This is a genomic window from Paenibacillus pinistramenti (genome assembly GCF_005869875.1).
In the GTDB taxonomy this organism is placed as follows: domain Bacteria; phylum Bacillota; class Bacilli; order Paenibacillales; family Paenibacillaceae; genus Fontibacillus; species Fontibacillus pinistramenti.
In genome coordinates, this window is record NZ_VAWG01000021.1 from 1 (window position 1) to 50217 (window position 50217).

A 50217-nucleotide genomic window follows, 5' to 3' on the forward strand; every position below is an offset into this window, starting at 1 on the left:
CCCGCGGTCCGCGCCGCCCATCCGGGCGCGGCGCGGGCCGCGAAGAGCCGGCCAACCCGTAGGGGGCCGGCTGTACAGGCGCAGCGGGGCGGGGCGCGGCCGCCGCCCGCTGCGGTTAAACACAAAGGCTCAACTCCATGCTGCGGAGTTGAGCCTTTGTGCTGCCCGGCGGCTTAGATGTAATAAAGCCCGCCGGTGTAGGGAAACGGAATGGGGAAGCATTCCGTCAGCAGTGCGGCGGCCTCCTCAGGGAGCCGCAGGTCCGGCGCCTGGCCGAAGACCAGCCGGGCAAACTGCCCGGCTGACAGCTCGGCGGCCGGCTTACCGTCCAGCTGCAGCTGGACGGCGGACCCATCTGCCGCATACGCGGCAGACATCCGGCCGGCCTGCGGATTCCGGCCGGTCAGATAAGGCAGGAGCTGCCGCCACAGCCGGGCCGGGTCCATGATTTTGACCGTGCCTTCATTGGCTGCAGCTTCAGAAGGGAACCCGCTGCGGTCCAGCTCCCGGATGAGCTCCGTACGATGCAGGCTTACCGGCAGCTCCAGCTCCTGGAGCCCATTCTGCGACATCACTTCAAGACAGATGCTCTTGATCGCTGCAGGCTCGCCTGCGGCTTCAATCACTTTAGGCCTTGAAGAAGCCTGGCCGGTTTCTGGCACGCCTATGACAGCAAAGGCCGCAGCTTCGCCATCATTGCCATCCTCGCCATCATCGCCATTATCGCGCTGCGCTATCCACGTCTGGTGGGAAAGCTTATAGCAGCTGGCGAGCGGTTCCGCATGAACCAGCCTGGCCAGATCATAAAGGCTCAAGTCATAACGGGCTTCCTCCTGCCCGTAAAGCGAGGCCATCCTCGCGTAGTCCCTGGGTTCAGCCGGCCTGATCAGGCAGGAAGTGCCCGGGCTGGTACCGCTGCTGAGAATGTGCAGGGCGTCTGACGGCTGCTGCACAGTATATTTTTTCGCTTCGCCAAATGTCAGGCAGCCTGCCCGCAGATACAAGGAACGGTCGCCGGATACCAGCATCAGCGCCGCGCCGGCCTTGTTAATATGGGCAATGGCCTGGTTCAGCAGCAGGCTTGCATAGCCTTGTCCGCGGGCATCAGGATGCGTGCAGACCGAACCGATAGAATAAATGTGCAGCCTGGCAGGACCAATCGTTATAACTCCAGGCACTACCCCCATAAAGGCGGCCAGACGCCCCTCTTCAAATACTCCGATGGATTCCGGAGCCTCGGCAGCAAAGATATAGGGAAAAGCCTCGCCCATCGACTTCTGCTCCTGGTCGCGGAATACCAGATCCGCCAGCCGCGCGGCCTCTTGAAGCTCGTTAGCGTTTAACACCCGAATGTCTGTCATCCTTGCCCTCACTCCGTCTCCTTATAAAAGTAAAATTCGCAGAACTCCAAATCCTGCCTTCATGCTTTTGTTACATTTACTATGAAGAAACCGGTTTACTTTTTCAAGTATTTTAAACTATAATTTAGTTAGTGACTTAAAATTGTTAATTAAATATAAAAATTTTTAAATAAAAGGAGTCCACATCATGAGCACATTCGAAGAGCTGGTGAAATCCCGCCGTTCCGCCATGAAATTTCAAACTGATGTCGAAATCAGCCGCCAGGAGCTGTCTGAACTGTTCCGGCTGACGAGCTTTGCCCCATCCTGTTATAATTTGCAGCACACCCGCTACATCGCTGTAACCGATCCGGAGATGAAGCTTCAGCTGAAAGAGGCGGCGAACGGGCAGCACAAGGTGGCGATGTCGTCTGCGGCCATTATCGTGCTTGGCGATCTGGAGGCCCATAAGAAAGGCGAGGAGATCTACGGCGGCATGTTAAATCTCGGAATGCTCAGCCAGCTGGACTATGATCTGCAGCTCCAAATGGTGGAGGACCTCTATGGCTCCCGCGGCAGCGGATTTGCCCATGAAGAGGCTGTCCGCAATGCGTCTTTGTCCGCGATGCTGTTTATGCTGATCGCCAAAGACAAAGGCTGGGATACCTGCCCGATGAACGGGTTCGATCCGGTCAAGGTGAAGGAGCTGCTCAACATTCCGGATCATTTGCTGCCGGTGCTCATGATTACACTGGGCAAAGAGGACACGACAAAGCAGCGTCCGCGAGGCTACCGCAAGCCGGTCAATGAATTTGTGACCTTTGAGAAGTTCTGCTGAAGCCTAAACCATTTAGCATCAAAAAAAGAAGGACGGACCCGCCAAGGGCCTGTCCTTCTTCAGTATTTCTGGCCGGAATATCCGGCTGTCCATCTTCAAATGCCTTGCTGCTTACCGCCGCTGACCGCAGCTTTCGCCCTCCGCTGCTGCCTTTGATACTCACCGCTCTTCTGACGCTACTGCTGCAGCTGGCGCAGGACGATAATTTCGACCCGCCGGTTCTTCTGCCGGCCGGCTTCGGTTGAATTGTCCGCTGCCGGATGCGTATCCCCGTAGCCTGCGTATTGAAAAATATCCGCGTTCAAATGCATCGTATCGATAAAATACCGCAGCACCGACAGCGCCCTTGCACCTGAAAGCTCCCAGTTATCTTTGTAATCGGAGGAGTGGACGATCGGCTGGTTGTCGGTATGACCTTCGATACTGATTATGGTATCCAGCTTGCTGAACAGCGTCCCGAGCTGCTTCAGCGTCTCCTGCGAGCCCGGCTTCAACTCGGCTTTGCCGGCGTCGAAGAGAAACTGGTCGCTGAGCGTAATAGCGATGCCCTGGGGCTTGTCCGCCACAAAGATCTGCTGCTGCAGATGATTGGTGTCCACGTACTGCTGGATCACTTTAATCAGATTAGCCAGCTGCTCTTCCTGTTTGCGGAAGGCCAGCTCCCGGTCGGTCAGCGGCGCCTGGCTGGCATCAGTCTGGCCTTCGTCCGTGCTCGGCGAAGGAGTGCTGGAAGGAGGCTCACTGGCGGAAGGCCCGCTAGCCGCAGGCTGGTCGGCCGCATTCGGAATATCCGTGCCGGTCAAGCCCGGGTTGCCCTCCAGCACGGATTTGCCGCCGCTTGGGTTATTGAAGGTCAGCTGCAGGGACTGGGTGACCGTTTTATATTTATCGGTATCAATCCGGCTCATGGCATACATCACGACGAAGAAGATCAGCAGCAGCGTGATCAAGTCCGCATAGGTGATCATCCACCGGTCCTTGCCGTCCCCGCCGCCGGTCCGCCGCCGGTTCTTGCGCTGTCTCATGGCGTCTCCTCGGAAGACTGCCGCCGTGCTTCGTACTCGCGCGGTCCGGCCGCGAACGATTCCAGCTTCTTCCGGACAAGCACCGGATGGTCGCCGTTCTGGAGGGACAGCACGCCGAGCGTAATCATGTCCATCCGCTGGATCTCTTCCTCACTGCGGGATTTGATCTTGGAGGCAATCGGCAGAAAAATCAGGTTCGCACTGGCAACCCCATACAGCGTTGCGGTAAAAGCCAATGCGATCGACGGTCCGAGATCCGTCGGCTCCTGAAGACTGCCTAAGACGTGAATCAGGCCCATTACGGTCCCGATAATGCCCATGGTCGGCGCATAGCCGCCGGCCGCTTCAAACAGCTTGGCGAAGCCGTCCCAGCGGCTTTCGTGCGCATCGATCTCCAGCTCCATCATTTCCTTCACCGCCGTTTGGTCGGTTCCGTCCACAACCAGCTGGATGCCCTCGCGCAGAAAGGGGTCTTCGTGGCTCTCCCCCTGGCGTTCGAGCGCAAGCAGACCGCTGCGCCGGACCGTTGCAGCCATGGCTGCAATATCCTCAATTAAGACTTCCGTGTCACTGCGCCGGGAGAAGAATGCAAATTTGAGCGCTCTTGGAATATTCCGCAGCTTGGCCGGGGAGAAGCTGACCATGACCGCAGCAGCCGTGCCCCCAAACACAATCAGCGCAGCCGTGCCCTGCAGCAGGCCGCCCATGTGGCCGCCTTCCCAGAGAAAACCTCCAATTATAGCAGCAAGTCCAAACAGTATGCCGATAATGGTTATGAAATCCATTTGTACGTCTTCACTCCTTATTCTTGGCGGCGGCTGTTCGCACAGCAGCCCTGACTTTCCGTTTGCATCCTTTTCTTGAAACGGGTATAATACATGGGAACACGCATTCTTATAGAATGACATGTACGGATACGGGTATATAATGATGAATGCAGAAACGGAGTTGCCTTCTTACACTTTATCGGCGAAGGTTACCCGTTTTTGTTGCATACACGCACGCTGCGCACCAGACAGCTTGTTAAGCACTAGAAGAATCATAGCTTCCATTTTAGACGATAAGGGTGATGTTGGACAATGCAGGATATTGTCGTCAGTAACCAAAAGTTCGAGCTGGTCTCTGATTTTCAGCCCCAAGGCGACCAGCCAAAGGCGATTGAGGAACTGGTGGAAGGTGTAAGGCAGGGCAAGAAGCATCAGACGCTGCTCGGCGCAACAGGTACAGGCAAGACGTTCACGATTGCCCACACGATCGCCAAGCTGGGCCGTCCGACGCTGGTCATCGCCCACAACAAGACGCTCGCGGCCCAGCTGGCCAGCGAGTTTAAGGAATTTTTCCCAAGCAATTCGGTTGATTATTTCGTGAGTTATTACGATTATTATCAGCCTGAAGCCTATATTCCGTCCTCCGATACGTATATCGAGAAGGACTCCAGTATAAATGAAGAAATCGACAAGCTGCGCCACTCGGCGACCAGCTCGCTGTTTGAGCGCCGCGATGTCATCATCGTAGCGAGTGTGTCGTGTATCTACGGTCTCGGTTCACCGATGGAATACGGAAATTTGCTGCTTTCGCTCCGCGTAGGCATGGAGAAGCCGAGAAACCAGATTTTGGCCCGGCTTGTCGATATCCAGTACCAGCGGAATGACATTAACTTTGTGCGGGGCACGTTCCGGGTGCGGGGGGATGTTATTGAAATCTTCCCGGCGTCAAAGAGCGAACATGCCGTGCGGGTGGAGTTCTTCGGTGACGAAATTGAGCGGATTACCGAAATTGATGTGCTGACCGGCGAGATTGTCGGGGAACGCGAGCATGTGGCTATTTTCCCGGCTTCCCACTTCGTTACACAGGAAGAGACCATGAAAGTGGCGCTGAAAAATATCGAGCGCGAGCTGGAAGAGCGGCTGGAAGAGCTCCGCGGACAGGGCAAGCTGCTGGAGGCCCAGCGTCTGGAGCAGCGGACCCGGTATGACATTGAAATGATGAAGGAAGTCGGCTTCTGCTCCGGGATCGAGAACTACTCGGGACCGCTGACTTTCCGTGAGCGCGGGGCTACGCCATATACGCTGATGGATTATTTTCCGGACGATATGCTGGTTGTGATTGACGAATCCCACGTGACGCTGCCGCAGATCCGGGCGATGTACAACGGTGACCAGGCCCGCAAATCCGTCCTCGTCGAGCACGGCTTCCGCCTGCCTTCGGCCCTCGACAACCGTCCGCTCAAGTTTGAGGAATTTGAAGAGAAAGTGAAGCAGATCATATACGTCTCGGCGACGCCGGGGCCGTATGAGCTGGAGCATACACCGGAGGTGGCGGAGCAGATCATCCGTCCGACCGGACTGCTGGACCCTGTTATTGAGGTGCGTCCGACCAAAGGCCAGATTGACGACTTGATTGTCGAAATCCGCGATCGGATCGAGAAGGATGAACGGGTGCTCGTCACGACGCTCACAAAGAAGATGTCCGAGGATTTGACGGATTATTTGAAGGAAATCGGCATCAAGGTGCGCTATCTGCATTCCGATATCAAGACGCTGGAGCGGATGGCCCTGCTGCGGGATTTGAGGCTTGGCGTTTATCATGTGCTCATCGGCATCAACCTGCTGCGGGAAGGGCTGGATTTGCCTGAGGTTTCACTCGTAGCAATTCTGGACGCGGATAAGGAGGGCTTCCTCCGTTCCGAGCGCTCGATGATCCAGACGATCGGCCGGGCGGCGCGGAATGCGGAAGGACGGGTTATTATGTATGGGGACAAAGTCACGGACTCCATGGATAAAGCGATCAAGGAGACCGAACGGCGCCGCAGCATTCAGATGGCCTACAACGAGAAGCACGGCATTACGCCGCAGACGATCCGCAAGAGAATCCGGGATGTTATCGAGGCAACGAAGGCAGCGGAGAGCAAAGAGGATTATCTGCCGGACGGCGCAGGCAAGAAGCTGAGCAAGCGCGACCGTGAAGCGGTGATCAAACGCCTTGAAGCGGAAATGAAGGAAGCCGCGAAGAACCTGCAGTTCGAACGGGCTGCCCAGCTGCGTGACGCGATGCTGGAACTCAAGGCGGAATAAGGAGGATACAAGGGAAACATGGCATTTGACAATATTGTTGTGAAGGGCGCAAGAGCCCACAATTTGAAAAATATCGACATCACCATTCCGCGCGACAAGCTGGTTGTCATCACAGGCCTGAGCGGCTCCGGCAAATCCTCGCTCGCTTTCGATACGATCTATGCCGAGGGGCAGCGGCGGTATGTGGAATCTTTGTCCGCTTACGCCCGCCAGTTCCTCGGCCAGATGGAGAAGCCGGATGTCGATTCCATTGAAGGACTGTCTCCGGCGATCTCGATCGACCAGAAGACGACCAGCCGCAACCCGCGGTCCACGGTCGGTACAGTTACGGAAATTTATGATTATCTGCGGCTGCTGTTCGCCCGGATCGGCAAGCCCCACTGTCCGGATCACGGTGTTGAGATTACTTCCCAGACCGTTGAGCAGATGGTGGACCGCATCATGGAATACCCGGAGAAGACGCGGCTGCAGATTCTGGCGCCTGTTGTTTCGGGGCGTAAGGGCGAGCACAAAAGCCTGTTCACAGAGATCAGCAAGCAGGGCTTTGTCCGGGTGCGCGTGGACGGCGAGATCCGCGACCTGTCTGAGGATATCGAGCTGGAGAAGAACAAGAAACACACGATAGAAGTTGTCGTAGACCGGATTGTCATTAAAGAGGACGTAGCCTCCCGGCTGGCGGATTCGATCGAGACTGCTCTAAAAATGTCCGGCGGCCAGCTGCTGGTCGACATCATCGGCCAGGAGGAGCTGCGCTTCAGCTCTAACTACGCCTGCCCGATCTGCGGCTTCAGCATGGAAGAGCTGGCTCCGCGGATGTTCTCGTTCAACAGCCCGTTCGGGGCTTGCCCGGACTGCGACGGACTTGGCGTCAAGATGGTCATTGATCCGGATCTGCTTGTGCCTGACGACAGCAAGAGCATCGAGGAAGGGGCTTTTGAAGCCTGGGCCGGCGGCTATTCCAACTATTATCCGCAATTCCTGAAGTCGGTGGCCGAGCATTACGGCATTCCGATGGATGTGCCGGTCTCCGAGCTGTCGAAGGAGCAGATGAAGGTGCTGCTCTACGGAACAGGACAGACGAAGATCCGGTTCCGGTATTCGAACGATTTTGGGCAGATCAAGGATGCTTATGTTACCTTTGAAGGCATCATTAACAATCTGGAGCGCAGATACCGTGATACCGGTTCTGAAGGCATCCGGGAATACATCGAGGGCTTCATGGCGGCCAAGCCTTGTGATACATGCAAAGGACACCGCCTGAAGAGAGAGGTGCTGGCTGTAACGGTAGGTTCATCGAATATCGCTAATGTTACGGATTTATCCATCGGCGAAGCGATGAAATTCTTCAACAGCCTGGATTTGAATGAGAAGGACCGCGCGATTTCCAACCTGATTTTGAAGGAAATTAACGCCCGTCTCGGCTTCTTGGTCAACGTCGGCCTGGATTATCTGACGATGAGCCGGGCGGCGGGCACGCTGTCCGGCGGCGAAGCGCAGCGGATCCGGCTGGCGACCCAGATTGGTTCGCAGCTGATGGGCGTCCTCTATATCCTGGACGAGCCGAGCATCGGCCTCCACCAGCGGGATAACGACAAGCTGATTGCGACGCTGGGTCAAATGCGCGACCTCGGCAATACGCTGATTGTGGTTGAGCATGACGAGGATACGATGCTGGCCTCCGATTATATTATTGACATCGGACCGGGTGCCGGCATCCATGGCGGACAAGTTATTTCCCAAGGTACGCCTCAGCAGGTTATGGACGATCCGAAGTCGCTGACCGGGCAGTACCTGAGCGGGAAGAAATTTATTCCGGTTCCGCTGGAGCGGCGGAAGACCGACAACCGCTGGCTGGAGATCCGCGGCGCTAAGGAAAATAACCTGAAGAGCATTAATGTGAAATTTCCGGTGGGGGTATTCACCTCCGTTACCGGCGTATCCGGCTCCGGCAAGTCAACGCTCGTTAATGAAATCCTGTACAAGACGCTGGCACGCGATTTGAACAAAGCTAAGGTCCGTCCAGGACAGTACAAGGAAATCCGCGGTCTGGAGCATGTGGAGAAGGTGGTCGACATCGACCAGTCGCCGATCGGCCGGACGCCGCGGTCCAACCCGGCAACCTATACCGGCGTGTTTGACGACATCCGGGATCTGTTCTCCCAGACGAATGAAGCGAAGGTCCGCGGCTACAAGAAGGGCCGCTTCAGCTTTAACATTAAAGGTGGACGCTGTGAAGCCTGCAGCGGGGACGGCATCATCAAGATCGAGATGCACTTCCTGCCGGACGTTTACGTGCCATGCGAGGTCTGCAAGGGCAAACGGTACAACCGGGAAACGCTGGAGGTCAAATACAAAGGCCAGAGCATTGCCGACGTGCTGGAAATGACGGTCGAGGATGCGACCAACTTCTTCCAGAACATTCCGAAGATCCACCGCAAGCTGCAGACGCTGCTGGATGTGGGCCTCGGTTATGTGAAGATGGGCCAGCCGGCGACGACGCTGTCGGGCGGCGAAGCGCAGCGTGTGAAGCTGGCTTCGGAGCTGTACCGCCGCAGCACGGGCAAGACGATCTACATCCTGGACGAGCCAACGACAGGCCTGCATGTGGATGATATTGACCGCCTGCTGAACGTGCTGCAGCGGCTCGTTGACTCCGGCGAAACGGTAGTCGTTATCGAGCATAATCTCGATGTGATCAAGACCTCCGATTATATTATCGACCTGGGTCCGGAAGGCGGCAGCGGCGGCGGCACGATCATTGCAACCGGCACGCCGGAGCAGATCGTGAAGGTAGAGGAATCCTATACCGGCCGGTATTTGAAGCCGATTCTGGAGCGGGACACGAAACGCAGCACAGAGCTTCTGCAGCTGCAGAAGTAACTATTTGCGCTTATAAGAAGCAAGTTGCAGCTAGAAGCAGCAGACCGGGGAAGTCTGCTGCTTCTCTTTCTGCTGCGAACCCGCGTAATTGTACCAAGGCGGGGATTTGCTAGATTATTTGTTAGATTAATAGAGCGGTTTCTATACTTTGATGAGCTCCTTGTACTAATTTTTATATGTGAATTGCAATAATTGTTTCGGAATGGGAACTGTGATAAATTGAAATCTAATATAGAGATTGCTAGATAGATAACTTGCATGGCAGAAGGATTTTTAAGCCTGACAGACTTGAATTTCCTCGGTTATGCGACCTAAAGGAGAAGGATTAAACTGATGAATTTGAATAGGAAAATCCGTACAGCAGCACTGCTGCTGGCATCCGTTATGCTGGCCGGTGGGCAGCTGGACGTCATGGCGCAGTCTTCGTCCGCGGCGGCCAAGAGCAAGAGCGCGGCGGGCACAAGCAGTGCTTCAGCCCAAACCGCAGCAGCTTCCGGATTGGCTGCGAGCTCCGTCAAGACCTCCGCACTTACAACCGATCCCGTCCCAGGGATTATTCAAAAGGTATCGCCTTCCGTAGTAGGCATCATCGGGGAGGCGGCGGAAAGCGACAGTGATCAGGCAGCCAGCGAGTATTACGGCAGTGATACTAGTGATACTTCCATGGAATCAGCTGAGAATCTGGCTCACGGAACAGGAGTCATTATCAGAGCTGACGGCTGGATTGTCACAAACGCCCATGTGGTTAACGGGATTCTCGATCCTACGGTAGTCACTTCAACCGGCAAAACATACACCATCGATAAATCTTACATAGATACAGTCAGTGACCTGGCACTGATCCACATAAAGGCAGCCGGGCTGAAGCCGGCAGCACTGGCTCCGGCAGGCACGGTTACACAGGTTGGGGAGAAGGTTGTCGCGCTCGGCACGCCGGTCTCCTTCACGCTGCGCGGTTCGGCAACAGAAGGGATTATCAGCGGAGTTAACCGGGCGGTAAGCGCCGCCTATCGCCTCATCCAGACCGATGCCGCAATCAATCCGGGGAACAGCGGAGGCCCGCTGCTGAATATGAAAGGCGAGGTGATCGGCATCAATTCGCTTAAATATGAGGCGGTTGGCGTAGAGAATCTTGGCTTCTCGATCCCTTATGATACGGTCCGCTATGTTATTCAGCAGCTGTTCGCCTACGGCGAGGTTCACCGCCCGGCGCTGGGTGTTACCCTGGAAGAGGGCTGGTCTGCTGAAATCGGCCTTCCAAGCGACGATCCTCTGACCGTGGTGAGCGTCGATTCAGCCGCAGCACGCAAAGCCGGCATTCAGGCCGGGGACAAAATTTACCGGGTAAATACAACGGCGGTTACTTCCATCGTGGATCTGAACGAGCTCTTGAAGAAATACAAGCCGGGACAAACCGTTTCCTTATGGATGCAGTCGGGCGGGGACATCGTGAAGCGCAGTCTGGTGCTCTCTTTGGACGATAGCAGCGCTGCGGCCAGCGACTAAACTCAAACTTGACGATACAGAATCTGGTTCAAGAAATCCGAAATCCAAATAACGGGAAGAGGTCTAACTTGTATGTTAATGAAAAATAAATCGGCGCTCCTGCTGGCAGCCGCTCTGCTCGCCGGAATATCGTCTGCTGCTGCCCAGTCCGCATTTGCGGCCTCGGCTGAAGTCGGCAGCTCCGCAGCTGTGGCAGCCGCTGGCGAATCGGCCGCAGGTTCACAATCCCAGCTGGACGAGCTGCATCTGAAGATCGGCAGCAGACAGGCAGAGATTAATGGAACAACGGCGACCATCCTCCGTGCTCCTTTCTCTCAGCAGGGGACAACGATGGTGCCGCTTGGTGTGTTTGCCAGTGCATTTGGAGCTGAAAGCCGGTTAAGCGACGGCAATACGATCAAGGTGACGCTTGGAGCAAGCAAAGCAACGATGACGATCGGAAGCAAGGTGCTCTGGACAAGCAAGGGGAAAGTTACGATGAACGCTGCCCCGACCATGGTCGGCGGCGTCCTGATGGTTCCGCTGCGGCCGGTGGCACAGGCTCTTGGCGCGTCAGTATCCGGCTCGGATGGTGAAATCATCGTGCAGATGCCCAAATCACTGGAAGAATCTTCGGATGAAGGCTCCTACGGAGATGGATCAGGCCTTGCGATGGTTGGCAACAGCTATTACGGCTGGAGCATGATCAACCCGGGAACCAAGGTCAGTCAAAGCAGCGAGGACGAGAGTCTGGTATCGTTCAGCGACGCGGAGGGCAATTATTATCTGCAGGTGTATGTAGCCGTAAATCAGCCGGAGCAGGACAGCGAATCGCTCCTTGACAATCTGGCGGAAGAAGCCAAAGCCAGTGAGGAAGCGGTGCTTCATGAGGAAGTGGTCAATAGCGGCGGCGAATCTTACGCACGGCTCATTACCAGCGATGCATCCGGCATGCTCTCTGAATATCGGGCTTATTATGCCAATCATAAGATCTACGAGGTTTATCTGACCGTGGCCGATGCTTATATTTATCAGGACTTTGACAGCTACGCAGGGCTGCTCGATTCCTTCCAGACCTCCTATGACTCCGGCAATCCGGAGATTGAGGATCTGTCCACGTTGACCGATGAAGGGCAGACGCTGCACAGCGATATGTATGGGATTGCTTTGGACTTGCCTGCCGGCTGGTCGGCGGACAAGAACGGAACGGATTTTACAGGTCTGGAAGGAGAAAGCATCCACTTAAACGTCTCTTCCAATCCGGCAGGAGCAAGCCTCGATGATTGGACCGAGCAGATGAAGCAGCGCCTTGCCAAGCTGTATGTGCCTTCGGCACTCAAGGTTGTGAGTGTGAGCGAAACGGAGGTTTCCGGCGAGGAGGCGGCTGTGCTTAAAGCGGAGGTCAATTCCGGGGATGGCTGGAAGCCATTTTACGAGGTGCTTCTTATTAAAGATGGCCACCGCTATCTGATGGAATATCACGGTACGGCTGCAGCAGCCGATTCTTCCACTGCAGATGCTTCCACTACAGACAATTCCACTGCAGACACTTCGACAACAGCCGCGGATCAGGTATTTGACCAAATGCTGCAGTCCGCCTATATTCCTTTTGACGAGATTGAGGTTTATTTCGGCAGCCTGGAAGACCGGAGTCAGGAGAGCGATTTTACAAGAACCACCTCCAAGACTTCGACCGCCTACGGCTTCACGATTCAGATCCCGAGATATTGGGCGGCCCAAATCGATCAGTTTAACCAATCTTATGTGCAGTACAGCTTCCCTGGCGGCAGCTTTAAACTGGCTATGGGAGAGACCGATGATCCGGAGCTGTATTTGGGCGATCTGGCCAGCGCGTACTCGGCCGCAGCTTCTGCGGGCCAGAATGTAACGGTAACAACGGAAAAATCAACAATTGCCGGTGTGCCTGCGACTATGTTCACCATTCACGACCAGACAGACGGCATTCCGAGCACCAAACGGGTCGCTGCGTTCAGTCACAAGGGCGTATTCTACCAGCTGACGTTTACGCTGAATGACGCCAACGCGACGGCTGAACAGAAAGCGGCGATGAGCATTGTGGAGAAGTCGTTTCAATTTTTGGATTAAATTATTGGATGATGATAATCTTTCAGGTCTTTCTTATGACCCGGCTGTCAGGCCCTGCGCCGTCAGCCGGGCTTTCTTTTTCCCACGAAAATATTACAATATCTTTCACCTTTCTTCCCTCCGCCTTTGTGATACAATGTTCTAGTCTGTTTAGTGGCAAGTGATCAGCAAGTGATGCAGGAGGACCTTGAAGTGAAGAAACTATGTCCGTTTATTGCGGTTGAGGGAGCAATTGGCGCTGGCAAAACGACGCTGGCAACGATGCTCTCGGACCGATTTGATATTCCGCTTCTGAAAGAGATTGTGGAGGAGAACCCGTTTCTGGACAAGTTCTACCACAACATCGAGGAGTGGAGCTTCCAGCTGGAGATGTTTTTCTTATGCAACCGGTACAAGCAGCTTGAAGAGACGGGGCTGCAGTATGTCTCCCGGCACCAGCCGGTGATTTCCGATTATCATATTTATAAAAATCTCATCTTCGCCCAGCGCACGCTGAAAGGCGTCAAACTGGACAAATACCGCCAAATCTATCATCTGCTGACCGAGGATTTGCCGAAGCCCAATATTGTCATCTACATCCGGGCGAGCCTGGAGACGATTCTGAAGAGGATCGAGCTGCGCGGAAGGGACTTTGAAACGGTGATTGAACCGGCTTATCTGCAGCAGCTGATTGAAGATTACGAGACGGCTTTTGATGAACTGAGGAAGACGGAGCCTGAGACCACGATTATAACTGTGAACGGGGATGAGATGGATTTTGTCGAGCATCCCGGGCATTTTGAACATATCGTTTCCCAAGTAAAGGAGCTTTTATAAAATGAACCATTTATATAATATCCCGTCCGACGCGCTGATTACGGTGGCGGGCACGGTGGGCGTAGGCAAATCTACGCTGACGCAGGCGCTGGCGAATCGTTTGGGCTTCAAGACTTCGATGGAAAAAGTCGACCATAACCCTTATCTCGAAAAATTCTACCACGACTTCGAGCGGTGGAGCTTCCACCTGCAGATCTACTTCCTGGCAGAGCGCTTTAAGGAGCAGAAGGCGATTTTTGAAGCGGGCGGCGGGTTTGTGCAGGATCGCTCGATCTACGAGGATACCGGTATTTTTGCCAAAATGCATGCCGATCAAGGCACCATGTCCAAGACCGATTACGAAACTTATACCAGCCTGTTCGAGGCAATGGTGATGACGCCGTATTTCCCGCATCCGGATGTGCTGATCTATCTGGAAGGCGAGCTGCCTTCGATTCTGACGCGTATTAAGCTGCGCGGACGCGAGATGGAGATTCAGACCGACGTCTCTTACTGGGAGCACATGCACGAAAGATATGCGAACTGGATTAACGAGTTCACCGCTTGTCCGGTGCTGCGGCTGAACATTGACGAATATGATGCCAACGATCCGGCTTCGCTGGATGAAGTGATTGGCAAAATCAGTGAAATGATTCAGAATTCGAGGGCGGAGCGGATTAAAGCTTAATTCAGTATGAAGAATAGTGAATTTAGGGATGGTTGGATCGGCTGAAGGGTTTTATTTCCTTTGGTTGAGGTATATTTTTAAGTGTGCTAAGATAACAATAAATAAGGAGCCGTGCTGGAACACGACTCCCCCGTACACTTGCCGCTTTAAAGAGCGGTCGGCTGTAGGTTCAAGAGCGAGTGAAATAGACCGCTGCCTTTACCTGAGGGCGGTCTATTTCTTTGTGTTTTGATTAATAGCAACTACAATCGCTACTACCAGCGTAAGCAGCCTATGATAAGCGTGACAAAACTGATCATGATCGTAAGAGCGTCCTTAATCGCCACGGGCATCACCTCCCTTTAGGGAGACTAGCCGACCGTCCTTTAAGCCAGATTCGTGTACTTGTTAAGTCACAGCAAATATTTGGTAGATTGGCGAGTTCTTCATAAGTCTAAGTCTCTGAAGAGCCTGATTCATGTTGGAAGTGCTAGAGCGCAGCAGGAATGTCTGGTAAACTAGATGAGTCTGTAAAGATTAAATTTTATGGAATAACATTCAAGCCCAAGAAAACATTTCAGGTTATGAGTACACGCCGCAGGGCCGGAAGTTCAAAGGTTTACAAGTTTACACCGGCCAATGCCGGTTTGGGAGGATATCCAATCATATGAGCAAAATTACAAGGCAAGACGTGGAGCTGCTGGCGCCGGCGGGCGATTGGGACTGCATGCGTGCGGCGGTGGCGAACGGAGCTGACGCGGTCTTTTTCGGCGTAGAGAAGTTTAATGCCCGCGCCCGGGCGAACAATTTCCGCATGGAAGAGCTGCCGGAGATTATGGCGTTTCTGCACAGCTATGGAGTTAAGGGATTTTTGACGTTTAATATATTGGTGTTTGAGGACGAGCTGAAAGACGCGAAAGAGCTGATTGACGCTTGTATTGATGCGGGCGTGGACGCGGTGATAGTGCAGGATCTGGGTCTGGTAAAAATGATCCGTGAAATCTCGCCGGACTTCCCGATTCACGGTTCCACCCAAATGACGATTACCTCGCCGGAGGCGGTCGAGTTCACCAAGCCTTGGGGCATGGAGCGGGTCGTGCTTGGACGGGAAAACAACTTGAAGCAGATCAAACAAATTGGCGACCAGGCCAAGCTGCCGATGGAAGTGTTCGTGCACGGCGCTTTGTGCGTGTCTTACTCCGGCCAGTGCCTGACCTCGGAAATGTGGGGCGGACGCTCCGCGAACCGCGGCGAATGCGCGCAGGCGTGCCGCCTGCCGTATGACCTGATGGTCGACGGCGAGCAGAAGCCGATGGGCGATGTAGCCTATCTGCTGTCGCCAAAGGATTTGGCGGCAATTGATATTATGCCGGAGCTGATTGAAGCGGGCGTTACGTCTTTTAAAATTGAAGGCCGTCTGAAGAGCCCGGAATACGTGGCCAACGTGGTCAGCAAATACAGCAAAGCGATCGACAACTATTTCGAGGGCCATAACGAGCTGCCGACGAAGGAAGAAATCCGCGAGCTGCAGCAAAGCTTCTCGCGCGGCTTTACGCACGGCTTCCTGGAAGGCACCAACAACAAGAAGCTTGTCGACGGCACGTTCCCTAAGAGCCGCGGCGTGTATCTGGGACGCGTCGAGCAGGTGCTGCGGGACGGCGTCGTTTGTAAAATCGAGGCGCCGCTGAAGCGCGGCGACGGGATTGTGTTTGATGCGGGCGACCCGACGAAGAAGGAGGAGGGCGGCCGCGTCTACGATCTTCGCCGCAAAGGCGTGAAGATCGAGGGCGAAGCCGGCGAAGGCTGGTTTGTCGACATTGTGGCAGGCCGCAATGACGTGGATCTTCGCCGTGTGCATGTGGGCGACCGGATCTGGAAGACGAGCGATCCGGCGCTGGACAAGCGGCTGCGCCAAACGTTTGAGACCGAGAAGCCGTACCGGGTATTCCCGGTACATGTGCGCGCGGTCGGCAACCCGGGCCAGCCGCTGATCACCTTCTGGACGGATGTCCAGAAGGGCACCACGGTGCGGGTCGATTCGGAGCTGGAGCTTGACCTCGCGAAGAAGCGGCCCATGGACTACGAACTGCTCGAGGAGCAGTTCGGCCGCCTTGGCGGCACCCTCTTCCAGCTGGAGAAGCTGGAAGTGGACCTGCACGGCGACGTCATCGTGCCGATGCGCGAGCTCAACAGCATCCGCCGCCGCGCGGTGGAGCTGCTCGCGGGCGAGCGCCCGAAAGCTCCCGTGTACACGAAACGGGAGGCCGACATCTTCGGCGACGCGGCGACTGCCGCTGCGCCGGTGCCTTTGGGCGGTGCGAAGCTCACCGCCCTCTGCCGCAGCCTTGACCAGGTGCTTGCTGCCGTGAAGACCGGCGTCGATTTCATCTACGCGGACTTCGAGTTCATCAAGCAGTTCCCGGCTGCGGTGGAAGCCGTTCATGCCGCGGGCAAGCAGATCGCGCTGGCTACGCCGCGCATCCATATGCCGGGCGAGAACGGCTACCACAACAACATCCTGCGTCTCAAGCCCGACGCCGTTCTGGTGCGCAACACCGGCGCGCTCTACTTCTATCTCCGCCACCGGCTGGAGAATCCGCTCGCGCACCAGCCAAAGCTGATTGGCGATTTCTCTCTGAACATCGCCAACCACAAAGCTGTGGAGCTGTTCCTGGAAGCGGGCTGCGACGTCGTTACTCCGTCGTACGACCTCAACATCCAGCAGATGGTCGATCTGCTGGGCAAGAGCCGTACCGGCCAGATGGAAGTGGTCATCCACCAGCATCTGCCAATGTTCCATACCGAACACTGCGTGTACTGCACCTTCCTCAGCGAAGGTACGGATTACACGAACTGCGGCCGGCCGTGTGAAGAGCACCGCGCGTCCCTGCAGGACCGCATCGGCATGAGCCATCCGGTCCGCGTCGATGAAGGCTGCCGCAACACGGTGTACAACGCAATCGAGCAGTCCGGCGCGGAATACCTCACGAACTTCATGCAGCTCGGCGTATCCAGCTTCCGGGTAGAGTTCCTGGAGGAGACGCCGGAGCAGGTTCAGGAGGTAATCGACCTGTACACCCGCGCCCTGCGCGGTGAAATCAGCGGCACCCAGGTATGGAAGACGCTGAAAGCCACCAACCAGCTTGGCGTAACACGCGGCCAGCTGGTGAAATAATTCCTTCGCTGAAGGAATTATTTCCGGGGAAATTCGGCAATTCCTGATCGAATGCCCGAAATAGCATAATAAATCACAAAGAGTCTTCTGTTCCTTTTTGGGAACGGAAGACTCTTTTTCGTGGAATTTGCGATATCCCGCCTCTGAAGGCAGGGAGTAAGCTATCTTTTTCACCGATCGGCCCAAATTCTCCATTCCGCGCAAATAACGACAAAAGCCGGGCGTAAAGGCTGCCCTTTATACCCGGCTCTTTCATTTCTTTATAGGTTTAACTATGGTCATTACTAGGTTGGTTGCTATGGTCATTGCTATAATTATGGCTGAGATTAAGACGATGGTTACGGCGCAATCTGCACCAAACTATCAATCTGCGCTTCCTGCGAAGGCTGTGCTGCAAGCAGCTTGTCATGCACGGTCTGGTCGCTGCCGCCGCTCTTCTGCAGGGCTGCCAGATACCAGGTCGCCGTTTCAACGTTAGTAGCGTCCGAATAGTCGTCCGTTAAGCTTTGTTTCAGCGTAGCTGCAGCATCGGCGGCTTTGCCCGACAAGAGCTGCATTTTACCTGCGTTAAGTGCGATGGTCGCCGTGATGGAGAATGGACGCCCTTGCAGCTGCTCAGACGGCAGTGTAGCCAGGTGAGCTACTCCTTTAACGACGTGCTGGTAGGCCTCGATCCCGGTGTTAAAGTAAGATTTTTCTTTATCGGTCTCACCCTGCCCCAAGGCCTGATACCCAAGCTCAAAAGACTGCGCGATCAATTTCTCATACCAGTTAATGTCCCATGCAAACTTATAGGCATTATCGGCCAGCACCTTATAGGCTTCATCCGCCTGATTGTTGAGCTGGTAACCCGCCATCAGCTGGTTAAGCAGATCCTGATTGTAAGGCTCTTTCTTGAGAGCTTTGGTCAGGAGCACATAAGACTCATCGTAAAATTCCTGCTGGCTCGTCTGTTTGAATACGGCCTGATCCAATGAGGCAGTGTACAGCACCGCATCGGGCAGATCCGCACGCAGATCCATTGCTTTTGCCAGAGGAGCTTTGATCTCCTGATAATTTTGGCTCGTCTTCATCAAGGCTTGGCCTTCAGTGACATTGTCAGCCGCCGAAATATACCGGATGGTTATAAAGACCAGCACAAGTGAGACAACCCCAAGAGCCACAGAATAAATCGGCCGGATTACTTCCGGCTTCACTTGAAGCCTGCCAAGCGGCTTGTTATGCATAGCGGCAGCCATGCCCCCAAGACCTACAAAAACCAGCATCCCGATAAACACATAACTGATGTTAAAGTCCATCGCGCTGTGCAGCAGAATTGACAGCACAAGAATGAAGTATACGAAGTAAGAGTTCCGGTGCTCCTCATCACCCGCCATAAACCCGCGGATATATTTGTAGAAGATATAAATGATGAAAGCCATAAACACGACAAAGCCGAGAAGTCCGACCTCAACCAGATACTGCATGAAAAAGCTGTGCGCCTGACGGCTTGTATACGGATTGTTCTGGTACTCCTGATAAAGCGAAGCCCAGGCCCCGCCGCCTGCACCGACCACCGGGTAATCCTTGACGACCTTCACCGCATCCTTGTAGAAAGTCAGCCGTTCCAGCACACTGTGCTGCTGAAAGTTGATCGTCTCCAGACGTTCCCCGATATTCCCCGGCAAAATATTGCGTGCGCTCGTCCCGATCAGCAGAACAGCGATAACCGCGACGCCCACGACGGAGACGATCGGCAGCCACAAGCTGGCTGTTTTGCGTTTGGCCCAGCCCTGCAGCCCGTTCTCCAGCTTAGGCGCTGCAAAGCGCTGAAGCAGCCAAATAAGCAGCGTAACCGCGAGAGAAGCACCCAGCACGTAGAACCAGCCTCTGGAAGGCTGAACTTTATTGACGCCGTTGTAGAAATCCTGTCCCAAATCCGTCACGGGTTTGGCAATCAGCATCGTTGCAGCGCCTGCAATCAGCGAGTAGATAATCCACAGCAGCTGCTTCGCCGGCTTCAGGAACAGCAGCAGAATGACGAATACAACCGGCAGGAATACCAGTCCGCCCCGCGACAGTGTCAGCAGCACCGAAATGGCCATCGGCACCAGCATGAAAGCGTGAATCGCTTGAATGTAACCCTTTTTGGAGCGGGTAATGCCGAACAAGGCAACGAAGAAGAAGGCCATCAGAAACGCTGCATATGTATTCGGATACTGAAAAATCGACGCCAGACGCGGTCCGTTCGAATCAATCCATACCGCCTGCGTATATCTTCCATTTACAACTGTATTGGAGAACCATCCTACCAGCGCTGAGGTGAATTTGATCTGCCCCAGCCAGTTGAGCAGGCCAAACATAACGATGATATAGGCAATGGCGATCAGCGCCGTTTCCATAATCCGGTTAGCCCGCTTGTTTTGCAACAGATAAAGGCTCAAAATAAATAGAAAAGCGTACAAGCATTGAATCAATACATTATTTACCGCCAGATAAACCGACGCCGCAGAAATCAGTGACAAAATGTACGTCAGCGGCAGCAGCAGCACGAGAACCGCCAAGCTGCTCCTTTGGTCCTCCAACTTAAAAGATTTGAAGAAAGCCGCGACCCCGATCAGCATCAAAATGCACCCGATGAGGACCGCCCATAATATCGGTTTATCAAAAGATAACACCAGCCCGTTAAACAGTCCTGCCTGGAACGGCGCCCAGGTCAGAAAAGCAATCAAGCCAATAATCAGCACCCACGCCGTGCTGGAAAGAGTCTCCTTGTTCCTCGACGTATTGTTTATTTTCCCGTATACTGGTTTCGACAACGTTCTAATCTCCTTTTCCTGTAGGTACGACAATATTTTAGCATAAAATACGCACATAATAATATTAAGTTTAGAGGGCCGGCAATGATAACTAACTTACTAAGGATTAATAGATTGATATTTGAATTATCGAAGAGCGACTTTAAAAAGAGATATCTTGGCAATTACTTGGGTATTGTGTGGGCTTTTATTCAACCTTTAATATCTCTTCTGCTCTTCTGGTTTGTGTTTCAGGTTGGCTTTCGAAATATGCCGGTTGACGATGCTCCATTTATTCTATGGCTTGCCTGCGCTATGATTCCCTGGAACTTTTTTGCGGAGGCGGTGCAAGCTTCTACCGTTTCTGTTATAGAGAATAGCTTTCTGGTAAAGAAAGTAGTATTTAGACTAGAAATCTTACCCGTAATTAAAATTTACTCTGCTTTGTTTGTTCATTTGTTTTTTATAGTCTTCTTGTTTGTGATGTTCTTAGCCTATGGGTACGGCTTTACCTTATATGATCTTCAAATTCTTTATTACTTGCTGGCCAGTATTGTTCTAATCCTAGGTATTTCTTGGATTACAAGTTCGGTAATACTTTTCTTTAAAGATACTGGGCAAATTGTAGCTATGTTAGTTCAATTTGGTTTTTGGCTCACTCCTATTTTTTACTCAATAAATACTATTCCTGAGAGATTTCGATTCCTCCTTAAAATGAACCCTATGTATTATATTACTGACGGCTATAGAAGAATCTTTATATACCGGCAATGGTTTTGGCAGGATATGAAGCTTACTTTATATTTTTGGGCAGTTACAATCAGTTTACTCTGCATCGGTTTTTTTCTATATCGAAAGCTTAAACCGCATTTTGCTGATGTACTCTAAGGGAGCATGGAAATGGAAAATACGAATATTATAGAAGCTGAAAATCTCACAAAAATATATAAGTTGTATAACAAACAAATGGATAGACTCAAGGAAGCGTTGCACTTTTCAAAAAAGAAATATCATAAAGAATTTAAAGCGCTCAAGGAAGTTTCATTTAAAGTAAAAAGCGGAGAATGTCTGGGGATAATAGGGAAGAATGGATCAGGAAAGTCTACTTTGCTGAAAATATTGACTGGCGTTCTTACCCCAACATCGGGCAGTCTTCAGATCAAAGGGAAAATATCAGCATTGTTAGAATTAGGAGCGGGCTTTAATCCGGACTTTACCGGCTTAGAGAATATTTACTTGAACGGTACGATCATGGGTTATACCAGAGAAGATATGGATAGCAAATTAAAAGATATCTTGGATTTCGCAGATATAGGAGAATTTATTTATCAACCTGTGAAATCCTACTCAAGCGGTATGTTTGTCCGATTGGCATTCGCTGTGGCGATAAATGTCGAACCAGATATTTTAATAATTGATGAAGCATTAAGCGTAGGGGATATAAGATTTCAGCAAAAATGCTATCGGAAGATTGATGAATTAAAGCGCACCAAGACCATTTTAGTCGTAACTCATGATATGGCGGCAATTAACAAATATTGTGACAGGGTACTCTGGATTAACGAAGGTGAACTTGTGGATGAAGGAGACCCTAAGTCGATTTCAAAGAAGTACCAGGCATTTATGATAGGCTCTGAATTTAAAAAAATGAATTTTAATCAGCAAAGTGATCATGCTCAGGATGGATCGAATACATCTGTGAGTGACGAGGTAGAGCTTTTATCGGATGAACTAGAAGTGATGGGGGATAATAAAGCGCTCATTACAGGGATATCGTTGCTAGATGCGTATACGAATGAAAAGGTAAGTGTTGTAGAAGGAAACCAGCATTTGAAACTGTTGATTAGGATAAATATTATGGAGGATATTTACCGGCCTATCGTTGGATTTTCTATCAAAGATAGATTGGGCACCATTATTAGTCAGACAAACAGCTATGTGTTAGGATTTGAGATGGAATCCCTTATTCCTGGACGAAATTATGTATTCGGTTTTGATTTTAAATTCCCTAATCTGAATCACGGGCAGTATACTATTTCTCCTGCGATAGCTTCTGGTACGCAAGAGGATCACTGCCAGCACAGCTGGGTACATGATGCTTTGATTTTGCAAGTCTTACCTGCTGGGTATGAAGAATTAAGCGGGATCGTGCACATGAGTGATGTGGGGTTCTTAACTTTTTAATTAAAGGTGGGGATAAAGTTGGATTTTACCGGTGAACGGTTTATTCCAGGAAAGGCTGATATTGAACTAGAAGTAGAACATCTACATAGATATGAGATATTGAGAGAATTTGTTAAGGGAAAACGGGTATTAGATGCAGCCTGTGGTGAGGGCTATGGATCCTATCTCCTTTCAGAAACGGCTGAATCGGTCACGGGTATAGATATTAGTCCAGTGTCCGTAGCTGATGCGAACGAAAAATATATAAGAAACAATCTTCAGTTTATTGAGGCCAGCATTGCTGATCTGCCATTCAGCAGCGCTTCCTTTGATGTAGTTGTCTCTTTTGAGACTTTGGAGCATGTAGATGGAGCAATACAAGATCAATTTATGACAGAAGTTAAGAGAATTCTGGTAAGGGATGGAGCTTTCATAATATCTACACCTAACAAAAAATATTATTCTGATCTCCCTGAATTTAAGAACCCATACCATATAAAAGAATTATATAAAGATGAATTTCTAGATTTATTGAGTAATCATTTTAACAACGTAAGTATAGCCAATCAAAGGTATGAGGTTGCTTCGATTATTTCTGAATCGAATATAGAAAGCGCAGTGTTCTTGAATACAGACAACTCCTTTGAAGATTTGCCGCATGAAAAATACATGATCGCATTTTGTTCAGATACCAATACCGGCGACTTTCCTTTCAGCTCCTTTAGAATATATAAAGGAAAGTATGAGCAGCTAACAACGAGAGTGTTGAACCTGCAGGAAGAAGTAGAAGAACGAAATAATCATATCGAAGTATTAGATCGGGAAATTGATTATTTAAGAACAATATATACCCGATACAAAGAGTTAACCCGTGTATTGAAGATAGAAGAAGTGATGACGGCGGATGAAAACAAGGAGTTTGTTCTTAATCTTCAGAGTAAGCATGAAGCCCAAAATCAAAAAATAAGTAGAGAGCTTGAGGAGATTAAGTCCTGTTTAGAGAGTACCAGAATTGAATTGAATAATAAAAAGAGCCATATCAATCTTTTACTTGAGAAAGATCGAGAGCTTAATAACATCTACGATTCTGCGGGTTGGAAGCTTCTTATGAATTATTATAAATTTAGAGACTGGTTAATTCCGGCTAACAGTAAGCGAAGAGTAATTTCAAAATTAGCTGTCAAAACTTTAAAGCATCCTAAATTAATGTTGTCTAAGTTGAATCGGTCGAACATCAAAAAATTGAAGTATTATCTTGAAACAGAAGAAGGTAAGCGTGTTGAAGGCCGCATTGACTCTTATATGGACAGACATGTCAGCGAAGCTGCTGACTCTGCCCGCGTGCAGTTATTTAAGATTGACGAATATAGAAAGCTTGTTTTTAGAAAGTATGCAGACCCAGCAGTATCTATTATTATTCCGGTTTACAACCAATGGAATTATACTTACTCCTGCCTAGTATCCATATTGCAAAATACATTAGATATCCCTTACGAAGTAATCATTGCGGACGATATGTCAACGGATGAAACCGTGAATATCGCTCAGTATGTTGAGAATATTACTGTCGTGCGAGATGGGATAAACAGAGGTTTTCTGTTGAATTGTAACCATGCAGCGAAAGCTGCAAGGGGGAAATATCTGTTCTTCCTAAACAACGATACAAATGTGCAAGCAGACTGGCTGAGTTCTTTACTAGAAGTCATTGAATCCGATGCTTCAGTTGGAATGGTGGGGTCAAAGCTTGTTTACCCCGATGGCAGACTTCAAGAAGCCGGCGGTATTATCTGGAACGATGCAAGCGGCTGGAACTATGGCCGGTTAGATGATCCGGGGAAACCCGAATATAATTATTTAAAGGAAGTCGATTACATTTCCGGAGCTGCTATTTTGGTTAGGCATACGATTTGGCAGGAGCTTGGAGGGTTCGACGAAAGATATGTACCTGCGTATTTTGAAGATACGGACCTGGCATTTGAGGTTAGGCGGCTGGGCTATAAAGTGATATTACAGCCTAAGTCGGTTATCGTTCACTTTGAAGGCATATCACACGGAACCGATACGAACAGCGGTATCAAGAGCTATCAAGTTACAAATAAAGAGAAATTCATGGACAAGTGGAAAGAAGAATTATCGAGAGATCAATTTTCAAATGCTGAACATGTCTTTTGGGCGAGGGATCGCAGCAGAAACAAAAAAACGATTGTAGTCGTGGACCATTATGTTCCTCACTTTGATAAAGATGCAGGCAGCCGGGCGACTTACTTTTACTTAAAGCTATTTGCTTCAATGGATTTTCATGTGATCTTTATAGGAGATAACTTTTTTAAACATGAGCCGTATACATCAAAGCTGAAGCAGCTTGGAATAGAAGTTCTATATGGTGACTACTATGCCAGAAATATTAACAAATGGATCAAAACTAACGGCGCGTATATAGATTATGTTTATCTTAATCGTCCGCACATTTCAGTAAAGTATATGGAAATTTTCAAAAACAATACGTCAGCTAAAATGATTTATTTCGGTCATGATCTGCATTTCTTGAGAGAAATGAGAAACTATGAACTAACTAAGAATCCAAATCTCATTAAATCTTCAGAAGAGTGGAAGAAGATCGAATTTTCTCTGTTTAATGATGCAGATGTAATTCATGTTGTAGGTTCCTATGAACAATCTTTTCTTCAAAAGGAATTTGCTAATAAGCCAATCAGGAATATTCCATTGTTTCCGTATGAACAGCTATACGCCGAGGATCATGACATTGAGACGTTTGATTCCAGAAAGGATTTACTTTTCGTCGGGGGATTTAACCATACGCCTAACTATGATGGGATTTTGTGGTTTTTAAATGAGGTCTTTAATGAAATCAAGAAGCAGCTCCCAGATGTGAAACTTTATATTGTAGGCTCAAATCCTCCGGAGGATTTGAAGGCAAGGTCTACAGATGATGTTATCGTTACTGGCTTTGTTTCAGATGAAGAATTGGAGAGATATTATAATCGATCCAGACTGGTCATTGTGCCTCTGCGTTATGGGGCAGGCGTTAAGGGGAAATTAGTTGAAGCTTTATATTATCAGGTTCCCGTTATTACTACATCCATCGGTTCTGAAGGATTGGAGGAGCCTGAGAAAGTGATGACAATTGCTGATGATGCCCAGAAATTTGCTCATTCAGTCATTCAGCTGTATCAAGATGAATCAAAATGGAGGGCTAGCTCTGAAGCATCTGGCCAGTATATAGCAAAGTATTTCACGTGCGAAGCTGCCAGAAGTATTCTTGCCCTCGATTTCGAGTAATAGGAGAAGCGAATATGATAAATGTTGTATTGTGCGGAGGGAATGGTACCCGGTTATGGCCGCTATCTCGAACATTGTATCCTAAACAATTTAACAAGATGCTGGGGGATCACTCTTTATTTCAAATGACTGTGGAGAGAAATGCCGCCCTCTGTGATCAAACATTTATTGTGTCGAATGAAGAGCAGTATTTTTTGGCATTGGATCATCTTAATGAATTGGATATTAGAGCGGATAAATTTATTCTTGAGCCAGTCGGGCGGAATACCGCCCCGGCCATAGCTCTGGCTTGTTTTGCGGCAGGTGAAGAAGAACTGGTTCTGATCACGCCTTCTGATCACGTTGTACAAAATCAGGAGGAATACGCTAGCTGTATAGAAACAGCCAAAGGGCTGGCTCTTAAAGGATATTTAGTAACTTTCGGTATCAACCCCACTTATCCCGAAACAGGATATGGTTATATAGAAGCTGATGGTCAGAATGTAATTTCGTTCAAAGAAAAGCCGGATTCATTAACTGCCGATCAGTATGTAGAGGCCGGAAACTTTTATTGGAACAGCGGTATGTTTCTATTTAAAGCAGGAGTATTTCTCAGAGAGTTGAAGTTAGCAGCTAAAGACATTTATGAAACGACTCTATTAGCTTTTAAAAATGCAAAACTGCATTATGACTCTCTTCGTATCTCAAAGGATGAAATGGAAGCTATTCCTTCTAACAGTGTTGACTACGCGGTTTTGGAACACAGCACAAACGTAAAAGTCGTTCCTTCCGATATAGGCTGGTCTGATCTTGGAAGCTTTGAAGCTCTATATGAACAATTACCCAAGGATGAGGCTGGTAATTCGGTATCCAAAGATTATATTAACGTTAACTCAGCGGGAAATCTTGTTCTCTCAAATGGTAGAATGGTAGCAACCATTGATGTAAATGACCTCTTAATTGTTGATACGCCAGATGCTTTAATGATTTCAAGACAGGGTTCGTCTCAAAAGGTAAAGGAAGTAGTGGGTGAATTAAAGCGGAGAAAGTCCGAGCTCTGTGATAACCATGTTACGGCTTACAGGCCGTGGGGCAATCATACGGTTCTAGACACTGCTCAAAACTATAAAATAAAAAAAGTAGTTGTTAAGCCGGGCGGGAAATTACAAACTCAGAAACATTTCCATAGAAATGAACATTGGATTGTACTTGGTGGGACGGCATTAATTTCAGTAAATGGAATTGAGACACTCTTAAGAGCGAACGAATCAACGTTTATTCGAATGGGGGAAGAGCACACAATATGCAACCCCGGAAAGATAGATTTGTGCTTTATAGAAGTACAGGTTGGGGAATATGTCCAAGAGGATGACGTCGTGCGGTGACATTAAACTCTCTTGGCGCTTCCCGTCAGCTACCACATTTTAAAAGGAAGAATCGAGGTTAAAGATGCTTTTTAATAAAATAAGACTTCTTAATGTCCTTGCTATTTTACTTCTTGTCTTCGGTAATATTTATATTGCTTTTTTGCTAGGAATTATACCTTTTAATGGATTTCCTACACTGGGAATTAATTATGCGGTGATGGGAGCTGGGAATTATCTCGCTAACAATGGTATTTTTCATACTACTCTAAAGCAGTTTGGATATCCTTATGGAAGTCCAAGTGATGAGATGTTTTTTCCCTATATTGTTATTTCACTAACGAAGTTGTTCACAAATAATATCATCTTCAGCACTGTTTTTACTTATCTAATTTTTTATGTATGCTCGGTTTTTTGTCTAATCTATTTCTTTTATAAAATTACCAAAAATCTCTATGTAAGCTGGTTTTTTAGTATTTTATTTTACATAGATCCACTAATAGTTTCTCAAGTTGGAATCCCCGCTGTATTTTTTGGGATCATGCTTATTCCAATTTCACTGTGCCTTGATTACTATTTATCAAGAATAAAATCCAATCAATTTGTGTTTTTAAGTTGGAAGAATGCTGCTATTTTTGCATTGTGTTATTTAGTCCGCCTGCTTTACCCTTCAACATCCTGGTATATTGCAGTTATATTGGCTGCTGCCTCATGCTTGTATTTTTTACTCTCTCTTTGTTTTAGAAAGGAATTTTCAATAAGAGCTTGGGGGTTCTATCTTTTATTTATAATTGTTCCGTGGCTGCTTGCTGCTGTATCAATAAAAATATTATTACCAAGTGATATAACTAGCTTTTCTAGCCCATTGGACTTCTTTAGAGGCACCTCTCCAGATGTACTCAGTTTGTTGCTGCCTACTGATTCTCAATATATAAGTAAAATTTTCTCAATTAACACGTACTTATCAAATAAATCTCTTAGTTTTCCAGGCGATTCTACAATGTGGTTTAACTATTTAGGCATCGTTTTGATTGCAGTTTCTCTATTTTTTACTTTAAAGAATCGTCATAAACCAAATGTAAAAGCCTTTTCGCTCATATTTTTTGTTTTTCTTATTTTAGCATTAGGTCCGGCACTAAAATTTAATAATACAATTGTCAAAACGGGTTCAATAACCTACGAAAGTTATTTACTGAGTTCTAAACAAACGCTTTTAGAATTTCCATGGGATTTTATATATAAAATATTTCCATTTAATATGATGAGGGCCAACTATAGGTGGTTGATTGTACCAAAGATACTTCTATTAATTGGAAGTTGTTATGGATTGGCTTTATTGAAAGAAAAGAAAAAAAATGTTCTATACTATAGTTTAATTATATTGTTATTAATAGATTTTCTTCCAAAGACCTTCGCGCCGACTCAAGCCCAAGAAACTTTGAGCGAGATTCATCAGTTCAACAAAGATGTTATTGCGCCTATGAAAAAGTATAATTTCTCACTGAATGATCGTGTAGTTTTTATACCATCTGAAAATGATTATTTAGCGCCTTATATATCGAGTGAGGTTGGTTTTACAACTTATAATAGTGCCGGCGATAAAAGTTTAGCGATTAGTGCGCAGTATTTTCCGGATTCCATCCGTAATCTTCTAGCGGACTCTGATATTGCCAAGCTGAACCAAGATATTCTTGAGGTTAAGGAAAAAGGTTTGGCTGAATACGTCATCATGCCGTATTTTTCATTAAGATGGGAGTCGTATTATTGGCCGGTAAGCAAGAGTACTCTTGAAAACTATAAAAGTAAAGCTGATCAAATCGCTATGGAGTTAGCGAAGGATGGAATTCAAGTTTATAACGAAAAATATTTCACCATAATTAAACTGTCAGATAAGTAGAACTATAGTAGTGGTAAAAAATAAAATAGGCCGGTACAAAAAAATGAAAAAGACAGCCAAATTAATTATTTCCATATTCCTTACATTACTCTTCGTCCTATATATTGCCTTTAAGATCGACTGGATTAAATTTGTGAGTATTATCCAGGATCTCAACTATGTGATGTTGATTTTTGCAGCGACAGTCTACTTTTTATGTTATTACCTGAGAGCTTTACGTTTTAAACTTCTGCTAGCAGATCCTGTAGTCAAAACTAGCCAGTTGCTGGGGGTTAGTATATTGCATAATTTTTATAACAGAGTGATTCCAGCTAGATTGGGCGATTTTTCGTTAATATATTTATTAAAAAGGGTTCGAAGAACTTCATTGGCCTCAGGTATAAATGTTTTTATTTTTGTAAAGTTATACGATTTGCTAATTTCTGTATTCTTATTGTCGCTATCCTATACTGTCCTATATAAACTAAATTTAATTAGTATTGGTCTGTGGATAGTTACTGCGATTCTGCTATTCTGCGCTTTGAAGCCATCAACATTTTTGTATCTATTTCGCAGAGTTTTAAATAAAATTAGCATGCGAAAAATTTTCAAAACAATTGATGAAAAAGTAGGAGTATTAATCGGACATTCAAAAGAGGTAGAAACAAATCAATTGCGTATTTATCTGTTTTTTACTTCGCTAGGGATATGGAGTTTTATTTTCGTGTTCTTTTATTTATTGTTTTTTTCATTGAATCAGAAGTACGAGATGTGGGATACCTTATTTGCAACAACACTGGCAAATTTTTCATGGGTTCTGCCCATTAATGGGGTCGGCGGATTTGGTACAATGGAAGTAAGCATGGCATTTGCTTTTTCGATGAGAGGGTATTCTTTCCAGGATTTATTGGTTTGCGCTTTTTATATTAATGTTGTCGTATTTATATTAACGACCTTATTTGCCATAGTTCCCTATTTTAAGATATTGAGAAAGGAGAATACTAATGAAATTAATCATTCAAATTCCGTGCCTGAATGAAGAGGCATCCCTTCCGGTTACTATTAGAGATATACCTAGGAAAATTAAGGGGATCAGTAAGGTTGAAATTTTGATTATTGATGACGGCAGTACTGATAGAACAATTGAAGTAGCTAGATCATTAGGGGTAGACCATATTGTCCGTTTCCCTAAAAATAAAGGGCTGGCTGAGGCCTTCAAGGCCGGTATTGATGCGTCCCTTAAATTAGGAGCAGATATTATTGTAAATACCGACGCAGACAATCAATACAGAGGTGCTGATATTCCTAAATTGATTGCCCCTATCCTTAGCGGAGACTATGATATGATAGTCGGTGATAGAAAAACCGACAATATTGCTCATTTTTCCCCTATAAAGAAGTTCTTTCAGAAATTTGGAAGCAGTGTTGTGAGAAGACTGTCCCAGACAAAAGTTCCTGACGCTGCAAGTGGTTTTCGTGCCTATTCCCGTGATGCCGCACTTCGGTTAAATATTGTATCTGAATTTACATATACTTTAGAGACTATTATACAGGCTGGTCATAAGAAGTTAGCTATAGGACATGTAGAGATTGGTACGAACGGGAAACTTAGAGAGTCTCGTTTATTTAAAGGTATTACTAATTACATGAGACGCTCTGCTAAAACTATTGTCCGAATTTATACTATGTATAAGCCAATGAAGGTGTTTGTAATTGCAGGTTTGATTTCAACGTTTATTGGATTACTAATAGGACTTAGATTTTTAATCTTCTATTTAACAGGTTCAGGGAATGGACATGTTCAATCCTTGATTTTGGCTGCAGTGATGATGATTGTTGGTTTTCAACTTGGAACATTAGGAGTTATTGCAGATTTAATATCCAATAATCGTAAACTTATAGAAGAATTACTGTACCGGGTTAGAAAGATAGAATTAAGCCAACCAGTTATCATGGATGATAATTATGAATCAAAGGCCCATACGGCTAAAGATAAAAAACAAATCTCATAAAGTGGTGAAAGAGATGAAATTGGCTGTAATAGGTACTGGGTATGTCGGATTAACTTCAGGAGTTTGTTTTGCAGAGATGGGTAATGAAGTTATCTGTGTAGATATTGACTCTTCTAAGATTGAGCAGCTGAATTTAGGTATTATGCCTATTTATGAACCCGGAATTGAGAAGCTTGTAATCAAAAACAGTGCATCAGGAAGGTTAAAGTTTACTACGGATTTAGATATGGCAGTGCAAGCTGCAGAAATTATCATTATTGCTGTAGGGACTCCTTCTTTAGAAGATGGAAATGTAGATTTGTCATTCGTCCACACCGCAGCTAAGCAAATTGGGGCATGCATGAATGAATATAAAGTCATTGTTAATAAAAGCACTGTTCCAGTGGGAACTGCTAGTCAAGTGCAAGAGATTATCGGCGCAAATATAACGGATGAAAACATTGGTTTTGATGTGGCCTCTGTACCGGAATTTTTGAAAGAAGGCACAGCGGTAGAAGATTTCTTTCAAACAGAGCGCGTTGTAATAGGAGTAGCTTCTGCAAAGGCGCGTGAAATCCTTGTTGAGCTTCATAAGCCATTAAATACAAAAATACAGGTCACCGACATTCGAAGCGCAGAACTTATAAAATATGCAGCAAATTCTTTTTTGGCTATGAAGATATCTTTCATTAACGAAATTGCAAATATCGCAGAACTTGCAGGAGCTGATATTTCACAAATTGCAGAAGGAATAGGCACTGACTCTAGAATAGGGAGCAAGTTTTTGAAAGCAGGAATTGGGTTTGGAGGTGCATGTTTTCCGAAAGATACTAAAGGTCTTATTAAGATCGCTGAGCACCTGGGACTGAATTTCAATCTGCTTCAAGAAGTTATCAATGTCAATGAAATTCAGTATAAGAAGTTAATAAGCATGCTGGAAGAGGAATGCGAAGATCTAGAAAACAAAACGGTTGCTGTCTTGGGGCTAAGTTTTAAACCTAACACAGACGATATAAGAGAAGCGGCATCAATTAAGATTATTAATGATTTAAAGAAAAAATATCCGGGTCTGCATTTGAAAGTTTTTGATCCGGCTGCTATGGAATTAGCTAAGACACAACTTGGCGCCACGGTTCAATACTGTACTTCTGTAGAGGATGCCCTTACGGAAAGCCACGCTGCGCTTATTGCGACTGAATGGAATGAATTTATTTCCTTTGGTCTGGAGAATTACAAAAAGTATTTGAAAGAACCAATAATTATTGATGGAAGAAACTGCTTTAGTCCTCAAGCGGCATTCAATTTGAATATTGTCTACCGAAGTATCGGCAGAAGGTCAAATGTTAATAGAGTATTAATTCATTAAGAGATCTTGTTAGTGCAAAATAGAATGAACCAACCTAGTGATGCCGTTTATAATGAGGAGGATCCTTACATGAAAGCAATCATCCTAGCAGGCGGGACCGGCTCCCGCCTTTTTCCTTTAACCAAAGTCACCAACAAACATCTGCTGCCCGTTGGCAAGTACCCAATGATCTTCCACTCTGTATATAAGCTTAAACAAGCCGGATTGACCGACATCATGGTCGTCACAGGCAAGGAGCATATGGGCGCTGTAGTTAACCTGCTCGGCAGCGGCAGTGATCTAGGCGTGGCTTTCACTTATAAAGTCCAGGATGAAGCCGGCGGGATCGCCCAGGCTTTAAGCTTGGCCAAGCGTTTTGTCGGGGATGATCAGATGGTTGTTATTCTTGGCGATAATGTCTTTGCTGACGATATTACCCCTTACGTCCAAAATTTTGAGAATCAGCAGACCGGAGCAAAAATCCTGATTCAAGAGGTTCCTGATCCGGGGCGTTTTGGGGTTCCGGAACTGCAGGGGGATAGAATCATCTCCATTGAGGAAAAGCCGCAAACCCCCAAAAGCAATTACGCCGTAACCGGCATATATATGTTTGATAGCTCCGTTTTTGATATTATCAAAACGCTGAAGCCGTCGGCGCGCGGTGAATTGGAGATCACTGATGTAAATAATGCCTATATCGGGCGCGGCCAGCTTACTTATGATGTGCTTGAGGGCTGGTGGACAGATGCCGGAACTCATGCCTCATGGGCCAGAGCTAATGAGCTCGCGCAGGATATTCTTTTTGGTGAAGAATTCGGCAAATTGAAACTTTAGGTGAAGGGGAGTCGAACGATGAAGGTAACTCCTTTGAATCTGGAAGGAGCCAGTCTGCTGGAACCGGTGGTTCATGGGGACCATCGCGGTTTTTTTATGGAAAGCTACAATGAACAGGTGATGCAGGCTAAAGGCCTTAACTATCATTTTGTTCAGGATAATCAGTCCCTGTCTGCCCAGCCGGGGGTGCTGCGCGGTCTGCATTATCAGCTGAATCCAAAGGCGCAGACGAAGCTGGTGCGGGTTCTGTCCGGAGCCATTTATGACGTGATCGTAGATGTGCGCCGGAGCTCGCCGACCTTTGGGCAGTGGCAGGGCTTTATTTTGAGCGAGTTTAATCAGCGGCAGCTGCTGGTGCCGAAGGGTTTTGCGCATGGCTTCTGCACGCTTGTGCCAAATACCCAAGTCATGTATAAAGTGGACGAATATTATTCTCCGGAGAATGACCGCGGCATACTATGGAATGACCCTGCGCTTGGCATTGATTGGCCGGCGTCCAATCCGGTGCTGTCGGAGAAGGATCAGCGGCACCCGCTGCTGCAGGATGCGGAACTGAATTTTGATTAGAGGATGAATGGAAATGAGGGGGAGCCTTTCATGAAACTGCTTGTCACCGGCGGAGCCGGTTTTATAGGCAGCAACTTTGTGCTATATATGCTGAAAGAGCATCCGGAGTATGAAATCGTGAACGTGGATGCTTTAACTTATGCAGGCAATCTGGAAAATTTAAAATCCATCGAAGACAATCCGAAGTATACCTTTGTTAAGGCGGATATTCAGGATACGGCGGCTGTAGATGAGCTGTTTCAGCAGGGCATCGATGTTGTCGTAAACTTTGCAGCTGAATCGCATGTGGACCGGAGCATTTTGGATCCGGGTATTTTTGTGAAAACGAATGTTTTAGGGACACAAGTGCTGCTGGACGCAGCCAAGAAATACGGCGTGACAAAGTTTGTACAGGTTTCTACGGATGAAGTTTATGGATCGCTGGGGGCGACCGGGTTATTTACCGAAGAGACACCGCTTGCTCCAAACAGCCCTTACTCGGCATCCAAAGCCAGCGGCGATCTGCTGGTGCGGGCTTATCATGAGACGTTTGGCCTACCTGTAAATATTACCCGCTGCTCGAATAACTATGGTCCCTATCAGTTTCCGGAGAAGCTGATTCCTTTAATGATATCCCGTGCTTTGGCTGATGAAGCCCTGCCCGTCTATGGGGATGGCATGAACATTCGGGATTGGCTCTACGTGGAGGATCATTGCAGCGCTATCGATCTGGTAATTCACGAAGGAATTAATGGTGAAGTATACAATATCGGCGGCAATAACGAGCGGACTAATGTGGAAATTGTACAAACAATTTTGAAGCAGCTAGGTAAGCCAGAGTCATTGATCAAGTTTGTTCAGGATCGGCCAGGACATGATCGCAGATACGGTATTGATCCGACCAAAACAATGTCAGAACTCGGCTGGAAGCCGAAGTATACATTTGAGACGGGGATTAAGGAAACCATACAATGGTATCTAGATAACAAAGAATGGTGGACGCGTATTCAGTCGGGTGTCTATCAGCAGTATTATGCCGTGCAGTACAATTCTCGCTTAAATGAGGCATCACAATGAAGGCGCTGGTTACCGGAGCCAGCGGGCAGTTGGGACGGGACATGGTTCTACTTTTAGAAAAGGTGGGGCATACCGTCCTCGCCTGCGACCGCGAGCAGATGGATATCACGGATCAAGCAAAGTGTCATGATATCATTTCATCGTTTTCTCCAGAAGTCATTATCCATTGTGCTGCATATACAGCTGTGGATGCAGCAGAAGCCGATCCAGATCGAGCCTATTTGGTGAATGCCGCCGGCACCCGGAATGTTGCTATGGCTGCAGAACAAGTCGGATCGAAGCTTATTTATATCAGTACGGATTATGTATTTGATGGCAACTCTGAGGTCCCTTATGTGGAATACGACAATACGAACCCGCAAAGCGTATATGGCAAATCAAAGCGTGCGGGTGAACTGCTGATCCAGTCTCTGTCCACCAAATGGTTTATCGTGCGGACATCGTGGGTGTACGGACATTACGGGAATAACTTTGTTAAGACAATGTTGAAACTTGGTCAGGAAAAGCCAAAGGTGCAGGTCGTTCATGATCAAAAGGGCTCGCCGACCTATACGAAGGATTTGGCAGAGTTCTTGCTTGAACTTATGGCCACGGAGAAGTACGGCATATACCATGCCTCCAACAGCGGCTGGTGCACGTGGTATGAGTTTGCGCAGACGATTTTTGAAGAGGCGGGGCGGTTGGTGCCAGGATTTTCACTCCATGCCGAACTGGAGTCGTGTACAACCGAACAATTCCAGCGTCCGGCCCCCCGTCCCCGTAATTCGATTATGGAACATCTTTCGATTCGTACGAATGGCTTTAATGATTTGCGTCCTTGGCGTGAGGGATTGCAGGAGTTTCTCAGAGGGGTTCATAATCAAACGATCACTAGACCATGATTATTTGGTCAATTTATTTTTCTTTCGGGTTTGATCCTTCAATTGAAAACGGTTGACCTTTAAACAAAACGTCCCTTAGTAGTGGGACGTTTTGTTGTAGTTTCTTTGACGTTTAGTAAATGTCGTATTTACTACTTTGTTCGTAAACAATATGTTACAATAACCGTGCTGAAAATCGAATTCAGTCAGAACTTATATCTCAACATGAAAAGGTAAATCAACGTCATGATCCCGTTTAATAATCCACAACCCATAGGAAGAGAAACCGAGTATATGTTAACCGCTGCTAAGAGTGGAAGGTTATCCGGGGACGGCCCCTATACTGCAAGGTCTAAGAAATTTATTGAAGATAACTTTCATGTTAATCATGCCTTGTTAACGACCTCTTGTACTCATGCGCTGGAAATGGCTGCACTGCTGTTGAATATTAAACCGGGGGATGAAATTATCGTTCCATCCTACACCTTTACTTCTACAGTCAATGCTTTTGCCATGCACGGCGGCATTCCTGTTTTTGTCGACATCAGAGAAGATACCTTGAACATAGACGAGACTAAAATAGAGGAAAGAATTACTCCGCGCACCAAAGCAATTTTTGTAGTTCATTATGCTGGCGTAGCATGTGAAATGGATTCTATTATGCAGATCGCACAACGCCATAGTCTATATGTGGTCGAGGATGCTGCTCAAGCTTTAACGGCCAAGTATAAAGATAAGTATCTTGGGACAATTGGTGATTTAGGAGCATACAGCTTTCATGAAACAAAGAATTACTTCTGCGGTGAAGGCGGTGCATTAGCTGTCAATAACGAAAGGTTTATTGCTAGAGCAGAAATCATACGGGAAAAGGGCACCAATAGAACAGCCTTCATAAAGAAAGAAATTGATAAATACTCGTGGGTCGATATGGGTTCTAGTTACTTGCTTTCGGAAATATTGGCAGCATTTTTATATGGGCAATTGGAGAACTGGCAAGAAATTAATCAAAGAAGGAAAACGTTATTTGAATGTTATTACCAGGGGTTAAAGCCTCTTCGAGATAGAGGATTAATAAAGCTGCCTAGCGTTCCGGCAGAATGCATAACCAACTATCATATCTTTTATCTCCTTTTGGAAACAGAAGAAATGAGAAATAAGATGATGGAATATTTGCAAGAGCATGGAGTTACGGCAGTACCGCACTATGTTCCTCTGCACCTGTCAAAAATGGGGCAAGTTTGGGGACAAAATGAAGAGTTGCCGGTTACGGAACATACAAGCCGGATCTTATTGAGATTACCGCTGTATTACTCATTAAGCACATCACAACAAGATTATATTGTTCGGCTAATTTTTGATTTTTATGAAACGAAACTTATAGGAAAGGGCTTTTAAATTTTGGCTGTAGCTCGGAGAATGAAATGGGAATGGTTATTCATATTGCTTCTGTCATCTGTGCTCACTCTTTTGAATGTACTTACCGTCCATCAGTTGCATTATTCAGTCCCCCTCTTTTTTATAGGCATTTGTTTACTTGTATGGTTAAGCGGCAGAATTGTTCTTTCGTATATGCCTAATTCTATAAAAAAATATCACGATTTTTGTCTGTGCTTTTTAGTTGGATTCTTTTCATTAAATTCCATTCTTCTTTTTATGTTTTATATATTCCCCTTTAGCGTAAGAGCCGATCTTTTCTGTATGGCGACCCTTGTTGTTATAGCGGCACTTCTCAGTAAACAGAGGATCAGGGATATGGAGGAAAATGCTGAGCCTGAAAGCAGGAAAATGAGCTTAGCTGCTCTCCTTGTTATTCTGTCAGCAGTTTCCTTATGGATGAGAACTTCTGTAGATGCAGTGGAAATTTCTGGAGAGACCACCATTATTAAACCTTGGGTGGATAGTTTTTTTCATGCAAGTATAATCAGCTCGATTACCCATGCTCAAGGGTTTAGTTCCATGCAGCATCTATTATTAGCCAATCAGCCAATGCCTTTTTATCACTTTGCTATGTATATTTTGCCATCTGAACTAAGCTCCCTTACCCCTACGACAGCCTATGAGGTATTCAATAGTTTCTTAACCCCTATGGGAATGCTCTTGTCAGGATTCGGGGCATACGTCATTATTCGCTCCTTTTGGGGAGCTAGAGCAGGTATTATAGCTGCAGCTGGTGTTCTTACGTTTCCTGATGCTTCGCCGCTTTGGTTTGGTAACTCGTGGTTGAGCTATCATTGGCTTCAATTTATTGCGCCAGGCGGATTTTATGGTGTGGCATTAATGTGCCTTGCTTGGATGATTATGATTATAGGCTGTAAAGAGGGCCGCTTTCTAAATATAGCGATAAGTTACACTATCTCTGTAATTTGTATAACTTATAAATTTCATATCTTTTTTGCAAATGCCTTAGTTCTGTGGATATTTCCTTCGATATTTTTTACTAAAGTCACCGTCAAAATCAAAGTTCTTTGGTTCACATTTTGCATATTTTCCTATTTTTTTGTTATCCATTATGTTCAACAATTCAAAGAAGTCCCTTATATAAGCTATGATGGGAGTGCTTCGGCAAGTTACACTCGGTTCACAATTGAACAATTCCAGAATGCATGGATGAAGAAGTGGTTCACAACAAGTATGACTCCAGATCACTTTTCAATAAGCACTGTGTACTGGTACGGACTTATGGCGGTAATGCTGTTTTTAGGTACTTTAGGCATATTAGGGGCGGCCTATATTCTCATTATTGTTGTCTTACGCAAAAAAATATCATTGGTTTTAGCCCTATTTCCACTTATTGTTATATTTAATTATTTGGCCACGTCCTTAACCATTTCATATGATGCCCATCTAATTGGTAATAAAGAGGAACTTATGCATCGTCCTTTAGTTTGGGCTTATTTTATAGTGTGTATATGGGTATTTGGAGCAATTGGTTACTTGCTCAATAATAAAATGGATAGATCTCGTTATTTACGTTACACCTTAAGCACAGTTATGGTACTCCTTCTTATTATTTCATGGAACATGGCCAAGGACGTTCAGAAGGGGCCCGCTTGGGGGAAAGATTATAATTATCTCTCTTATCCAACGGCTTATGTGGGGGCCTTGGAGTATATTAAGGAGCAGAGCGCCCAAAAAGATATTGTTCAAGATTCCCATAACGATCCCGATCTTATGGTCACCGCATTGTCAGAAAGACAGGAATATGTATCTTTCTATAAAGACCTGGGTACCCCCTTGCAATCCGATAGGATAAAAGAAGTGGAAAGTATAATGAAATGGAGTGACGGTGTAACCATAAAGAATTATTTTAAATCAAAAGGTATAAAGTGGTATATTGTGCATCAAGGAGATCTCTTAAACTGGCCTCCATCGTTAAATAAGCAAATCGTTTATCAGCAACAAGGTTATAAAGTTTATTATTTTGATAATTAACGTACAAATTGAAAGTGTATGGTGAATAATGAAAAAAATTGATGCTTATTGGGAATTAAGAAATTTAGATAGAAGTGTCCTGGAAATTGAGTTTGAAGATAAAGATACAATACATGTTTTAAACGATTTGACTCAAGACTTTCAGAACTATCCTTACATTGTTGCTAAGATTCCAAAAGGAAAGCTGGAACTCGTGCACAGCCTCGAGGATATGGGGTTTAGATTTATGGAGACACAGTTTGAATTGTCCCGAAATCTCAACAGACGAAGAGAGTTATCTAGGTATGTACAAAAAATGTTTCCCCAATGTACATGGGAAAAAGTAGATACCGAAGAGAAGCTGCAAGGTTTTTTGGCCAAGATCGAAGAAGGTATTTTTGTTACAGACAGAGTATCGTTAGATCCTGTATTTGGAACAGAAACCGCTTATAAAAGATATGTTAATTGGATGAGTAATGCCTATTATTCGGGTACAGCACATATCTACCAAGTAGAGCTTAATTCCAAGAAAATCGGATTCTTTTACTGCTCTGCGGTGGATACGAATACAGTGCAGGGGATATTAACTGCAGTTTACAAGGAGCATATTCATAATGGCTTGGGGTTAATTGTTATAGAGGCAGGTCTGAAATGGGCTAAAGAATCTGGTTATTCAAAATTGGTTATCAAAACTTCCTCAAACAATCTTGAAGCTTTAAGAGCTTATACAAGCGCAGGATTTGAAACTAAAAATGCCTATTATATTCTAAGAAAACATCCAAGGCAGGATGCTTTAACATGACTTATACTCGGCTTTCGGTAGTTATTCCCGTATACAACTCACAAGATTCAATAAGCACGGTCGTAAACCAACTGCTCATTCAGTACAAGTACGGTTATAATTTAGAAATTATACTGGTCAATGATGGAAGTTTGGATCGTAGTGCTGAAATCTGTTCAACATTGGAACTTCAAAACCCAAATGTTACATTTATGGATCTAAAGAGGAATTTCGGCCAGCAGGTTGCAATATTTAAAGGACTGAGTGTAGCTGCGGGAGATATTATCGCTTTAATGGACGATGATATGCAAACTCCACCGGAAGAACTGATAAAATTGTTAAATAAAATGAATGACGGATATGATGTGGTCATTGGGCAAAGAAATGAATATAATCATACACTATTCCGTAGGCTCATATCGAAATACAATGCTGTTGTTGTAAACTGGCTGTTAGATCGACAGGAGGCTATTCACTTTAGTAGTTTTATGGTGATGAAGAGGGAAATCGCCAAGGAAATTGTTAGTCAAGCAGGTGCAAATATTAATATTCCAGCTAGTATTATTCAAATTACAGATAATATCACAAATACATCTTTTAATCACCGAAAAAGGCAGTTTGGAAAATCTAATTATAATTTTATTAAGCTCTTTAGGGTTTGGGTACAAGCGATGTTCATCATCATCAAGAAAGCAAAGCGTTCAAGACTGTTATTGCTTCTATTGCTTTTAGCATGTATTGCTGCGGGAACAATTTATCTGTTTGTGTTACTTGGCGATATTTTGGCGCGGTTATAATCTGCTTTTAAGTTCTTAGCCACTTAGCCCGGAGCGGATTATTTCGCTTCCGGGCTATCTTTTTCAGGCTCTTTATTTCAACAGCCCCGCATCCTCCAGATCCGCTTTATTCAGCTGAATCGAACCCAGATATTTTCTGAGGGTGATGACTTTGCCGTTTGTGGCGGTGAAGGTCTTCTCTTCACCCTCGCGCAGGTTGCTGGCATCGGCGGTGAGCAGGATTTTGGTGCCCTGAACAATGTTGTATTCGTCGCCGTCCGCGTTTGGCAGCTTGATGGTGTAGCCGTTGGCAGCGGCAAAATCGCTCAGCGTCACCCAGGCTGTGCTGCTATTCTTCACAGAGAAGCCAATGGTTTTTGAGGCGCTGTCATAACTGACGTCGTAACCGAAGAGATTGCCCGCTTCGCGCAGCTGGATGTATGTATTGCCTTTATAGACGAGCTGGCTGGATGATACCGTTTTCGTTTGTCCGCTTACGATAATTTTAAAATGGGCCAGAGCAGCCTGCACCGTACTCGAAGTGGCGGCGGCTGCCATTGTGGATGAACCGATCAGCATCCCGATGGTGAGTCCGGCAATCAGCTTTTTCATAAATAATCCTCCCTGCTTCATGTTTTGGTTTATTTTACTAAGATATTAACCAGTTCCTTGGTGAATGACTTAGGACCGGCAGACTATTTATTCAGGCGCTGCTGTTCCCACAGTCCTTGCCAAAGCTGATATAATAATAGGAGATTACTAATTTTGTCAGGAGCTTAACTGCTATGGACTTAAGCATTATTATCGTAAATTACAATACGTGCGGCTTGACCATAGACTGTATTCAGTCGGTTTATGCTTCCAAGACGCGTTATACCTATGAAATTATCCTTATCGATAATCATTCGGCCGACAATACGGTTGCGGCGGTTTCTGACGCTTATCCGGAGGTTCGTGTTATTGCTAACGATACGAATGCCGGCTTTGCAAAAGCAAACAATCAGGGCATGGCCATTGCCCGGGGGCGTTACGTGCTGCTGCTCAACTCGGATACGGTCGTGCTGCCGCATACCTTGGAGACCATGATCTCTTTTATGGACGGTACACCGGAGGTTGGAGCTTCAGGCTGCAAAATCGTACTCCCCGACGGCTCGCTGGACAAAGCCTGCAAGAGAGGCTTCCCTACGCCATCGGCTTCGTTCTATTATGCCTTCGGGTTCTCCAGGCTGTTTCCGTCCAACCCCCGGTTTAACCAGTACCAGCTGGGGTTTAGGAATCCGGATGAGTCTTACCCGGTCGATTGTCTGGTGGGCGCATTTATGCTGGTCCGCCAGGAGGTGATCCGGCAGGTTGGAGGGCTGGATGAGAGCTTTTTTATGTACGGCGAGGACATCGACTGGTGCTACCGCATCAAGCAGGCGGGCTGGGAGATTTATTACAACTCGGATACCAGCATCGTACATTTTAAGGGCGGAAGCGCGCGGCGGCGGCCGTTCAAAATCGTCTATGAATTCCACCGTGCCATGCTGCTCTTTCATAGAAAGCATTATCAAAGACGTTATAACTTTCTGATCAACGGGGCGGTGTACGCCGGCATTGGCCTGAAGCTGGGGCTTGCGCTCGCGCTTAACTGGATTAAGCCTGCAAGGCCGGCAGCTGCTGTCAGCGGCAGCTCGAAGGCGGGTGTTAAAGCATGATCCGCAGCAATCAGCGCTTCTTGACGCAAATGTACGCTTTTGCCGATCTGCTCGTCGTCCAGGTCTCCTTCTTGATCGCCTGGTGGCTGAAATTCGGAAGCGGCTGGATTCCGCACGAGCAGCCCCTGCCGATTGAAAGCTATGCTTATTGGAGTTTGATTTACGGGGCGGTAGCGGTCATGACCGGCCTGATGATTGCCCTGTATTCGCCCAAGCGGAGGAAGCGTTTCGCCGACGAGATGCTGAAGATTTTTCAGGTTCATTCCATTAGCCTGTTCGTGCTGCTCAGTCTGCTGTTCTTTGTAAAAGAGGTGAACATCTCCCGCTCCTACCTCGCGATTTATATGCTGCTGAACCTGTTCCTGATTCTCTTCTACAGGTATGTGCTCAAATACTCGCTCCGCCGGCTGCGCAGGAACGGCTACAACCGCCAGTTTGTGCTCATCGTGGGTGCAGGCTCGCTGGGTAAACGCTTCTCGGACAACTTGAGTCAATATCCGGAGCTTGGTTATGAAGTTGTCGGCTTTCTGGATGACTACCAGCGGTGGGATGACGCAGAAGTGCAGAAGTACAAACCGATCTTAGGCACTTTAAGTGATCTTGAAGCCTGCCTTAAGAAATACCTGATCGACGAAGTGATCCTTGCCCTGCCGCTCGACGCCCATCCCAAATATCCGGCGATCATTTCGGCCAGCGAGAAGGCGGGGGTACGGACCCTGATCATTCCGGACTTTTTCGATTATTTGCCTGCAAGACCCCACTTCGATAACTTTGCCGGGATGCCGACCATCAATGTGCGGGAGATTCCGCTTGATCTGATGAGCAACCGCCTGTTTAAGAGAGCTTTTGACATCGTATTTTCTATGCTTGCAATTCTCTTTACCTCGCCGATCATGCTGGCCGTAGCGGTTGGCGTGAAGCTGACATCTCCTGGCCCGGTCATTTTCAAACAGGAGCGGGTGGGCCTCAACCGCCGGAAGTTTAATATGTATAAATTCCGCTCCATGCGCATGCTGCCCGAGGGGGCGGCGGATACCGGCTGGACAACTCCAAACGATCCGCGGCGTACGGCGTTCGGCTCCTTCATTCGGCGGACGAGTCTGGATGAGCTTCCTCAGTTCTTCAACGTGCTGCTTGGACATATGAGCGTGGTCGGTCCCCGGCCTGAGCGGCCTTACTTCGTGGAACAGTTCCGCGAGGAGGTGCCGAAATATATGGTCAAGCACCACGTCCGTCCGGGAATTACCGGCTGGGCGCAGAGCAACGGACTCCGCGGGGATACCTCGATCGAGGACCGGATCAAGCACGATATTTTTTATATTGAAAATTGGTCTTTATTATTCGATATCCGCATTATTATCAGGACGATCCGCAACGGCTTTAAAAATGCTTACTAAAACAAATACACCAGAGTGCAGAGAAGAATTCAGTGCATTCTGGTTTTTTTTGCCCGGATAACTGGCTCAAGCCAGCTCTGTATCAGCTCAGAGTATCTCATAGACAGGTGCTTGTTTTATGTGTCCGCACACAGTGAACAAACTTCTTTTTCTAGTGTACTATTTTAAAGATATGTCAACTTTTAACCTTGATTTAACAACATTTTTACCAAAAAATAATGTGCATTTCTCGCGGACACACCTTCCAATAACCCAGCAATCGTGCTATAATGAAAGCGTAACCAAAGAGGTTGCAAATTCATTTGAAACATCATCCAAGGAGGATGAACAGCCATGCTGGCAGCTATTAAAGAAATCAAGAATTTCGTAGCGGGAGTACGCGGGGAATCAAAGGCAGCCGGGGACGAAGAGTACCGGAAGATTGAGTTTGGCACAGAACGCCTTTTGCACACACCGCAGTCGCCGTACACTTTGACATCATTAGAAGAATCCCGGATCAAACAGGTGATCTTCCATTAAGCAGATTCTGCCGGAAGCCTGAGACGGGATAACGAACATATACGACATATACAGACCGCCAGAGTCGGAACGAGGGTTCCGGGCCTGAGCGGTCTTTTATTTTGCCAGCCTCCTTCTCATGCGGCTTAGGCGGGAACCAGCCGGGCTTATGCTTCATATGCTGTTCCAGAGGAAGATTGCAGAACGCGGGACGTATTTGTCCTTCATCGTAGTTGTCCCTTATTACTGAGAAGAAGGTGCTCGGAAATGATTTTTAAAGCAGATCAGGCGATTGCCGATGTGACGGGCGACGGCAGGCCGGATACCATCCTGCTGACAGGAACGAAGACGGTAGACAGCCCCTTTGTGCAAAATATTACGCTGACCGTCAAAGACGGCAGCACCGGCCAGGTGTATACGATCAGGCTGCCGGAACCGGCAGGCTATAACCCGCGCCTGGTGCTGGCTGATTTTACCGGCTCCGGCTATCAGGACATATTAGTGCAGATTGACTCGGGCGGGTCAGGGGCGATTACGTACGATGATGTGTACCATTATGAGAACGGAAAGTTCAGGCATATTTTTAACTCGGAGCACTTCAGCCAGCAGTGGAAATACACGGTCGATTTTCTGCCGGATTACAAGCTGCGCGTAACTGCCCTGAACACGAACAAGACGTATACAATCGATATCAGGGGGCGCGGCAAAGACTACTTAAACCAAATCTACAATCCGGACGGCACGCTTATCAAACCCGTTCAGGGATTTGTGGATCCCGTCAGCGGCCTGTATCCGGTGGATAATGACAGGGACGGCAAATACTCGTTAATGGCTTTCCAGGGGGTCAGCGGCCTTTATCATGCCGACCGTTACGGCTATATGGTCAGTCTCTTAGGCTGGAACGGGCGAGGCTGGACGCTGCAAGATCAATGGTTTGCTGTTGAGGGCATGTGAAGGATGCAGCTGGGGAGCTTCGGAAGCCTTTCCCTAGATCCCCAGCTCGGCACTCTCACAGCCCTGTGTTATAATAAATTGGATCATGAATAGATAGATAAAAATGAACCGGGATTGCTGTCCCGTATTCATTTTTGGCTGACCACCAACAAGGGAGATTCTAAGTCTATGAAAATACGCAAAGCCATTATTCCTGCAGCCGGTCTCGGAACACGATTCCTTCCTGCCACGAAAGCGATGCCGAAAGAGATGCTGCCGATCGTCGATAAACCGACCATCCAGTATATTATTGAAGAAGCCGTCGCTTCGGGAATTGAGGATATTATTATCGTGACGGGGAAGGGCAAGCGGGCGATCGAAGATCATTTCGATAACTCCTTTGAGCTGGAGCACCATCTGTCGGAGAAGCGGAAGTGGGAGCTGCTGGAGGAAGTCCGCAGACCGTCCAACATGGCTGATATTCACTACATCCGGCAAAAAGAACCGCGCGGACTTGGGCATGCCGTCTGGTGCGCCCGCAAATTCATAGGCAGCGAGCCTTTCGCCGTTCTGCTCGGCGACGACATCGTGGAGACCGCAGGCACACCGTGCCTGAAGCAGATGATGAACGTGTTCGAGCGTTACGGCCGTTCGGTTGTCGGCGTGAAGCCGGTGCCTCACGAGCAGGTGTCCCGCTACGGCATTGTGGACGCCGATCTGCTGGAAGAGCGAATTTACCGGGCCAAGCGTCTGGTCGAGAAGCCGAAGGCTGAGGACGCTCCTTCCGATTTGGCTATTATGGGGCGTTATATTCTGACCCCTGGTATTTTTGAGGAGCTGGAAGCCCAGCATGAGGGGGTAGGCGGAGAAATTCAGCTTACCGATGCCATTGCGCGCCTCGGCGAGAAAGAAAGCATCATGGCTTACCATTTTGAAGGAGAACGCCACGATGTGGGAGAGAAGCTCGGATTTATTGAGACAACTCTTCATTATGCGCTGAAGCAGGAGGATATGCGGGACCAGCTTCTTGCGTATATGCAGAGCATTTTAGGCTGGAGGCCATAATTCATGAAACGATTGTTAAGTCTTCTTGGGGTTGCTGCAGCCGTATTCCTGATTATGCTCTTCGGGAGCAGTTTTATTTTTCATGATCAGGAATCTGCTTTTGATAAAAAAGGCTTTCTGCAGTATCAGGCTGTTTCGCACGCCATGGGCGCCATTAACGGATTGACCTACACAAACAGCTACGAAGCGTTTATATCCAGCTACGCCAAAGGCAACCGGGTTTTTGAGATGGACATGCTGTTTACCTCAGATGAGGACCCGCAGCTGATCGGCCGTCACGAATGGGGCGCAAGCTTATCCAAAATGATGGGCCAGCAGGGTGAACTGCCTGAGGACAGGCTGGATGCCCGTTTTACTTATGAAGAATTCAGACAAGCCAAGATTCAGGGGAAATACGATGCGCTCAGCTGGGCCGATGCTGTGCAGCTGCTGCACGAGTATCCTGACATTTATATTATTACCGATACCAAAGAAATTGAGCCGGAACGCATCAACCAGATGTTCAGCACCATCGTCAAGGAAGCGGATGAGGTGGACCCAAGCGTGCTGAGCCGGGTGGTCCCGCAGATTTACAATCAGCCGATGCTGGCTGAGGTTAAAGCCGTGTATGATTTTCCGCAGATCATCTACACACTTTATGTCTCTAAGGATACGGACGCCCAGGTCGTCAAGTTTGTGCGGGAGAATCACATTACAGCCGTGACAATGTCGGATTACCGGGCCAACCGCTGGCTGATTTCCGCTTTGACAAATCTGGGTGTGCCGTCCTACGTTCATACCATTGATACGATGGAAGATGTTTTGAAGTATAAGGCCATGGGCGCCTACGGATTCTATTCGGACGACCTGTCGGAGAGTGATCTGCAGACCCCGGCCTGGAAAGTGCTGCTTGGATTAAGATAACGTTCCATGCTCAGCTTGTTTGATTAAAAATTTATCTTCGCACGCAGCGCAGCGCTCTGCTGTCCGCATAGGGATAACCGATTGGGACGGCGGAGCTTTTTTTGTTCCCTTTTTTCCATCCAAAATACGAACGTTGACACCATTCGGGTGGTATCATAGACTAGAACGTAGTGTCTTTTTTGAACGATTTTCAGGACATATGCGCTGGAGGAATCAGACGTTGAAATCAATGATTGACACGTGGAGACACGTGTTTAAGCTGGACCCTGACCGCAGTCTGACAGAGGAGGAGCTGGAGGCAGTCTGCCTCTCCGGAACGGATGCCATCATGGTTGGCGGCTCAAGCGGGGTTACTTATGACAATACCGTGGACCTGATGTCCCGGGTCAGACAATTTGAGCTTCCGTGTGTGCTGGAGGTTTCCGATCTGGAGGCGGTTGTTCCTGGATTTGACCTTTACCTGATTCCAATGGTGCTGAACGCCGCGGACTCCGGCTGGCTGATTGGAAGGCACAGCGAAGCGGTTGAACAGTTCGGTTATTTGATTCCCTGGGAGATGGTGATCCCCGAGGGTTATATTATTTTGAACCCGGATTCGACGGCCGGGAAGCTGACATCAGCGGATAGCAGTTTGTCTGCCGCGCGTGCGGCGGCTTACGGACAAGCCGGGGAACGGCTCATGTCGCTGCCTGTGATCTATGTGGAATACAGCGGCACATTCGGGGACATGGAGCTTGTGGCCAGCGTCCGGCGTTCACTGCAACAATCCCGCTTGTTTTACGGCGGCGGCGTGACGGATGCGGAGACAGCGGCCCGGGCTGCGGCGGTCAGTGACACCGTTGTGGTCGGGAATATCGTCTATTCCGATCTGGCCAAAGCGCTTGAAACGGTTCAGGCGGTGAAGGGGACGTAGTCTGTACCGTCTTTCAGTAACGTCTTTCAGTAACTTCTTTCAGTAACGTCTTATAGAAGTCGCGCTCTTTTCGCAAAATTGCAGAATTTTGCAGGATTTTTCATATGTGGGCTCTTCCAACGGAATGGCCTCAAAGTCCCTCGTCCTTTATGAGGGAAGTTTGTTAACAAGGAAAGGAGACATGACTTCAATGTCTGTTGATATAGAACAAGCCATACAGAAGCTGAATCCGGAGCAGAAGAAAGCGGTGCTCGCGACAGAGGGGCCGCTGCTCATCATGGCGGGGGCGGGCAGCGGCAAGACGCGCGTGCTGACGCACCGCATCGCCTATCTGATCGGTACCCGCAAGGCTCCGCCTTGGGCAATCCTGGCGATTACTTTTACAAATAAAGCTGCGCGTGAGATGCAGGAGCGGGTCTCCAGTCTGGTCGGCTCCGAAGGCCGTGAGATCTGGGTTTCCACCTTTCACTCCATGTGCGTACGGATTCTTCGCAGGGACATTGAGCGGATCGGCTTTACGTCGAACTTCTCCATTCTCGATTCCACCGACCAGTTGTCCGTTATCCGGAATTGCATGAAGGAATTGAACATCGACACGAAGAAGTTTGAGCCAAAGGCCATTCAAGCTCTGATCAGCGCAGCCAAGAACGAGCTGGTCACTCCTGACCAGTACGAGAAGAAGATCGGCGACTACATGCAGGACATCGCGGCCAAAGTGTACAAAATGTACCAAAGACGGCTGAGAAGCAACAACTCGCTGGATTTTGACGATCTGATTATGAAGACAATCGAGCTGTTTAAAGAAGTGCCGGAAGTGCTTGATTTCTATCAGAAGAAGTTCAAGTACATTCACGTGGACGAGTATCAGGATACGAACCGTGCCCAATATATGCTCTGTAAAATGCTTGCAGACAGCCATCACCGCATCTGCGTGGTGGGGGACAGCGACCAGTCGATTTACCGCTGGCGCGGCGCGGATATTACGAATATTTTGAACTTTGAAGAGGATTATCCGGAAGCAACTACGATCATGCTGGAGCAGAACTACCGCTCGACCTCCACAATTCTGAATGCGGCCAACGAGGTTATCGGCCAGAACAGCGGGCGCAGACCGAAGAAGCTGTGGACGGATAAAGGCGAAGGCGCCAAGATCAAGGTTTACCGGGGCGATTCCGAGCATGATGAAGGGTATTTCGTAACCTCGGAGATCCATAAGAATATTAAGAATGCCAAATCGTACCGGGATCACGCGATTCTCTACCGGACGAACGCCCAGTCCCGGGTCATCGAGGAAATTTTGATCAAATCGGACATTCCTTATCAGATCGTCGGCGGGATCAAGTTCTACGACCGCAAAGAAATCAAGGACATGCTCGCTTATCTGCGCCTGCTGTCCAACCCGGACGATGATATCAGCTTGACCCGGATTATCAACGTGCCGAAACGCGGGATCGGCGACACGACCGTAGCCAAGCTGGCTGCCGCTGCAGCAGAGCGGAACACCTCGATCTTTAAAGCGCTCGAGTACGTGGATGATCTCGGCTTTGCAGGCCGTACCCGCAATACGCTGGTGGAATTTTACGACATGATCGTGTCACTTGTCCGCATGGTTGAGTTCCTGTCTGTTACCGAGCTGACTGAAAAAACGCTGGAACTCACGGAATATCGTCTTGAGCTGCAGCGGGAGAACACGCTTGAATCGAAGTCCCGTCTGGAGAACATTGACGAGTTTCTGTCGGTTACGATGGAATTTGAGAAGAATAATGAAGACAAATCGCTCGTTGCCTTCCTGACCGATCTTGCGCTGATCGCTGACATCGACAGCATGAACGATGACGAGCAGGAAGCCGATTCGTCGGACGCCGTCGTCCTGATGACGATGCACAGCGCCAAGGGCCTCGAATTCCCTGTCGTCTTTATCATCGGCATGGAGGAAGGCGTCTTCCCGCACAGCCGGGCATTCCTTGACAATGAAGAGCTGGAAGAGGAGCGCCGCCTTGCTTATGTGGGCATTACGCGGGCGGAGGAGCAGCTCTTCCTGACCTGTGCCCAGATGCGCACCCTGTTTGGCCGCACAACGGCCAACCCGCCTTCCCGGTTCCTGGAGGAGATTCCTGAGGAACTGAAGGAAGACACCGACATCGCCCGCGACCGCTACCGGCGCGGGGCGAACAACGGCGGCGCCTACAGCGGACGCGGCTTCGGCGGCGGAGCGGGCGGCAGCAACTTCGGTGCCGCCCGGAACCCTGCGGGCGCACCAGGCGCCGCCCGCACGGGCTATGGCGCGCCCGGCACGACGGCGCGCCCGCTCGCCGGAGCGGCCCCTGCGGCCGGCCGCCCGAGATC

General features: G+C 47.9%; 37 protein-coding genes. 32 read left to right on the forward strand and 5 right to left on the reverse strand.

What is annotated here, in order from left to right:
* Positions 1–173: 173 nt before the first annotated feature.
* Positions 174–1361, reverse strand: a complete 1188-nt coding sequence (locus FCN15_RS17050) for a GNAT family N-acetyltransferase (RefSeq protein ID WP_138496184.1) — start codon at positions 1359–1361, stop codon at positions 174–176.
* 187 nt (positions 1362–1548) lie between these two features.
* On the opposite strand from FCN15_RS17050, the gene FCN15_RS17055 reads away from it, so the two are divergent.
* Entirely contained in the window at positions 1549–2178 is a 630-nt protein-coding gene (locus FCN15_RS17055; protein WP_138496185.1) for a nitroreductase family protein, read from the forward strand.
* Between the two features lie 176 nt (positions 2179–2354).
* Here the strand turns inward: FCN15_RS17055 and FCN15_RS17060 are convergent, their stop codons facing one another.
* Entirely contained in the window at positions 2355–3203 is an 849-nt protein-coding gene (locus FCN15_RS17060) for a flagellar motor protein MotB (RefSeq protein WP_138496186.1), read from the reverse strand.
* On the reverse strand, positions 3200–3988 hold the full coding sequence (locus FCN15_RS17065; RefSeq protein ID WP_138496187.1) for a flagellar motor protein: 789 nt from the start codon (positions 3986–3988) through the stop codon (positions 3200–3202). The genes FCN15_RS17060 and FCN15_RS17065 overlap by 4 nt, the downstream gene beginning before the upstream one ends.
* Before the next feature lie 294 nt (positions 3989–4282).
* On the opposite strand from FCN15_RS17065, the gene uvrB reads away from it, so the two are divergent.
* The 7 genes from uvrB (at position 4283) to FCN15_RS17100 (ending at position 17385) form a co-directional block, all read left to right on the forward strand.
* Positions 4283–6277, forward strand: a complete 1995-nt coding sequence (uvrB, locus tag FCN15_RS17070) for an excinuclease ABC subunit UvrB (RefSeq protein WP_138496188.1) — start codon at positions 4283–4285, stop codon at positions 6275–6277.
* An 18-nt stretch (positions 6278–6295) separates the two neighbouring features.
* Positions 6296–9157, forward strand: coding sequence for an excinuclease ABC subunit UvrA (gene uvrA, locus FCN15_RS17075; RefSeq protein ID WP_138496189.1), 2862 nt, complete (start codon positions 6296–6298; stop codon positions 9155–9157).
* Positions 9158–9541: 384 nt separating this feature from the next.
* Positions 9542–10663 carry a S1C family serine protease gene (locus FCN15_RS17080; RefSeq protein WP_420819591.1) on the forward strand — a complete coding sequence of 374 codons (1122 nt, stop codon included), beginning with the start codon at positions 9542–9544 and terminating at the stop codon, positions 10661–10663.
* Positions 10664–10735: 72 nt separating this feature from the next.
* Positions 10736–12748 carry a stalk domain-containing protein gene (locus tag FCN15_RS17085; protein WP_138496191.1) on the forward strand — a complete coding sequence of 671 codons (2013 nt, stop codon included), beginning with the start codon at positions 10736–10738 and terminating at the stop codon, positions 12746–12748.
* A 174-nt stretch (positions 12749–12922) separates the two neighbouring features.
* Positions 12923–13564: a deoxynucleoside kinase gene (locus FCN15_RS17090; protein WP_138496220.1), complete on the forward strand. Its 642-nt coding sequence runs from the start codon at positions 12923–12925 to the stop codon at positions 13562–13564.
* A gap of 1 nt (position 13565) precedes the next feature.
* Positions 13566–14231, forward strand: coding sequence for a deoxynucleoside kinase (locus tag FCN15_RS17095; RefSeq protein WP_138496192.1), 666 nt, complete (start codon positions 13566–13568; stop codon positions 14229–14231).
* A gap of 646 nt (positions 14232–14877) precedes the next feature.
* Positions 14878–17385, forward strand: a complete 2508-nt coding sequence (locus FCN15_RS17100; RefSeq protein ID WP_138496193.1) for a U32 family peptidase — start codon at positions 14878–14880, stop codon at positions 17383–17385.
* Positions 17386–17723: 338 nt separating this feature from the next.
* Here the strand turns inward: FCN15_RS17100 and FCN15_RS17105 are convergent, their stop codons facing one another.
* On the reverse strand, positions 17724–20183 hold the full coding sequence (locus tag FCN15_RS17105) for an O-antigen ligase family protein (RefSeq protein ID WP_138496194.1): 2460 nt from the start codon (positions 20181–20183) through the stop codon (positions 17724–17726).
* Between the two features lie 84 nt (positions 20184–20267).
* Here FCN15_RS17105 and FCN15_RS17110 point away from each other — a divergent pair, with 84 nt between their 5' ends.
* The 16 genes from FCN15_RS17110 to FCN15_RS17185 all read left to right on the forward strand — a co-directional run bounded on the left by FCN15_RS17110 (position 20268) and on the right by FCN15_RS17185 (position 40486).
* Entirely contained in the window at positions 20268–21050 is a 783-nt protein-coding gene (locus FCN15_RS17110) for an ABC transporter permease (RefSeq protein ID WP_138496195.1), read from the forward strand.
* A 12-nt stretch (positions 21051–21062) separates the two neighbouring features.
* Positions 21063–22346, forward strand: coding sequence for an ABC transporter ATP-binding protein (locus FCN15_RS17115; RefSeq protein WP_238996731.1), 1284 nt, complete (start codon positions 21063–21065; stop codon positions 22344–22346).
* 18 nt (positions 22347–22364) lie between these two features.
* Complete coding sequence (locus FCN15_RS17120; protein WP_138496197.1) at positions 22365–25625, forward strand: glycosyltransferase; 3261 nt, start codon at positions 22365–22367, stop codon at positions 25623–25625.
* A gap of 14 nt (positions 25626–25639) precedes the next feature.
* The gene (locus tag FCN15_RS17125; RefSeq protein ID WP_138496198.1) at positions 25640–26989 is read left to right on the forward strand and encodes a mannose-1-phosphate guanylyltransferase/mannose-6-phosphate isomerase; all 1350 of its coding nucleotides are present in this window, start codon (positions 25640–25642) and stop codon (positions 26987–26989) included.
* Positions 26990–27053: 64 nt separating this feature from the next.
* Positions 27054–28865 (forward strand): hypothetical protein, encoded by a 1812-nt coding sequence (locus FCN15_RS17130; RefSeq protein WP_138496199.1) that lies wholly within the window; start codon positions 27054–27056, stop codon positions 28863–28865.
* A gap of 43 nt (positions 28866–28908) precedes the next feature.
* Complete coding sequence (locus FCN15_RS17135) at positions 28909–29883, forward strand: lysylphosphatidylglycerol synthase transmembrane domain-containing protein (protein WP_138496200.1); 975 nt, start codon at positions 28909–28911, stop codon at positions 29881–29883.
* Positions 29849–30856 carry a glycosyltransferase family 2 protein gene (locus FCN15_RS17140; protein WP_138496201.1) on the forward strand — a complete coding sequence of 336 codons (1008 nt, stop codon included), beginning with the start codon at positions 29849–29851 and terminating at the stop codon, positions 30854–30856. Before FCN15_RS17135 ends, FCN15_RS17140 begins: the two co-directional genes overlap by 35 nt.
* A 13-nt stretch (positions 30857–30869) precedes the next feature.
* Positions 30870–32201, forward strand: coding sequence for a UDP-glucose dehydrogenase family protein (locus tag FCN15_RS17145; RefSeq protein ID WP_138496202.1), 1332 nt, complete (start codon positions 30870–30872; stop codon positions 32199–32201).
* Between the two features lie 69 nt (positions 32202–32270).
* Positions 32271–33014 carry a sugar phosphate nucleotidyltransferase gene (locus FCN15_RS17150; protein WP_138496203.1) on the forward strand — a complete coding sequence of 248 codons (744 nt, stop codon included), beginning with the start codon at positions 32271–32273 and terminating at the stop codon, positions 33012–33014.
* Between the two features lie 18 nt (positions 33015–33032).
* Entirely contained in the window at positions 33033–33581 is a 549-nt protein-coding gene (gene rfbC / locus FCN15_RS17155) for a dTDP-4-dehydrorhamnose 3,5-epimerase (protein ID WP_138496204.1), read from the forward strand.
* A 30-nt stretch (positions 33582–33611) separates the two neighbouring features.
* Positions 33612–34637, forward strand: coding sequence for a dTDP-glucose 4,6-dehydratase (rfbB, locus tag FCN15_RS17160; protein ID WP_138496205.1), 1026 nt, complete (start codon positions 33612–33614; stop codon positions 34635–34637).
* Positions 34634–35518, forward strand: coding sequence for a dTDP-4-dehydrorhamnose reductase (gene rfbD, locus FCN15_RS17165; RefSeq protein WP_138496206.1), 885 nt, complete (start codon positions 34634–34636; stop codon positions 35516–35518). The genes rfbB and rfbD overlap by 4 nt, the downstream gene beginning before the upstream one ends.
* Before the next feature lie 225 nt (positions 35519–35743).
* Positions 35744–36892, forward strand: coding sequence for a dTDP-4-amino-4,6-dideoxygalactose transaminase (gene rffA, locus FCN15_RS17170; protein ID WP_138496207.1), 1149 nt, complete (start codon positions 35744–35746; stop codon positions 36890–36892).
* Between the two features lie 21 nt (positions 36893–36913).
* Complete coding sequence (locus tag FCN15_RS17175; protein ID WP_138496208.1) at positions 36914–38929, forward strand: hypothetical protein; 2016 nt, start codon at positions 36914–36916, stop codon at positions 38927–38929.
* 28 nt (positions 38930–38957) lie between these two features.
* The gene (locus tag FCN15_RS17180) at positions 38958–39710 is read left to right on the forward strand and encodes a GNAT family N-acetyltransferase (protein ID WP_138496209.1); all 753 of its coding nucleotides are present in this window, start codon (positions 38958–38960) and stop codon (positions 39708–39710) included.
* Positions 39707–40486 (forward strand): glycosyltransferase family 2 protein, encoded by a 780-nt coding sequence (locus FCN15_RS17185; protein ID WP_138496210.1) that lies wholly within the window; start codon positions 39707–39709, stop codon positions 40484–40486. Before FCN15_RS17180 ends, FCN15_RS17185 begins: the two co-directional genes overlap by 4 nt.
* A gap of 72 nt (positions 40487–40558) precedes the next feature.
* Here the strand turns inward: FCN15_RS17185 and FCN15_RS17190 are convergent, their stop codons facing one another.
* Entirely contained in the window at positions 40559–41077 is a 519-nt protein-coding gene (locus FCN15_RS17190; protein WP_162515395.1) for a stalk domain-containing protein, read from the reverse strand.
* 173 nt (positions 41078–41250) lie between these two features.
* Here FCN15_RS17190 and FCN15_RS17195 point away from each other — a divergent pair, with 173 nt between their 5' ends.
* The 8 genes from FCN15_RS17195 to pcrA all read left to right on the forward strand — a co-directional run.
* Positions 41251–42162, forward strand: a complete 912-nt coding sequence (locus FCN15_RS17195) for a glycosyltransferase family 2 protein (protein WP_138496212.1) — start codon at positions 41251–41253, stop codon at positions 42160–42162.
* A complete protein-coding gene (locus FCN15_RS17200) occupies positions 42159–43559 on the forward strand; it encodes an undecaprenyl-phosphate glucose phosphotransferase (protein WP_138496213.1) in 1401 nt (466 codons plus the stop codon). The genes FCN15_RS17195 and FCN15_RS17200 overlap by 4 nt, the downstream gene beginning before the upstream one ends.
* Positions 43560–43892: 333 nt before the next feature.
* Positions 43893–44078, forward strand: a complete 186-nt coding sequence (locus tag FCN15_RS17205; RefSeq protein ID WP_138496214.1) for a hypothetical protein — start codon at positions 43893–43895, stop codon at positions 44076–44078.
* 246 nt (positions 44079–44324) lie between these two features.
* Positions 44325–45011 carry a VCBS repeat-containing protein gene (locus FCN15_RS17210; protein ID WP_138496215.1) on the forward strand — a complete coding sequence of 229 codons (687 nt, stop codon included), beginning with the start codon at positions 44325–44327 and terminating at the stop codon, positions 45009–45011.
* Positions 45012–45179: 168 nt separating this feature from the next.
* A complete protein-coding gene (gene galU, locus FCN15_RS17215) occupies positions 45180–46055 on the forward strand; it encodes a UTP--glucose-1-phosphate uridylyltransferase GalU (RefSeq protein WP_138496216.1) in 876 nt (291 codons plus the stop codon).
* 3 nt (positions 46056–46058) lie between these two features.
* Positions 46059–46958, forward strand: coding sequence for a phosphatidylinositol-specific phospholipase C/glycerophosphodiester phosphodiesterase family protein (locus FCN15_RS17220; RefSeq protein WP_138496217.1), 900 nt, complete (start codon positions 46059–46061; stop codon positions 46956–46958).
* A gap of 220 nt (positions 46959–47178) precedes the next feature.
* Complete coding sequence (gene pcrB / locus FCN15_RS17225) at positions 47179–47871, forward strand: heptaprenylglyceryl phosphate synthase (protein WP_476703850.1); 693 nt, start codon at positions 47179–47181, stop codon at positions 47869–47871.
* A gap of 181 nt (positions 47872–48052) precedes the next feature.
* Positions 48053–50217: DNA helicase PcrA (pcrA, locus tag FCN15_RS17230; RefSeq protein WP_420819590.1), on the forward strand; the 2165-nt coding region annotated here is incomplete at its 3' end.

Excerpts from the sequence above, each read along its gene's own strand:
- FCN15_RS17090 (WP_138496220.1), top strand. The coding sequence starts at position 12,923 with ATGCAGGAGGACCTTGAAGTGAAGAAACTATGTCCGTTTATTGCGGTT.
- rfbC (WP_138496204.1), top strand. The coding sequence starts at position 33,033 with ATGAAGGTAACTCCTTTGAATCTGGAAGGAGCCAGTCTGCTGGAACCG.
- FCN15_RS17065 (WP_138496187.1), bottom strand. The coding sequence starts at position 3,988 with ATGGATTTCATAACCATTATCGGCATACTGTTTGGACTTGCTGCTATA.
- FCN15_RS17135 (WP_138496200.1), top strand. The coding sequence starts at position 28,909 with ATGAAAAAGACAGCCAAATTAATTATTTCCATATTCCTTACATTACTC.
- FCN15_RS17080 (WP_420819591.1), top strand. The coding sequence starts at position 9,542 with ATGCTGGCCGGTGGGCAGCTGGACGTCATGGCGCAGTCTTCGTCCGCG.
- FCN15_RS17180 (WP_138496209.1), top strand. The coding sequence starts at position 38,958 with ATGAAAAAAATTGATGCTTATTGGGAATTAAGAAATTTAGATAGAAGT.
- FCN15_RS17175 (WP_138496208.1), top strand. The coding sequence starts at position 36,914 with ATGAAATGGGAATGGTTATTCATATTGCTTCTGTCATCTGTGCTCACT.
- FCN15_RS17195 (WP_138496212.1), top strand. The coding sequence starts at position 41,251 with ATGGACTTAAGCATTATTATCGTAAATTACAATACGTGCGGCTTGACC.
- FCN15_RS17095 (WP_138496192.1), top strand. The coding sequence starts at position 13,566 with ATGAACCATTTATATAATATCCCGTCCGACGCGCTGATTACGGTGGCG.
- FCN15_RS17220 (WP_138496217.1), top strand. The coding sequence starts at position 46,059 with ATGAAACGATTGTTAAGTCTTCTTGGGGTTGCTGCAGCCGTATTCCTG.
- FCN15_RS17060 (WP_138496186.1), bottom strand. The coding sequence starts at position 3,203 with ATGAGACAGCGCAAGAACCGGCGGCGGACCGGCGGCGGGGACGGCAAG.
- FCN15_RS17115 (WP_238996731.1), top strand. The coding sequence starts at position 21,063 with ATGGAAAATACGAATATTATAGAAGCTGAAAATCTCACAAAAATATAT.
- FCN15_RS17130 (WP_138496199.1), top strand. The coding sequence starts at position 27,054 with ATGCTTTTTAATAAAATAAGACTTCTTAATGTCCTTGCTATTTTACTT.
- uvrA (WP_138496189.1), top strand. The coding sequence starts at position 6,296 with ATGGCATTTGACAATATTGTTGTGAAGGGCGCAAGAGCCCACAATTTG.
- rfbD (WP_138496206.1), top strand. The coding sequence starts at position 34,634 with ATGAAGGCGCTGGTTACCGGAGCCAGCGGGCAGTTGGGACGGGACATG.
- FCN15_RS17100 (WP_138496193.1), top strand. The coding sequence starts at position 14,878 with ATGAGCAAAATTACAAGGCAAGACGTGGAGCTGCTGGCGCCGGCGGGC.
- uvrB (WP_138496188.1), top strand. The coding sequence starts at position 4,283 with ATGCAGGATATTGTCGTCAGTAACCAAAAGTTCGAGCTGGTCTCTGAT.
- FCN15_RS17140 (WP_138496201.1), top strand. The coding sequence starts at position 29,849 with ATGAAATTAATCATTCAAATTCCGTGCCTGAATGAAGAGGCATCCCTT.
- FCN15_RS17185 (WP_138496210.1), top strand. The coding sequence starts at position 39,707 with ATGACTTATACTCGGCTTTCGGTAGTTATTCCCGTATACAACTCACAA.
- FCN15_RS17210 (WP_138496215.1), top strand. The coding sequence starts at position 44,325 with ATGATTTTTAAAGCAGATCAGGCGATTGCCGATGTGACGGGCGACGGC.
- FCN15_RS17110 (WP_138496195.1), top strand. The coding sequence starts at position 20,268 with ATGATAACTAACTTACTAAGGATTAATAGATTGATATTTGAATTATCG.
- FCN15_RS17150 (WP_138496203.1), top strand. The coding sequence starts at position 32,271 with ATGAAAGCAATCATCCTAGCAGGCGGGACCGGCTCCCGCCTTTTTCCT.
- FCN15_RS17050 (WP_138496184.1), bottom strand. The coding sequence starts at position 1,361 with ATGACAGACATTCGGGTGTTAAACGCTAACGAGCTTCAAGAGGCCGCG.
- FCN15_RS17085 (WP_138496191.1), top strand. The coding sequence starts at position 10,736 with ATGTTAATGAAAAATAAATCGGCGCTCCTGCTGGCAGCCGCTCTGCTC.
- rfbB (WP_138496205.1), top strand. The coding sequence starts at position 33,612 with ATGAAACTGCTTGTCACCGGCGGAGCCGGTTTTATAGGCAGCAACTTT.
- FCN15_RS17205 (WP_138496214.1), top strand. The coding sequence starts at position 43,893 with ATGCTGGCAGCTATTAAAGAAATCAAGAATTTCGTAGCGGGAGTACGC.
- FCN15_RS17125 (WP_138496198.1), top strand. The coding sequence starts at position 25,640 with ATGATAAATGTTGTATTGTGCGGAGGGAATGGTACCCGGTTATGGCCG.
- rffA (WP_138496207.1), top strand. The coding sequence starts at position 35,744 with ATGATCCCGTTTAATAATCCACAACCCATAGGAAGAGAAACCGAGTAT.
- galU (WP_138496216.1), top strand. The coding sequence starts at position 45,180 with ATGAAAATACGCAAAGCCATTATTCCTGCAGCCGGTCTCGGAACACGA.
- FCN15_RS17200 (WP_138496213.1), top strand. The coding sequence starts at position 42,159 with ATGATCCGCAGCAATCAGCGCTTCTTGACGCAAATGTACGCTTTTGCC.
- FCN15_RS17190 (WP_162515395.1), bottom strand. The coding sequence starts at position 41,077 with ATGAAAAAGCTGATTGCCGGACTCACCATCGGGATGCTGATCGGTTCA.
- FCN15_RS17055 (WP_138496185.1), top strand. The coding sequence starts at position 1,549 with ATGAGCACATTCGAAGAGCTGGTGAAATCCCGCCGTTCCGCCATGAAA.
- FCN15_RS17145 (WP_138496202.1), top strand. The coding sequence starts at position 30,870 with ATGAAATTGGCTGTAATAGGTACTGGGTATGTCGGATTAACTTCAGGA.